Origin of the sequence: Paraglaciecola psychrophila 170, assembly GCF_000347635.1 — a bacterium.
Classification (GTDB): domain Bacteria; phylum Pseudomonadota; class Gammaproteobacteria; order Enterobacterales; family Alteromonadaceae; genus Paraglaciecola; species Paraglaciecola psychrophila.
Genome location: NC_020514.1, coordinates 1499459 through 1557129 on the forward strand (window position 1 = coordinate 1499459; position 57671 = coordinate 1557129).

52 protein-coding genes and 3 pseudogenes (2 of these 55 running past the window's edge) are annotated in these 57671 nt (G+C 39.0%); 34 read left to right on the forward strand and 21 right to left on the reverse strand.

The annotated features are described in order from the left end of the window. The 3 genes in view from leuC to leuA are tightly spaced (at most 18 nt apart) and all read right to left on the reverse strand, a layout consistent with a single transcriptional unit that may run on beyond the window. On the reverse strand, positions 1 to 404 hold the start of the coding sequence (gene leuC / locus C427_RS06460) for a 3-isopropylmalate dehydratase large subunit (protein ID WP_007634831.1). The gene continues 1036 nt to the left of window position 1, outside the view; only the first 404 of its 1440 coding nucleotides appear in the window; it begins with the start codon at positions 402 to 404; the stop codon falls past the left edge of the window. Positions 405 to 422: 18 nt separating this feature from the next. Beyond that, the gene (gene leuB, locus C427_RS06465) at positions 423 to 1508 is read right to left on the reverse strand and encodes a 3-isopropylmalate dehydrogenase (RefSeq protein ID WP_007634832.1); all 1086 of its coding nucleotides are present in this window, start codon (positions 1506 to 1508) and stop codon (positions 423 to 425) included. A 6-nt stretch (positions 1509 to 1514) separates the two neighbouring features. After that, a complete protein-coding gene (leuA, locus tag C427_RS06470; RefSeq protein WP_007634833.1) occupies positions 1515 to 3086 on the reverse strand; it encodes a 2-isopropylmalate synthase in 1572 nt (523 codons plus the stop codon). A gap of 352 nt (positions 3087 to 3438) precedes the next feature. Here leuA and C427_RS26280 point away from each other — a divergent pair, with 352 nt between their 5' ends. Together C427_RS26280 and C427_RS06475 are read left to right on the forward strand one after the other, a co-directional pair. Next, on the forward strand, positions 3439 to 3612 hold the full coding sequence (locus C427_RS26280) for a hypothetical protein (protein ID WP_007634836.1): 174 nt from the start codon (positions 3439 to 3441) through the stop codon (positions 3610 to 3612). Positions 3613 to 3817: 205 nt separating this feature from the next. Beyond that, complete coding sequence (locus C427_RS06475) at positions 3818 to 4459, forward strand: hypothetical protein (protein WP_236613769.1); 642 nt, start codon at positions 3818 to 3820, stop codon at positions 4457 to 4459. Positions 4460 to 4575: 116 nt separating this feature from the next. Here C427_RS06475 and C427_RS06480 read toward each other — a convergent pair whose 3' ends face one another. The 5 genes from C427_RS06480 to mutS all read right to left on the reverse strand — a co-directional run bounded on the left by C427_RS06480 (position 4576) and on the right by mutS (position 11633). After that, the gene (locus tag C427_RS06480) at positions 4576 to 5220 is read right to left on the reverse strand and encodes a hypothetical protein (RefSeq protein WP_007634840.1); all 645 of its coding nucleotides are present in this window, start codon (positions 5218 to 5220) and stop codon (positions 4576 to 4578) included. Between the two features lie 195 nt (positions 5221 to 5415). Beyond that, complete coding sequence (gene eno / locus C427_RS06485; RefSeq protein ID WP_007634843.1) at positions 5416 to 6708, reverse strand: phosphopyruvate hydratase; 1293 nt, start codon at positions 6706 to 6708, stop codon at positions 5416 to 5418. 15 nt (positions 6709 to 6723) lie between these two features. Continuing rightward, complete coding sequence (locus C427_RS06490; protein ID WP_007634845.1) at positions 6724 to 8355, reverse strand: CTP synthase; 1632 nt, start codon at positions 8353 to 8355, stop codon at positions 6724 to 6726. Between the two features lie 242 nt (positions 8356 to 8597). Next, complete coding sequence (locus C427_RS24685) at positions 8598 to 9002, reverse strand: MAPEG family protein (RefSeq protein ID WP_307527727.1); 405 nt, start codon at positions 9000 to 9002, stop codon at positions 8598 to 8600. Between the two features lie 12 nt (positions 9003 to 9014). After that, a complete protein-coding gene (gene mutS / locus C427_RS06500; RefSeq protein WP_034898537.1) occupies positions 9015 to 11633 on the reverse strand; it encodes a DNA mismatch repair protein MutS in 2619 nt (872 codons plus the stop codon). An 81-nt stretch (positions 11634 to 11714) separates the two neighbouring features. Between mutS and C427_RS06505 the strand changes: the two genes are divergently transcribed. Together C427_RS06505 and recA are read left to right on the forward strand one after the other, a co-directional pair. After that, positions 11715 to 12200 (forward strand): CinA family protein, encoded by a 486-nt coding sequence (locus C427_RS06505; RefSeq protein WP_007634852.1) that lies wholly within the window; start codon positions 11715 to 11717, stop codon positions 12198 to 12200. 153 nt (positions 12201 to 12353) lie between these two features. Continuing rightward, on the forward strand, positions 12354 to 13385 hold the full coding sequence (recA, locus tag C427_RS06510; RefSeq protein WP_007634854.1) for a recombinase RecA: 1032 nt from the start codon (positions 12354 to 12356) through the stop codon (positions 13383 to 13385). Positions 13386 to 13489: 104 nt separating this feature from the next. On the opposite strand, the gene C427_RS28145 is transcribed toward recA, so the two are convergent. From C427_RS28145 to fliK, 3 genes are all read right to left on the reverse strand, one after another. Beyond that, complete coding sequence (locus C427_RS28145; protein ID WP_007634856.1) at positions 13490 to 14563, reverse strand: methyl-accepting chemotaxis protein; 1074 nt, start codon at positions 14561 to 14563, stop codon at positions 13490 to 13492. A 437-nt stretch (positions 14564 to 15000) separates the two neighbouring features. After that, positions 15001 to 15375 (reverse strand): EscU/YscU/HrcU family type III secretion system export apparatus switch protein, encoded by a 375-nt coding sequence (locus C427_RS06520; protein WP_007634858.1) that lies wholly within the window; start codon positions 15373 to 15375, stop codon positions 15001 to 15003. Between the two features lie 15 nt (positions 15376 to 15390). After that, positions 15391 to 17730 carry a flagellar hook-length control protein FliK gene (gene fliK / locus C427_RS06525; RefSeq protein ID WP_007634860.1) on the reverse strand — a complete coding sequence of 780 codons (2340 nt, stop codon included), beginning with the start codon at positions 17728 to 17730 and terminating at the stop codon, positions 15391 to 15393. A 292-nt stretch (positions 17731 to 18022) separates the two neighbouring features. Between fliK and ccmA the strand changes: the two genes are divergently transcribed. Genes ccmA through C427_RS06575 form a run of 10 tightly spaced genes read left to right on the forward strand, consistent with a single transcriptional unit; the run spans position 18023 to position 25858 of the window. Then, positions 18023 to 18652 (forward strand): cytochrome c biogenesis heme-transporting ATPase CcmA, encoded by a 630-nt coding sequence (gene ccmA / locus C427_RS06530; protein ID WP_007634862.1) that lies wholly within the window; start codon positions 18023 to 18025, stop codon positions 18650 to 18652. A gap of 11 nt (positions 18653 to 18663) precedes the next feature. Beyond that, on the forward strand, positions 18664 to 19317 hold the full coding sequence (gene ccmB, locus C427_RS06535) for a heme exporter protein CcmB (RefSeq protein WP_187292409.1): 654 nt from the start codon (positions 18664 to 18666) through the stop codon (positions 19315 to 19317). Then, a complete protein-coding gene (locus tag C427_RS06540; RefSeq protein ID WP_007634867.1) occupies positions 19317 to 20075 on the forward strand; it encodes a heme ABC transporter permease in 759 nt (252 codons plus the stop codon). Before ccmB ends, C427_RS06540 begins: the two co-directional genes overlap by 1 nt. Beyond that, the gene (gene ccmD / locus C427_RS06545; RefSeq protein ID WP_007634868.1) at positions 20075 to 20326 is read left to right on the forward strand and encodes a heme exporter protein CcmD; all 252 of its coding nucleotides are present in this window, start codon (positions 20075 to 20077) and stop codon (positions 20324 to 20326) included. Before C427_RS06540 ends, ccmD begins: the two co-directional genes overlap by 1 nt. Continuing rightward, positions 20323 to 20808: a cytochrome c maturation protein CcmE gene (gene ccmE / locus C427_RS06550; protein WP_007634870.1), complete on the forward strand. Its 486-nt coding sequence runs from the start codon at positions 20323 to 20325 to the stop codon at positions 20806 to 20808. The genes ccmD and ccmE overlap by 4 nt, the downstream gene beginning before the upstream one ends. A gap of 2 nt (positions 20809 to 20810) precedes the next feature. Next, positions 20811 to 22817 (forward strand): heme lyase CcmF/NrfE family subunit, encoded by a 2007-nt coding sequence (locus tag C427_RS06555; protein ID WP_007634872.1) that lies wholly within the window; start codon positions 20811 to 20813, stop codon positions 22815 to 22817. Next, the gene (locus tag C427_RS06560) at positions 22814 to 23386 is read left to right on the forward strand and encodes a DsbE family thiol:disulfide interchange protein (protein ID WP_007634874.1); all 573 of its coding nucleotides are present in this window, start codon (positions 22814 to 22816) and stop codon (positions 23384 to 23386) included. The genes C427_RS06555 and C427_RS06560 overlap by 4 nt, the downstream gene beginning before the upstream one ends. Further along, complete coding sequence (locus C427_RS06565) at positions 23383 to 23835, forward strand: cytochrome c-type biogenesis protein (protein ID WP_007634876.1); 453 nt, start codon at positions 23383 to 23385, stop codon at positions 23833 to 23835. The genes C427_RS06560 and C427_RS06565 overlap by 4 nt, the downstream gene beginning before the upstream one ends. Then, entirely contained in the window at positions 23832 to 25094 is a 1263-nt protein-coding gene (ccmI, locus tag C427_RS06570) for a c-type cytochrome biogenesis protein CcmI (protein ID WP_007634877.1), read from the forward strand. Before C427_RS06565 ends, ccmI begins: the two co-directional genes overlap by 4 nt. Continuing rightward, the gene (locus tag C427_RS06575; protein WP_007634878.1) at positions 25094 to 25858 is read left to right on the forward strand and encodes an MlaA family lipoprotein; all 765 of its coding nucleotides are present in this window, start codon (positions 25094 to 25096) and stop codon (positions 25856 to 25858) included. The genes ccmI and C427_RS06575 overlap by 1 nt, the downstream gene beginning before the upstream one ends. 235 nt (positions 25859 to 26093) lie before the next feature. Here the strand turns inward: C427_RS06575 and hepT are convergent. The 5 genes and pseudogenes from hepT to C427_RS06600 form a co-directional block, all read right to left on the reverse strand. Beyond that, positions 26094 to 26506 (reverse strand): annotated as a pseudogene (gene hepT, locus C427_RS06580) (type VII toxin-antitoxin system HepT family RNase toxin). Beyond that, positions 26499 to 26906 carry a type VII toxin-antitoxin system MntA family adenylyltransferase antitoxin gene (gene mntA / locus C427_RS06585; protein WP_007634884.1) on the reverse strand — a complete coding sequence of 136 codons (408 nt, stop codon included), beginning with the start codon at positions 26904 to 26906 and terminating at the stop codon, positions 26499 to 26501. The pseudogene hepT and the gene mntA overlap by 8 nt, the downstream one beginning before the upstream one ends. A gap of 360 nt (positions 26907 to 27266) precedes the next feature. Continuing rightward, the gene (galE, locus tag C427_RS06590; RefSeq protein WP_034898539.1) at positions 27267 to 28283 is read right to left on the reverse strand and encodes a UDP-glucose 4-epimerase GalE; all 1017 of its coding nucleotides are present in this window, start codon (positions 28281 to 28283) and stop codon (positions 27267 to 27269) included. Next, positions 28283 to 28591 (reverse strand): DUF6170 family protein, encoded by a 309-nt coding sequence (locus C427_RS06595; RefSeq protein ID WP_007634888.1) that lies wholly within the window; start codon positions 28589 to 28591, stop codon positions 28283 to 28285. Before C427_RS06595 ends, galE begins: the two co-directional genes overlap by 1 nt. Positions 28592 to 28688: 97 nt before the next feature. Next, positions 28689 to 30218 (reverse strand): peptide MFS transporter, encoded by a 1530-nt coding sequence (locus C427_RS06600; RefSeq protein WP_034898542.1) that lies wholly within the window; start codon positions 30216 to 30218, stop codon positions 28689 to 28691. A 372-nt stretch (positions 30219 to 30590) separates the two neighbouring features. Between C427_RS06600 and C427_RS06605 the strand changes: the two are divergent. From C427_RS06605 to rfbB, 18 genes and pseudogenes are all read left to right on the forward strand, one after another. Further along, a pseudogene (locus tag C427_RS06605) lies at positions 30591 to 33300 on the forward strand (SLBB domain-containing protein). Positions 33301 to 33331: 31 nt separating this feature from the next. Beyond that, the gene (locus tag C427_RS06610) at positions 33332 to 34351 is read left to right on the forward strand and encodes a Wzz/FepE/Etk N-terminal domain-containing protein (RefSeq protein ID WP_007634896.1); all 1020 of its coding nucleotides are present in this window, start codon (positions 33332 to 33334) and stop codon (positions 34349 to 34351) included. A 426-nt stretch (positions 34352 to 34777) separates the two neighbouring features. Continuing rightward, positions 34778 to 35008: an NUDIX hydrolase gene (locus C427_RS27235; RefSeq protein ID WP_007634901.1), complete on the forward strand. Its 231-nt coding sequence runs from the start codon at positions 34778 to 34780 to the stop codon at positions 35006 to 35008. Beyond that, positions 35009 to 36455: pseudogene (locus C427_RS06620) on the forward strand (mannose-1-phosphate guanylyltransferase/mannose-6-phosphate isomerase). It begins immediately after the preceding gene. A 66-nt stretch (positions 36456 to 36521) separates the two neighbouring features. After that, positions 36522 to 37787 carry a flippase gene (locus C427_RS06625; RefSeq protein WP_007634903.1) on the forward strand — a complete coding sequence of 422 codons (1266 nt, stop codon included), beginning with the start codon at positions 36522 to 36524 and terminating at the stop codon, positions 37785 to 37787. Further along, positions 37777 to 38874, forward strand: a complete 1098-nt coding sequence (gene glf / locus C427_RS06630; protein WP_007634905.1) for a UDP-galactopyranose mutase — start codon at positions 37777 to 37779, stop codon at positions 38872 to 38874. The genes C427_RS06625 and glf overlap by 11 nt, the downstream gene beginning before the upstream one ends. A 38-nt stretch (positions 38875 to 38912) precedes the next feature. Next, on the forward strand, positions 38913 to 39416 hold the full coding sequence (locus C427_RS06635; RefSeq protein WP_041250445.1) for a hypothetical protein: 504 nt from the start codon (positions 38913 to 38915) through the stop codon (positions 39414 to 39416). A gap of 86 nt (positions 39417 to 39502) precedes the next feature. Then, a complete protein-coding gene (locus C427_RS06640; protein ID WP_015430597.1) occupies positions 39503 to 39856 on the forward strand; it encodes a hypothetical protein in 354 nt (117 codons plus the stop codon). Positions 39857 to 39994: 138 nt separating this feature from the next. After that, the gene (locus tag C427_RS06645) at positions 39995 to 40873 is read left to right on the forward strand and encodes a glycosyltransferase family 2 protein (RefSeq protein ID WP_007634909.1); all 879 of its coding nucleotides are present in this window, start codon (positions 39995 to 39997) and stop codon (positions 40871 to 40873) included. 34 nt (positions 40874 to 40907) lie between these two features. Next, positions 40908 to 41768 carry a glycosyltransferase gene (locus tag C427_RS06650; RefSeq protein ID WP_015430598.1) on the forward strand — a complete coding sequence of 287 codons (861 nt, stop codon included), beginning with the start codon at positions 40908 to 40910 and terminating at the stop codon, positions 41766 to 41768. A gap of 10 nt (positions 41769 to 41778) precedes the next feature. Further along, on the forward strand, positions 41779 to 41961 hold the full coding sequence (locus C427_RS28765) for a glycosyltransferase (protein WP_015430599.1): 183 nt from the start codon (positions 41779 to 41781) through the stop codon (positions 41959 to 41961). A gap of 126 nt (positions 41962 to 42087) precedes the next feature. Continuing rightward, positions 42088 to 43371 (forward strand): hypothetical protein, encoded by a 1284-nt coding sequence (locus tag C427_RS06660; protein WP_015430600.1) that lies wholly within the window; start codon positions 42088 to 42090, stop codon positions 43369 to 43371. Further along, positions 43340 to 44410, forward strand: coding sequence for a glycosyltransferase (locus C427_RS06665; protein WP_007634915.1), 1071 nt, complete (start codon positions 43340 to 43342; stop codon positions 44408 to 44410). Before C427_RS06660 ends, C427_RS06665 begins: the two co-directional genes overlap by 32 nt. Beyond that, positions 44407 to 45606, forward strand: coding sequence for a glycosyltransferase (locus C427_RS06670; protein ID WP_007634916.1), 1200 nt, complete (start codon positions 44407 to 44409; stop codon positions 45604 to 45606). Before C427_RS06665 ends, C427_RS06670 begins: the two co-directional genes overlap by 4 nt. A 28-nt stretch (positions 45607 to 45634) precedes the next feature. After that, positions 45635 to 46513, forward strand: a complete 879-nt coding sequence (gene rfbA, locus C427_RS06675; RefSeq protein ID WP_007634917.1) for a glucose-1-phosphate thymidylyltransferase RfbA — start codon at positions 45635 to 45637, stop codon at positions 46511 to 46513. Then, a complete protein-coding gene (gene rfbC, locus C427_RS06680; RefSeq protein WP_007634918.1) occupies positions 46513 to 47061 on the forward strand; it encodes a dTDP-4-dehydrorhamnose 3,5-epimerase in 549 nt (182 codons plus the stop codon). The genes rfbA and rfbC overlap by 1 nt, the downstream gene beginning before the upstream one ends. Positions 47062 to 47084: 23 nt before the next feature. Continuing rightward, positions 47085 to 47981: a dTDP-4-dehydrorhamnose reductase gene (rfbD, locus tag C427_RS06685; protein WP_007634919.1), complete on the forward strand. Its 897-nt coding sequence runs from the start codon at positions 47085 to 47087 to the stop codon at positions 47979 to 47981. A 29-nt stretch (positions 47982 to 48010) separates the two neighbouring features. Next, complete coding sequence (rfbB, locus tag C427_RS06690) at positions 48011 to 49111, forward strand: dTDP-glucose 4,6-dehydratase (RefSeq protein ID WP_007634920.1); 1101 nt, start codon at positions 48011 to 48013, stop codon at positions 49109 to 49111. A 1295-nt stretch (positions 49112 to 50406) separates the two neighbouring features. Here rfbB and wecA read toward each other — a convergent pair. The 5 genes from wecA to C427_RS06720 all read right to left on the reverse strand — a co-directional run bounded on the left by wecA (position 50407) and on the right by C427_RS06720 (position 55721). After that, entirely contained in the window at positions 50407 to 51465 is a 1059-nt protein-coding gene (gene wecA, locus C427_RS06700; protein WP_007634922.1) for a UDP-N-acetylglucosamine--undecaprenyl-phosphate N-acetylglucosaminephosphotransferase, read from the reverse strand. A gap of 210 nt (positions 51466 to 51675) precedes the next feature. After that, positions 51676 to 53790, reverse strand: a complete 2115-nt coding sequence (locus C427_RS06705; RefSeq protein ID WP_303645173.1) for a YjbH domain-containing protein — start codon at positions 53788 to 53790, stop codon at positions 51676 to 51678. Positions 53791 to 53816: 26 nt separating this feature from the next. After that, complete coding sequence (locus C427_RS06710) at positions 53817 to 54557, reverse strand: capsule biosynthesis GfcC family protein (protein ID WP_226991035.1); 741 nt, start codon at positions 54555 to 54557, stop codon at positions 53817 to 53819. 18 nt (positions 54558 to 54575) lie between these two features. Next, the gene (locus tag C427_RS06715; protein WP_226991036.1) at positions 54576 to 55262 is read right to left on the reverse strand and encodes a YjbF family lipoprotein; all 687 of its coding nucleotides are present in this window, start codon (positions 55260 to 55262) and stop codon (positions 54576 to 54578) included. A 72-nt stretch (positions 55263 to 55334) separates the two neighbouring features. Beyond that, positions 55335 to 55721 (reverse strand): hypothetical protein, encoded by a 387-nt coding sequence (locus C427_RS06720; protein ID WP_007634930.1) that lies wholly within the window; start codon positions 55719 to 55721, stop codon positions 55335 to 55337. 332 nt (positions 55722 to 56053) lie between these two features. Here C427_RS06720 and C427_RS06725 point away from each other — a divergent pair, with 332 nt between their 5' ends. Together C427_RS06725 and galU are read left to right on the forward strand one after the other, a co-directional pair. Beyond that, positions 56054 to 57394, forward strand: a complete 1341-nt coding sequence (locus tag C427_RS06725; protein WP_007634932.1) for a UDP-glucose dehydrogenase family protein — start codon at positions 56054 to 56056, stop codon at positions 57392 to 57394. A gap of 1 nt (position 57395) precedes the next feature. Beyond that, positions 57396 to 57671 carry the start of a UTP--glucose-1-phosphate uridylyltransferase GalU gene (galU, locus tag C427_RS06730; protein ID WP_007634933.1) on the forward strand. Its footprint extends 618 nt past the window's final position, so the window shows 276 of its 894 coding nt (coding positions 1–276); it begins with the start codon at positions 57396 to 57398; its stop codon lies beyond the right edge, outside the window.

Below are 57671 nucleotides of genomic sequence, written 5' to 3' on the forward strand. Positions count from 1 at the left end.
ATGCCTGGTTGAATAAGGCCTAGTTCTGGGCCCATTACATGCACTATACCTTGTTTTTGATGCCCCACTGGGAATAGCTGAATACCGTGTTTTTTGCAGTTGTCTGCTAAGGTTTGTAACTGTAATTTATTCGTTGGGCCACAAGCATCAAGCGCTAAAGAGCGAGTTGAAATACTGTGGTCCATAGTCGCAAAGGTGCGCTCTGGGCAACGCACTTTGCGGCTTTTTTCATCTAGGCCTGCAAATGCTTGAGGTGTGGTCACCTCATGTATTAAATGTCGGTCTATGTAAATTAATCCCTCTTCACCGGTTTCAGAGATTTTTTTCGCGTTGTTTGCATCTTCAGCATCTTTCGCATCAATAATATGCGCTTGCCATATTTTGTCATATAAGGTGGTAGCCATGACTATTTCCTAAATTTATTAAATTAACGCGGCGATATAGTCGCCCACTTCACTGGTACTTTTAGCTAAATGACGCTCATCAGGTCCAAGTAAGTCACCTGTCAGTATACTATCACCTAAGGTTTTTACTACGGCTGCATCAATCGCATCAGCCGCGGCTGTTTCATTTAAACTGAATCGCAATAACATGGATGCTGAGAGTATTTGAGCTATAGGGTTAGCAATGCCTTTACCAGCGATATCAGGGGCTGAGCCGCCTGCTGGTTCATACATACCAAAATTGTCTTGATTAATACTGGCTGAGGGTAAAAGTCCCATGGAGCCAGTGATCATCGCACATTCGTCAGAAATAATATCGCCGAATAGGTTCGAACATAACATCACGTCAAACTGACTTGGATTACGAATGAGTTGCATCGTCGCGTTGTCAATGTAGATGTGTTCAAGCTCTACTTCGGGGTAGTCTTTGGCCACTTCTTCAACGACTTCACGCCACAAACGGCTGCAAACCAATACATTTGCTTTGTCTACCGAGGTGACTTTTTTACCACGTTTCTGCGCAGCGTTAAATGCGCTAATAGCGATACGTCTAATTTCTCTTTTGCTATAACGCATGGTGTCATAAGCAAATTGTTCTTCACCTTCGCCTTCTAAACCCTTGGGTTGTCCGAAGTAAATACCACTGGTGAGTTCGCGCACCACTAGAACATCAAAACCACTGGCAGAAATATCCGCTCGAAGTGGAGAGAATGCTTCAAGGCCCGGATAAATTTTCGCAGGACGCAAGTTACTGAATAAATCAAAGTGCTCACGTAAAGCCAAAAGTGCGGCGCGTTCTGGGCGCTCTTCTAAGGGTAAACTGTCCCACTTAGGACCTCCAATTGATCCAAATAAAATGGCGCTAGAATCTTCACAACCCTTTAGAGTGGCCGCTGGTAACGCTTTCCCATGATTATCAATGGCGAGGCCACCTACATCGAAGTCATTCAGTTGAAACGAAATATCAAATTTTTTGCTTACGGCTGCTAACACTTTTTTGGCTTCGACCATGACCTCTGGGCCAATTCCATCTCCTGCCAATACTGCTATGTTGTAGTCAGACATTTTTTCTTATACCCCTGCAATCTTTACTTGTTCTTTTTGCTGGTCAATCTGATCAGCTAAATGTGTGTTATTTAATACATAAATCAGCGCTTTTACACCTGCTTCCACTATATCAGTTGCCAAACCAATACCGTTGAAGCGACGTCCATTGTATTCAGCGACTACTGATACTTGTGCTAAGGCGTTGGCACCTTTGCCTTTAGAATCAAGTTTAAAATCCACTATCTCAACCTGATTATGACCAACAACTTTGGTGATGGCGTTGTAAGCCGCATCGACTGGCCCATTCCCGGTTGCAGACTCGGTGATTTCTTTATCACCTACTAACATGCGCACCGTTGCGCTAGGTATGATCTGTTTACCTGAATTCGCCTGCAAATACATAAGTTTGTAGTGTTCGTCTTCTTGTTTGGTTTGGCTAAAAAACAATAATGCTTCTAAGTCATAATCAAACACTTGGCCCTTTTTGTCGGCTAATTTCACAAAAGAATCGTAAATTGTTTCTAAGTCAAAATCAGTTTCTTTGTAACCCAACTCGAATAACCGATGTTTAATCACATGGCGCCCAGAGCGTGAGGTTAGGTTCAAATTGTTTTTGTTAATACCCACACTTTCTGGGGTCATTATTTCGTAGGTGTTGCTACCTTTTAATACGCCATCTTGGTGAATGCCTGAGGAGTGACTAAAGGCATTGGCGCCAACTATCGCCTTGTTAGCCTGCACGGGCATATTGCACAAGTTGCTGACTAATTTAGAGGTGCGTGAGATTTCTTCACTTTTGATATTGGTATGAAACCCAAGTTTTGCATGGCGTGTCTGCAAAATCATCGCAATCTCTTCTAACGAACAATTACCTGCACGTTCACCTAAACCATTAATAGTCGCTTCAACTTGCCTTGCACCTTGTTCTACTGCGGCTAAAGAATTGGCCACAGCCAGACCTAAATCATTGTGGCAATGCACCGAAATTATCGCTTTATCAATGTTGGGAACACGGTTAAATAAATTCTGAATAATGCCACCAAACTCTGTAGGAGTGGTGTAGCCAACTGTATCGGGAATATTCACTGTGGTTGCGCCAGCGTTAATCGCGGCTTCTACCATACGGCATAAATAATCGATATGGGTACGCCCAGCATCTTCACATGAAAACTCCACATCGTCAGTATAGCGACGTGCATGTTTCACTGCCTGAACTGCCATCTCAACCACTTCGTCCTGAGATTTACGTAATTTCGTGTTCACATGAATATCAGAGGTGGCAATAAACGTATGGATCCGGAATTGCTCAGCGACTTTCAACGACTCTCCACAAGCATCAATGTCTTTAGCTAAAGCTCGGGCTAAACCACATACAGTGGCATTTTTTATTTCACGGGCGATGGTTTGTACTGATTTAAAATCACCGGGAGAAGAAACAGGGAAACCGGCTTCGATAATGTCCACACCAAGTCGCTCCAGTGCCAGAGCAATTTTCAGCTTTTCTTTAACGCTCAAACTAGCAGGTAACGCTTGTTCGCCGTCCCGCAAGGTGGTGTCGAATATTTTGACTTGGTTAGAGTTAACCCCGTTTGACATTCCATTCTCCTGATTGCATTGTCGCTTTGATTTTTTAATTTCATCACTGTTTAAAATACACATACAAAAAACCCGTGCTTAGCACGGGTTTTTTGTAAACTTGTTAACGCTCGCTTACAACCTACCCGTGCAGTCTTGCTGCCAGCAGTAGTAGAGTAGAAAAAATAGCGTTATTCATTATTTAGATTCTTTAACTTTTATGTATAAAATTTATTTTAAAACCAATATGTATTTGTAACGCGGATAGCACCAGTGCGTCAACCTCAGTTTACAAGAACACATATAACTTAAAAGTATAAATTTAAATTTTTGTGATGACTTTGCGAAAAATAATAATGTAGCAGATACAAACATGTGTAGTGCTCATCAAGTATTTGCTCCATTGGACTTGTTTGCACAAAGTTTGTACGGTGCGTTATCCAAAAGCATCTCTTCTATTGGACCCCTTTTAACTCAGGTTGCTCAGCGAACTTGGAGTCGCGAAAAAAGCAAAGGCATAACGTTTGCTGACAAAACACAAAACTAAAGACGTTTATTTATGAAGAAATCACAAAAAATAGATAAAACAATACTACGTTATCTATGGGTAATTAATTTGACACTAAACCATTTTTTTGTAAAGTTGAGTAAATAGCTCGCCTTGAAATTCTTTCAATTATTAAAAGGATGTATTAATAATGATGTGTATAAACTGCAAAAAATATATTCTAAGATTAATAACCCTAACCAATATGTTTATTTTGTCACTAGGTTTGTCTCTTAGCGGATGTGGGGAAAACAGTACAGAAAATACACCCCCTACAGTTAAAATTGGGGACGTTAATTTGTTTTATTTTGTTACTGACACATTAGATCCTTCGAAAAGAACTATCGAAGCAGTAGCAGACGCAGATGACATTGACGGTAGTATAAGTAGTATTAATTGGTCTATTTTGAGTCATCACCCGATTGAATTAATAGGCTCTGACACAAAAACTATTCAATTTACTGCGCCTTTAATTAACTCTGAAGAAATAGACCTATTTGTACTTGAGGTTGAAGCCACGGATAACCAAGGAAGTATAACAACTGATACAGTCGAGATTGATTTAAACGACGATCTAATTATATTCATTCCTCTTATTTCAGCAAAAAGGGGAGAAGAAATCGAAGTTAATGCGTTAATATTTGGTAGAGAGAGTAAAGTTTCAGAGCTTAATTGGTCTGTATCCAATGGTGTTGAAGTGACGTTATTAGATGCCAATACAGATACTGTCACATTTTTAGCACCTAATTCATCTACTTTCTCTACAGTAAACTTAGAGTTAGAAGTGAGTTTTATGGATGGAAGTGAAAATCGAATCTTCAACGCATACGTAACTTTGCATGATTAATAATATATAAAGAATTGTTACACGGGTTGTTCTTGCAGTCATTGACTGGGCATAGTTTTGATAGTGGGATAGTGGGATAGTGGGATAGTGGGATAGTGGGATAGTGGGATAGTGAGTTAACGAAAGGTCTTCCAATTTATCGATAGGGATAGCAGTAATTCACGCAAAGATAACGCCCGTTGTTGACCTTTGCCTTTGTGATCCCATTTGTGACCACAGCATGCAGCAGTTAAAATAGCTTTTGAGGGTTTAAGTAATCTGAGGCTTAGCACTGCAGGTTGTGTGTATACATTTTCGGCAAATTCGCCATCAATATTGAACCAGCCAAACTTATTGGTATGTAGACGATTACCACTTAAATCGATTTTATCAATCGAATCCAGCTCTATATATTCACAGCCAAGCTGCTCAATATGCACCGCAACACTACAACCAATCTGAATGTTATTAGAAAACCACTGTTGGGTTTTTTGTACTAAATAGTTGTTAGCCATACATTTAGCAGCTTGTTTAGCTTGCCAACTGGCATTGTGTACATCAACTTGTAACGGCGATTGGTGTTGTAATAGACTGTAAGCAGCACGTTTTATATGATGTCTAAGTCCCGCTATTTTTCGTTGTAACAAGTTGATATTATTGAGTTTTTGTTGAGATAAGCTAGCAAGTTCTCGCTCATACAATGCATTGCACAGTTCAGCATAATGTAACTGATGCTGATCATCAGAAAAAATGTCTACCTGTTGGGAGTTTGAAATTTGCATAGTTAATTATGTGTACATTATTCTAATAAAGTTTCTAATGGGCTTCTCATATAAATAGTTAATAAAAATCTTTATATGAGTGCTTAAAACTAAAATGGCCAGCGTTAGCTGACCATTTTATACTCTATAACGTTGAATTTGCAGTTTTATTATCTACACATTCAATTATCTATCAATTACTTATTAAGAAACGCTTTATTGACCTTTAATTTCTTTTCGGCCGTTATAAGTTACACGGTCACCTAACTCTTGTTCAATACGTAACAATTGGTTGTACTTAGCAACCCGATCAGAACGACATAAAGAGCCGGTCTTGATTTGACCTGCTGCAGTACCTACTGCTAAATCAGCGATAGTTGAATCTTCAGTTTCACCACTACGGTGAGAGATAACCACGGTGAAACCTGCTGCCTGTGCCATACGAATTGCCTCTAGGGTTTCGGTTAATGTACCAATCTGGTTGAATTTAATTAGGATCGAGTTACCTATACCATTGTCGATACCGCGCTTAAGTATTTTTGTATTGGTTACGAACAAGTCATCACCGACTAATTGCACTTTGTCGCCAATTTTTCTGGTTAAGCTTGCCCAGCCATCCCAGTCACTTTCGTCCAGGCCATCTTCGATAGAGATAATAGGGTACTTTCTAGATAAGTCAGCTAGAAAATCACCAAAACCTTCAGAATCAAACACTTTGCCTTCGCCTTTAAGATCGTATTTACCATCGACGTAAAATTCTGATGCGGCGCAATCCATTGCCAAAGTTATGTCTTTGTCCATCACATAGCCGGCTTTTTCAACTGCTTCAATGATAACTGTCAAGGCTTCTTCATTGGACCCAAGGTTTGGTGCAAAACCACCTTCATCACCTACAGCGGTATTTAGGCCTTTTTCATTTAATACTTTTTTCAGTGAATGGAAAATTTCAGCACCGGTACGCAAGGCTTCTTTAAAGCTCTTCGCGCCAACTGGCTGCACCATAAATTCTTGGATATCAACGTTATTATCGGCATGTTCGCCACCATTGATAATGTTCATCATAGGGACTGGCATACTGTATACACCAGGTGTGCCGTTTAACTCTGAGATATGTTGGTAAAGAGGAATTTTTTTGTGGATAGCGGCAGCCTTAGCTGCTGCCAGTGATACCGCTAAAATGGCATTAGCACCAAATTTTTCTTTGTTTTCAGTACCGTCTAAATCAATCATGATTTTATCAAGGGCAGCTTGATCGACTGCGTCTTTGCCTAACAGGGCTGTTTGAATATCGTTGTTAATTGCGGCAACGGCTTTTAATACACCTTTGCCTAAATAGCGGCTTTTGTCGCCGTCACGTAGTTCTAGAGCTTCACGTGAACCAGTTGAAGCTCCCGAGGGAGCAGCAGCTCTGCCCATAGCACCCGATTCTAAATATACGTCTGCTTCTACTGTTGGGTTGCCACGTGAGTCCATGATTTCACGAGCGATAATTTTGCTAATCTTTGACATTGTTGTTGCCTTTTATTAATTGTGATTCTTAAAATATTCGCCTGCAGCTTTAACAAACCCTGTAAAAAGAGGGTGTCCGTCGCGAGGAGTTGAGTTGAATTCTGGGTGAAATTGTCCGGCTACAAACCAAGGGTGCTCGGCAATTTCGATAACCTCTACTAAGCGTTTGTCAGCAGATAGCCCTGTGACTTTTAAGCCCGCAGCTTCGACTTTGCCACGTAGGTTATTATTCACTTCGTATCTGTGTCTATGACGTTCGTATATTTCGCTAGCACCATACATGTCGTGTACTTTACTATCTGGAAGTAGGTGACATAGCTGACTACCTAAACGCATAGTGCCACCTAAGTCTGAGCTTTCGTCACGAGACTCGGTTGTGCCTGCTGCATCCAACCATTCGGTAATCAGGCCAACAACAGGGAAGGGCGTATCAGGGGCAAATTCTGTACTATTGGCATTTTCCATGCCCGCTACATTTCTCGCATACTCAATTAACGCCACTTGCATGCCTAAGCAAATACCCAAGTACGGTATCTGGTTTTCACGTGCATATTTAGCAGCAGCGATTTTGCCTTCAATACCGCGCTCACCGAAACCACCAGGAACCAATACGGCGTCAAGGCCTTCTAATATATGCTCGCCTTTACTCTCGATATCTTGGGAGTCAATGTATCTAATATTTACTGTTAAACGATTTTTTAAGCCAGCATGTTTTAGAGCTTCGTTAACGGATTTGTATGCGTCTGGCAATTCCACATATTTACCCACCATACCTATGGTGACTTCACCTGTCGGATTGGATTCTGCGTAAAGTACTTGTTCCCATTCGGTCAGGTCGGCTTCAGGACAATCTAAACCAAAACGTTCCACCACTAATTCATCTAAACCTTGGGCTTTAAGCATGGCGGGAATTTTGTAAATACTGTCAGCGTCTCTTAGGGAAATAACGGCTTTGTCTATGACATTAGTAAACAATGCAATTTTTTGACGTTCGTTAGACGGCAAAGGTACTTCAGAGCGACACACAAGAATATCGGGTTGCACGCCAACTGAACGTAATTCTTTCACCGAATGTTGAGTGGGTTTGGTTTTTACTTCAGCCGAAACAGCGAGGTAAGGCACCAACGTAAGATGCATAAACATCGCTCGGTTACGTCCTACTTCAACACCCAATTGGCGAATTGCTTCAATAAATGGTTGTGATTCAATGTCACCCACAGTACCGCCAATTTCTACTATGGCGACATCTACACCTTCTGAGCCATCAATAATTCTACGCTTAATTTCGTTAGTGATATGCGGAATAACTTGAATTGTGGCACCTAAATAATCGCCTCGACGCTCCCGCTTGAGGACTTCTTCGTATACTCTGCCAGTCGTGAAGTTATTTCGTTTAGTCATGCGAGTACGAATAAAACGTTCGTAGTGACCTAAGTCTAAATCTGTTTCAGCACCATCGTCGGTGACAAATACTTCACCGTGCTGAATTGGGCTCATAGTGCCTGGATCAACGTTGATATAAGGGTCAAGCTTGAGCATAGTGACATTCAAGCCTCTAGCTTCTAGGATTGCTGCAAGCGAGGCTGCAGCAATACCTTTTCCAAGTGATGAAACTACACCACCTGTGACGAAAATATAATGTGTCATGATAACCCTAATAAAGGCGTTTGAATTGAATATGCGTTGTAAAGTGTGGTTTGAGTTTTCTTGTTAAAAAGCCAAGAAAAAACCATTACCGGACGGGAAGATATTGTACTAAAAAATGCCATCTCAGACAAAGAATAATCTTAAATAAAAGACAAATATTCAAGCCATCTCAAAATGTGCATCTTGATATGACTTTATTGGAGGATATTTTGATTTAGTGTATATCTTATGCAGAAACTTAATTATGCCATTAGGCTGAATATCGCTGCGCCTAGACCACCTAACATTAAAGCAATGTTAGCGAAAAACCCCATTGCAAAACCAAGGGCTCTGCTGCGTGGGTCTTTCACATAACTGACGTAGTAAGTAGGTCGCCCGATTATAAATAGAATACCAATTGCAGCAGCTATTGAGGGGCTGACCAAATATGAAAAAATCCACAAAGCAGGTATAAATACGATTAATTGCTCTAGGGTGTTTTGTTGTACGCGATACAGTTTTTCCCATACGAGATTGCCGGATACAGCAGGCGCAATTACGTTATACTTTTTTCGACTAAAGCCAACCTTAAAAGCAAAAACAATTACTCTGACAACGCTATAAGGGTAATGATTGCTGGTAATTCCACAGTGAAATCCTTGTTTAATTAAATGCCGAAGTTAATCTTGTGCTGCTAATGTTTTTAGTTGATACAAATATTCTAACGCCTGTTTTGGCGTTAAATCGTCTGGATTAATTTGCTTTAAACATAAGCGTAAATCGTCCACTAAATTAAGTAGATTGAGTTGCTGCTCTTGCCTAACCTGTGGTTGATTGTTGGACACTGGTTGGTTTTCTAACTCTGCTAATTTATGTTTGGCTTTCTGAATAACGCTTCTGGGAACGCCCGCTAGTTGAGCTACCTGTAAACCATAACTTTTATTGGCTGCCCCTTCTTGTACTGCGTGCATAAAACGAATCGTTTCTTCGTGCTCAACTGCATCGAGATGCACATTAGCCAGTTCAGGTAAGTCTTCGGCTAATTGCGTTAACTCAAAGTAATGAGTAGCAAATAAGGTATAAGATTGGATTTTAAGCGCGAGGTATTCAGCACAGGCCCATGCCAGTGACAAGCCATCATAAGTACTGGTGCCACGGCCTATTTCGTCCATTAATACTAAGCTATTGGCTGTGGCATTATTTAGGATGTTAGCGGTTTCGGTCATTTCTACCATAAAGGTTGAGCGACCTGAGGCTAAATCATCAGATGCACCGATACGAGTAAATATTCGGTCGATAGGGCCTATTTGTGCATTTTCAGCCGGTATAAAACTTCCCATGTATGCCATCAACACTATTAACGCAGTTTGGCGCATGTAGGTTGATTTACCCCCCATGTTAGGGCCAGTTATTACCAACATACGTCTGTGGGGATTGACTGCTATAGGGTTGGCTATAAAGGGCGTTTTCATTACATGCTCGACAACGGGGTGGCGACCTTGCTCGAAGTGAATTCCACTCTTTTCGCTGAGTTCAGGGCAATGGTAATTTAACGTTTCGGCTCGTTCGGCTAAATTAGTAAGCACATCGAGTTCGGCTATTGCATCAGCACTTTGCATCAAATTCGCTAATTCAGGCATTAATATATCGAACAGTTCGTCGTAGAGGCGCTTTTCTAAGGCCAATGATTTACTTTGACTGGTGAGCACTTTGTCTTCGTGCTCTTTTAATTCCTGAATGATATAGCGTTCATTATTTTTTAGGGTTTGGCGACGTACATAATCAGCGGGTACTTTGTCGGCATAACTTCGGCTAACCTCGATAAAATATCCATGCACTCGGTTGTATCCGACTTTTAAAGTAGAAATGCCAGTGCGGTCTTTTTCGCGCTGTTCTAATTCATCTAAATAATCGGTGGCCCCTTTGGATAAAGCGCGAAGTTCATCAAGTTCTGGGTTATAGCCAGTTTTTATGACTCCGCCATCACGAATTAAAACAGGGGGGGCTTCTTCTATAGCGTTGTTGAGCAAATCTGCAAAACTAGGGAACTGACTGATGTCATTTGCCAACTGCATCAAGCCTTTGTTGGCAGATTCAGCAGATTGGTCGGTAATAAAACCTTGAATATCAGGCAACAACATAAAAGCTTGTCTGAGCCTGACAAAATCTCTGGGTCTTGCTGAGCGAAGTGCTAAACGGGCCAATACTCGTTGCATGTCTCCGACTTGTTTGAGATTGCTTTGTAACTGCGGATAATCACTATTAAGAAGTGATTTAATATTTAACTGGCGTTGCTTAAGTATGCTTACATTGGTTAAAGGGCGATGTAGCCAGCGTTGCAATAACCTACTACCCATAGGCGTTGCTGCATTGTCTAAGACACTGGCAAGCGTGTGTTCTTTCCCGCCTGATAGGTTTTGTGTTAATTCTAAATTACGCCTTGTGGCGGCATCCATCAATACGGTATCGGATTCTGTCTCGAGCACGATATTACGAATATGGGGCAGGGCACTTCTTTGTGTGTCTTTAACATATTGCATCACGCAACCTGCCGCACATAACCCTATTTTGTTGGCTGTAACACCAAATCCAGTTAGCTCTTTGGTACCAAACTGTTGATTTAACTGCTTAGTGGCAGTATCAAAATCAAACTCCCACTGTGGACGGCGTCTCAATCCTTTACGTTGTTCAATAATATGTTGGAAAGCAAAATCTTCTGGATACAATAATTCTACTGGATTAGTGCGCTGAATCTCAGCTGCCAGCGCTTCGGCATCTTTAGGTTCACACAGCGTAAAACGACCCGTGGTGACATCTAATGTGGCATAACCAAAGTAAACGCTGCTTTGTTGTTTGACACTGACCACTGCGGCTAAAATGTTGTCTTGCTTATCTTCTAACAATGCTTCATCCGAGACAGTGCCCGGGGTAACAATACGTTGGACTTTTCTGTCTACCGGCCCTTTGCTTGTTGCAGGATCGCCTATTTGTTCGACAATGGCCACCGACTGCCCCATTTTAACCAAACGAGCGAGGTAATTTTCTACTGCATGATAGGGGACGCCAGCCATAGGGATCGCATTGCCACCTGATTTACCTCTTGCGGTTAAAGATATATCGAGTAATTCTGACGCTTTCTTAGCGTCATCAAAAAACAGCTCATAAAAATCACCCATGCGGTAAAACAGCAATATGTCTGGATGTTCAGCCTTTATCTTTAAATATTGCTGCATCATAGGAGTGTGTGTTTGCAGCGCGGGGCTTATGGGTGTTTGCTCTGAAAAATTGTTCGATGGCATAATAGAGATTACTTTATTCTTTTTATCTGATGGCTGGCGTGACATATTCAACATTGGATATCACATATTTAGGTTGCCCATATGACTGAAGACATTACCCAATTAGCGCAACGTTTAGGAAATACACTTTCTACTAAAGGTTGGCAAATCTCTTGTGCTGAATCATGCACTGGAGGTGGGATAGGATACGCCATCACAAGTATTTCTGGAAGCTCAGCATGGTTTAAAAAAGGTTTTATCACCTATTCAAATGACGCTAAACAAGAACTCTTAGGGGTGAGTGAGGATACTTTAATTCAGTACGGAGCCGTATCGGCACAAACCGTCGAAGAAATGGCTGAAGGTGCTGCAAAAAACGCTAATGCTGAAGTGGCTATTGCTATTAGTGGTGTTGCAGGCCCTGACGGTGGTACACCCGATAAGCCGGTAGGCACTGTCTGGTTTGGTTTTTATATTAACGGGCAGAGCATCAGTCAAAAACTTCTGATTACGGGTAACCGGCAAGATGTTAGAATAAAGGCCATTGAGTTCGCTTTATTCAATACATTAATGTTGTTGCAAAAGTAAACAATGATGAAAAAAGGGCTTAGAATCCTAAAAATTATTTCTACATTTCACTTGTAACTGTATAACCATACAGTATACTTCGAAGCCTGTTACTGAATCATATTAGTGTTGAATAAAAAATTTTTAACACGTTTTAATCACAAGGACATTCTGATGGATGACAACAAAACCAGAGCGTTAACTGCTGCCTTAGGCCAAATCGAAAAACAATTTGGTAAAGGCTCTATAATGAGGCTGGGCGACAACAAAACCATGGACGTTGAAACTATTTCAACGGGCTCTCTTGGTCTAGATATCGCTCTCGGTGCTGGTGGCTTACCCTTAGGACGTATCGTTGAAATATACGGACCAGAATCCAGTGGTAAAACTACCCTGACTCTTGAAGTCATTGCCGAAGCACAACGTAACGGTAAGGTGTGTGCTTTTATTGATGCTGAGCATGCCCTTGACCCAATCTACGCCAAAAAACTGGGTGTAGATGTAAACGAACTTTTAGTGTCGCAACCTGATACCGGTGAACAAGCACTAGAAATTTGCGACATGTTAACCCGCTCTGGTGCAGTTGATGTGATAGTAGTGGATTCGGTTGCAGCGCTGACGCCTAAGGCTGAAATTGAAGGCGACATCGGTGATTCACACATGGGTCTTGCCGCCAGAATGATGAGCCAAGCTATGCGTAAGCTAACGGGTAACTTAAAGCATTCGAATACTATGCTTATTTTCATTAACCAAATCCGAATGAAGATTGGGGTTATGTTTGGAAGTCCTGAAACAACTACTGGCGGTAACGCCTTGAAGTTTTATGCTTCGGTACGTTTAGATATTCGCCGCATTGGTGCGGTTAAATCCGGCGATGAGATAGTCGGTAATGAAACCCGCGTAAAAGTAGTAAAGAATAAAATTGCCCCGCCTTTCAAACAAGCTGAGTTCCAAATCATGTATGGCGAAGGTATTAACAGCCTTGGAGAACTCATTGATTTAGGTGTCACCCATAAAATGGTTGAGAAAGCAGGCGCTTGGTATAGCTGCAATGGTGAGCGAATAGGCCAAGGTAAAGCGAATTCAATTGGTTACTTAAAAGAACACCCTGATATGGCTAAAGATCTTGATAAGCGATTAAGAGAATTGTTATTGTCAAAGCCAGTAGAAGCTGATGAAACTGTAAAAAAAGCAGACACCGAGTAATGTGAATATTAAAACTAAAAACCCCGCTAATTTAGCGGGGTTTTTTATACATTTTGAAAAGTAGGGAATTCTTAAATAATCAAAGAAAGTCTATAAAATTAAACTTAGTTCGTTAAATCATCTAAGATATTCATAAGTTGCATACTAGCTTGTTCCATTTTTTCGAAAGAGAGCAAACTTCCTTTAATATTACCATCTTGCAACTGTTTTAGAGCAGTAATACCATTTTGGTGAACTTCAGAGTGAGGTCTGTCGATTGCTTTAAAAGATGAACTTTTTTGATACTGACGTGATTGCTCACTGTTATACCATTGTCCTAATCTACATTGTTTATGATCTACAAATGAATCTACAGATTTTAGAGAACGCCCTAGGGCTACTTCATATACTTCACCTTTCCATACGATATGATCTAACTTCACCGTTTGAATGAAACTTCTATCCGTCACCCCGAGAATGGAGGATTTCATTGCGCCGACTGTGTTGTTAATACCGCTATAACTGTTATTTAAGCCAGCAATTGTATTGGACAACTCAATGTTTGACTCTTCAAGAGCGGTAGCAAATTTAACCCCTGATTCTGTATCTTGTTTGATTCTGGCAATGAGGCCACCTACTTCTTCTGCAGACTTGCTGGTATTACTTGCCAAGCTTCTAACTTCATCAGCTACAACAGAAAACCCACGTCCTGCATCTCCAGCTCTGGCTGCTTCAATTGCAGCATTAAGTGCTAACAAATTGGTTTGGTCAGAGATTTTAGAAATGGTCACAACAAAAGAATTAATGCTGTCAGCAATGGCTTCTAAATTAGCCATACTTTGCGACATATTTTGCATTTTTTCAGTGATTTGCTCCATACCACAGGCAATATCTGTAATCGATTTTTGACCACTATCTAAGACTAGGTTCAGCTCATCAATAGATTGGGCCTCGTTCTGAATTACTTCATATGAAGACAGGACAGACTCTCTTATGCTTGTCACTTGAGCAATGCAATCAAGTAAGTTGGGCCAAATCTGTTTATCAAAACTCGATTCTTCTTGAATGACTGAAGCGGCCTTTACGCTGCTTAACTCAGCTATGAGGTCTTCATTCTCAGTTTTATAGCGATTTTTTTCTGCTTCTATATGAGCTAATTTTTGTTCTAATTCAACATATCTGCTTTTACTGACCAACATGAATTGAGACTCCACATATTTAATAAGATAATAAAGGTCCAATGTCCCTTTTTATAGCGAATAAGAATTTATGACATACCTTCTCATTCAAACGCTGTGTAATTACTGTCTACTTTACTTAGTTTTCGGCTGATTGGCGCAGAACTGAACATATTCTGATGTTTTTATAAAATTTTAAACAATTTGAAATTTTGATTGCGCGCTTTTCTCAATAGAAATAGTGGGTTAGATAGCATTAAAGCGACATTTTTTAAATAAAGTGAACATAGACTCATTCTTTAGTGTTGATGGTGTTTTATTGTGTTTATATGATTTACACAGAATGTTGGCTGTATTTTTTTTGAGCTAAGCAGTTCAAAAATTTAACTCTGCTATTTTTAGGTCGCCTATCTGTATCTTATAGACGACCCTAAAGGTACAAGTGTAAAAGTTTTACCTCATAATTTTTTAGAAACTTTATTATGCATTTTTGCCCAGCTGTCCGGAAATTTACCTTGCAGTACATATGAGAACGAAATGAGTTCTGCTATGACATGATAAAGCTGATCAGGGATTTCTTGGCCTAAGTCTAACGTGGCTAGAAAATCACTAAGGTACGGATCTTCATGGACTAAAACGCCATTCTGCCTTGCAAGTGAAATAATTTCATCTGCCAAATCACCAAACCCTTTCGCGATTATGGTAGGTGCCCCACCGGATGGTGCCCCACCGGATGGTGCCGCATCGGTAATAGCTTCACCAGAGCTACTTTGATTGTATTTAATACCTATAGCGCTTTTCTGTTTAGGCTTTTTTGTGGCTTTATCTGTCATTACTATTTAAGCCTCTTACGCTTTAGCTTGAAACATATGATAAGGACGTTGTTGCAATGTATCTGGAATTTTACCTAGCTGGCACTGGCTTTTGCTGACTTCAATGCCAAGGGAGTCGAGTTTTCTGCGTAGCAATGGCAGGTAATTCATTACCTGAATTTTCACAGTGTCATTGGAGGTATAAAAATTTATTTCTAAGGTGTTCGCTCTTAGTTTGGCTTTTGTTAATAACTCCCCCAAATCGCCGACCGCTAACTTCATGGTTAGTTGCCATGTTTTATTATTTTTCTCATCAGAGGATGTATTTTCTTTATCGCTCTGTTCACGCTTAATCAACAATTCAATGTCTTTAATCGTACCTCCCAACGCTGAAGGTAAATTGTAGTAGAAGGTTTCTTGACCTTGGATCATTTGTTCCGCATTGCTTAACTTGTTGGCCTGATGCCCCGATAACAATCGTCCGATCTCCTTCATTAGCTGGTGTTTTTGTTCCAGTTGTGACATTTCATTCATTGCCTTAGATGTCACCTTGGGTTTACTTTCTCTGGTTGTGCCTAACACACTATTTAACGTTGTCGTAATCTGATCAGTGCGACTCGACGATTGATTCCGTGCCAGTCTTGCGCTGAGAGACATTTGTAATAGAGTGACCAAACCACTCATAAAGCCTTGGCTCGATGCGGGATTAATCATCTGTAATGCCGACAGGTTTAGAGCCGGGGTGGTGAGCAGTTGCCTAATTTGATTCACGTCTTGTTCTTTTCCTTGGGGCAGAGCTTGTTTAATTTGCTGTAATACTTGTTCAACCAATTGTTTGCTAGATTGTTCAGTTGCGCCTTTAAAAAACTCGACATCCACTAATGCTTTTTCGATTGATTGTAGGGTGATTGCAGGGGCCTCTGCTTTAGCTTGAACGATCCGCAGTAAACTTTGTACTAGATTTATTTGTTCTGGTTTGTTGGTAAGTAGGCTTGGACTAATAACACTTTGGGTCATAGACCCTTGTTGTATTTCAGCTAGCAAATTAGCGCCAGCCTCCTTCATGCTTAATCTGACTTCTTGAGATTTACTGCCATCTACGGGCGGCACGATAAATCTCGATTTATTATCAGTGGTTGTATGCTGGTATCTCTCGGTGCCTGGCTTTTGAATATTTAGGTTTAGTTCTGCTCGAGGAACTTGCGACGCGGTCTGAGTCTGTTTGGTAGATTCAATGGATAGATTCAGTCGCTTATCAACTGCTTGTTGATTCGGTAACTTGAGTACAGCCAAAGCCTGAGCAATCTCTTTTGTGACAGGAATATTGGCCACAGGTTTAGTGTTTTGTAACTGTAGTTCGATTTCGCCATTGGGTTTTATTTGTAAAGTTAACTTATCGATAGGTAAAGCCTGTAGCTTTTGCAGCAGCCCTTGGCTTTGCTCATTATTAATTTTACTCAGTTGCTGCAAAACAGATTTAATAGCTAGTTCAAAATTAATTGGTTTAGCTAAATGGGCTTGTTGCAAGCTAGCCTTTATCAAGGGCGAAGCGAGTAAGGAGGTGAGTATATTTTGTTGATCTTTAGTGACTTTACTATCGAGAGCGGATAAAGCAGAGGTGGCTTGCGGGCTTTTTAACTGCAGACTACCCTCGCCGTTATTTTTTGACTGTTTAGCTGCATCACTGGTGTTTTGTTGAATAGTCAGTTGCCAGTGGTTGCCCTTAGGAACGATAGCAAGCGTTACTTTTTCTCCCACTGAAAACTGATTTAATTGTTTAAGTGGTAAAGATAATGCAAGCGGTGGACGTTGCTCAGTCAGGCTAACCGTAAGGATGTGTTGTTGCTTAGTCAATACTGTATTTTTTGTTTCAAGCGGGTTTGTGCCTATGTTTAACTTAAGTAATTCAGTAGGTATTAGTGTCTTTAATTGTTCCTTGGAAAGTACTGATAATACAGTGGCGTTGATCACAGGCAGTATATTTTTTAGGTTGGAATTAGCGAGTAGATTGCCAGATACTAATTGTTTTGCAGGTAATCTGAGTAAGCTTTGCAGTTGTTGCTCGGTGAGTGGAATAATAGTTGTCGTTTTGGCACTTGTCTGAGAAAAAAACTCGAGAGAAGGATTGTTACCGAGCGTCAATTTAACTTGGTGAGTTTGGCCTTCTAGTAATTTTCCTGATATCTGTGGATTATTTAGCAGCGCGACTTTATTCAGCAAAACAGTGTTTTTGCTTAAACTTAATACATTACCAGCAAGCTGTTTTACGAATACATCAACACCTTTTCGGGCCACGTCAGACGTTGAGGCTACTTGACTCAGTTGAGTGAGTGCCTGAGATATGGTTGCTTGGGATGATTGTGAAATGTCAGGCATAAAACGTTATCGGCTGATATTCAGAAGTATTAGTTAAATCATAGTTTACGCGTAACTAATGTAGATTGACTAATCTGCTTAATTATTCAGTAAATCCTACTCTGTTTAGTCTGCCCACTTTTTTGATTATTTTGTTACCAATTACTACTAACTATTTGTTTTAGCTAGTAGGTTAGGGCCAAACCCTATGATAATATTGACGACCAATTTGCTGCATTTTTTACTGCATTATTTTCTGCATTATTTGCCGCGCTCTTTTATAAAAAACTCATAGACAAAATCGAGGGTAGGTTTGGCGGTACTTTCTGTAACTGATTTATCTGTAATCAAAAGAGATAGGTTATTGTTCGAAAACTTAAACTTTGCCGTTGAGCAAGGTAGTTTACTGTACGTTAAAGGGCAAAATGGGGCGGGTAAAACCAGTATGCTCCGGGTCTTGGCTGGTTTAGTTGACGCTGATTGTGGTGATGTGTATTTTTCCCAGCAAAATATTAAAGATTGCCGCGAAAAGTATCACCTTAATCTAGTGTATTTCGGTCATAAATTAGGAATTAACTTAACGTTAAGTGCGGTTGAAAACTTAGAATATTGGTGCAGGCAACATCAAGTCGCTATTGGGGTCGATACAATATTTGATACTTTGGCTCAGCTTAATTTAGTTGGGTTAGAAGAGATCCCCGTTGCTAATTTGTCTGCTGGGCAACAGCGTCGTGTGGCATTGGCAAGATTTTGGTTTAAACAAGATGCAAAAGTATGGATCTTGGACGAACCTTTTACTGCCCTTGATACTCAAGGTATTGAGTTGTTAAGTAAACAAATTACTACATTCCTCAGTGCTGGTGGTGCAGTGGTGATGACTTCTCATCAAGCTTTACGGATTGATTACCCAACTGATGAACTGACCTTGGAGTATCGAATTTAGTGGCAGCATTGATGGCTATTTTAAAGCGCGACTTAGCGCTAGCGTATAGGCAAAGGGCTGAGCTTATGCAGCCAATGTTATTTTTTATTTTGGTGATAAGCTTATTTCCATTAGCAGTGGGACCTGAACCTAAAACATTACAACTCATCGGCCCAGGAGTGATTTGGGTGGCTGCTATATTATCCTCGCTGTTAGGTTTAGAGCGGTTGTTTCGAGATGATTTTCAAGATGGATCCTTAGAACAATTGATGCTATCGAGTACCTCATTGCCTGCTGCGGCTTTAGTCAAAGTGCTGGCTCATTGGTTAACTAGTATTTTTCCATTAATTATATTGTCGCCTTTGTTGGCGTTGTTTTTGCACCTAAGTGAACCCATGTATTGGGCATTGCTAAAAACCTTGCTACTGGGCACGCCTTTATTGAGCTTAATTGGTGGCATAGCCGTAGGATTGACTGTTGGATTAAATCGCGGTGGTGTGCTGCTAGCTTTATTGCTGTTGCCTGTATTTATTCCTTTGTTAATCTTTGCTACCTCTGCTGTGGAATCTGCTGCAATGCAATTGCAATATTCTGCACAACTGGCGATCATTGGCGCTATGTTCCTTTTCTCTTTAGCTTTGGCGCCTTTTGCCATTGCTTATGCACTTAGAGTGAGTCAAACCTGATGTGGAAGTGGTTACATCCTTACGCTAAAACTGAACGAACTTATCACCTATGCCAAAGGTTATTGCCATGGTTTAGTGTGTTGGGGGTGGCAGTTATTTTATGCGCTACTGTTTGGGGATTGGCCTATGCCCCAACGGATTATCAGCAAAGTGAAGCTTACAGAATTATTTATGTACATGTACCTACTGCAGTGTTATCAAAAAGCCTATACAGCGCGATGGCAGTGGCTGCCTTTATTGGTTTGGTATGGCAAGTTAAAACATCTTTTATGGCGATGATGGCCTTGGCACCTATAGGTGCGACTGTGACTTTTATTTCACTTATTACTGGCGCAGCTTGGGGTAAACCTATGTGGGGCACTTGGTGGGAGTGGGATGCTCGGTTAACTTCGCAATTGATATTAATGTTTTTGTTCCTCGGAGTTATTTCTTTATATAAAGCTTTCGAAGATAAACAACAGGCGGGTAAAGCTGCTGGGGTCATGGCTATAGTGGGGGTGATAAATCTGCCAATAATTCATTACTCAGTAGAATGGTGGAATACTCTGCATCAAGGCGCCACCATCTTAAAACTCGGCAAGCCGTCTATGCCCTCAGAAATGTTATGGCCCCTTTTATTGTCTATCTTAGGTTGGGCACTCGTCAGCGGAGCTGTTTTTTTACTGCGCATGCAAAACGAAATTCTACAACGAGATATCAAGCGCCCGTGGGTGGTCGCTTTAGCACACAAAAACTCAGCGTTGAGTGAGGTCAAATAATGTATTTTGAAGACATCAATAGTTTTTTAGATATGGGCGGCTATGGCCTATATGTATGGCTGTCTTTTGGCTCTGCAGCCCTCAGTCTGTTAGTTTTGTGGTTAGACTCACTTTTTTCAAAGCAAAGATTATTTACACAAGTATTGAGTGAACAAACAAGGCAAGCGCGAATTAAAGCTGCGGCTAAACAAAGTGCTACAGCTAAACAAAGTGCTACAGCTAAACAAAGAACGAACGGAGAAACAATATGAACCCAAGGCGTCAAAAACGTTTGATGGCTGTATCTGCAATCTTACTGGTGGTTAGCGGTGGTATTGGTTTGATGTTGTATGCGCTAAGTCAAAATATCGACTTGTTTTATACGCCATCTGAAATTATTGATGGAAAAAAAGGCCAAATCCCAGAACTCGGTCAACGATTGCGTATTGGTGGCATGGTTGTGCCCGGCACCGTTAAGCGGGATCAAGAAACGTTGTCTGTGAGTTTTGATTTAGTGGATATCGGTCCCGCGGTGACAGTGAGTTATCACGGCATCTTGCCTGATTTGTTTCGCGAAGGGCAGGGTATTGTAGCAACAGGTGTGTTGACTAAAAATAATTATATTGAAGCGCATGAAGTGCTCGCTAAACACGATGAAGAATATATGCCGCCAGAACTGGCAGAAAAAATGAAAGGCATTAAACACATTAAACCATCACAGGCAAGCTACGGTAAAACTGAGGCAGGTATATAAATATGTTAGCTGAATTAGGTAATTTCGCTTTAGTACTGGCCCTTATGATGGGCATATTGTTATCCATTTACCCTATGTGGGGCGCTTATAAAGATCATTCACAAATGATGGCCATGGCGAAACCTTTGGCAATTGGCATGTTTATATTTACCGCTTTTGCATATGGTTGTCTGACGCATGGATTTATCACTGATGACTTCAGCATAGCCTATGTGGCGAACACATCGAACAGTACCTTGCCGATCTATTACAAAATTACCGCTGTGTGGGGTGGCCATGAAGGCTCATTTTTACTATGGGTATTGATATTTTCTATTTGGACTGTGGCGGTAGCACTATTTAGTAAGGCTATCCCCATGAAAATGGTCGCCAGAGTGTTATCTATTTTAGGTATGGTAGGTATTGGTTTTTATTTGTTTATGTTACTCACCTCTAATCCTTTTGATCGGCTGTTACCTTTTTTTCCTATTGATGGCAAAGACTTAAACCCATTGTTACAAGATTTTGGGATGATCATTCACCCTCCTATGTTGTATATGGGGTATGTAGGTTTTTCAGTGGCGTTTGCCTTCGCGCTTGCTGCGCTGATATCTGGGCAATTAGACTCCACTTGGGCCCGTTGGTCTAGGCCTTGGACATTGGCTGCGTGGTCTTTTCTAACTGTAGGTGTCGCGCTTGGCAGTTGGTGGGCCTACTACGAATTGGGTTGGGGCGGTTGGTGGTTTTGGGATCCTGTTGAAAATGCTTCATTCATGCCTTGGCTAGTGGGTACTGCTTTGATCCATAGTTTAGCTGTCACAGAAAAACGTAAAGTGTTTAAGTCTTGGACCGTATTGTTAGCTATATCTGCGTTTTCATTAAGCCTGCTTGGTACGTTTCTGGTGCGTTCAGGGGTGTTGGTTTCAGTACATTCATTCGCTAGCGACCCTAGTCGTGGTTTATTTATTCTTGGCTTACTAGTCATAATTATCGGCGGCTCTTTGGCTTTGTATGCCTATAGGGCTCCGCAATTGAAAGGGAATGGAAGATACCAACTGTTTTCAAGAGAAGTGTTATTGATTGGTAATAACGTGTTCTTAACCGCGGCTACTTTGGTCGTGTTGTTAGGTACCTTGTTACCCTTGGTACATAAAGAAATCGGTATGGGCTCTATTTCAATCGGCGCACCCTTTTTTAACCAAATGTTTACTTATCTTATTGTGCCGTTTGTACTGTTTATGGGAATTGGCCCGCTGTCACGCTGGAAAAGCCAATCTCCTCAAGCGTTATATAAGCAACTACTGATTGCATTTGGTTTAAGTGTGTCGGCTGGTATTTTGGTGAATGCTAGTTTCGAACAATCTAGCTATATGGCAGCGTTAGGCTTAGTCATGAGTTTTTGGATTATTATTACGACTATCATGGAAATACGGCAGCGTATTCAACCACAAGTTGAGTCAGGTAAATTCACCATTTCACAAAGCCTTAAAAAACTGACCCGAAGCCATTGGGGCATGGTATCGGGGCATCTTGGTTTTGCGGTAACACTCATCGGCATTGCATTAGTTAGTGCATATAGTGTGGAGCGCAATGTACGTATGGGGTCAGGAGATCGCGTCACTTTGCAAGGTTATGAATTTGTATTTAAAGGGGTTTCTGAATTTACAGGACCTAATTATACAGCCGATGTTGGGCATCTAGATGTTTTCCAAAACGGGCAAAAAATATCGTCACTTGCTGCCGAAAAACGTTTTTATCCGGTACAACGAAATGTTATGACGGAAGCGGGCATTGACTCGGGCTTAACTCGAGACTTATTTGTAGCATTGGGCGAGCAGCTTAAAAATGGCGATTGGTCGTTACGCATTTATGTGAAACCTTTTATTAACTGGATATGGTTAGGCGCATTTATAATGGCGTTTGGCGGCGTGTTGTCGATTAGCGATAAGCGGTATCGAATGACGAAATTAGGGACCAAACTTAAAGCTAATGCAACTCCAAATCCAGCTTTGAAGGAGCAAATATCTTGAAAAAAGTGGCGTTGTATTTAATTCCACTGGGATTATTTTTAGGCTTAATAATATTTTTGTACCAAGGTTTGTTTTCTAACCCAAGAGAGCATAAGTCCAGTTTGCTTGAAAAACCCATGCCTGAATTTGTTTTGCCTGACTTGATGGATATCCAGCAAACTTATACTCAAGACGTGTTTCTTGGCAAAGTAACGTTACTCAATGTGTGGGGAGTGTGGTGTATCACCTGCGCCATTGAGTTGCCTTATCTCACACAGTTGCAAGTTGAGGGTAAACATATAGTTGGCTTGTACTACGACCAAGATATTGATCCTGATTTTGGGATTAAAACCGTCGAACGAGTGCAACAGGAAGTAACAGATAAGCTCAGACAATTAGGTAATCCTTACGCTTACAATATATTCGATGTTAAACGCGATTTATCATTAGATCTTGGCGTAACTGGTGCCCCTGAAACCTACTTAATTGATCAACAAGGTAAGATACGTTTGCATCATATTGGAGATATCAATCCACGGGTCTGGAATAAAAAGTTTGCGCCTATATATGACACTTTGGTGGCGCAATGAATCGATTAGTCTGCACTTTAGTTATTTTAATGCTTAGTTGCTTCGGTAGCCTAGCATTAGCGACAGAAGACAAGTTTCATTTTGATGAGCCTAAAAAAGATGCCCTATTTTTAGAGTTAACCAAAGAATTACGTTGTCCTAAATGTCAGAATCAAAACATTGCTGATTCTGACGCTATGATAGCAGTGGATTTAAAACGCAAGGTCTATGAGTTGCTGCAAAAAGGTAACGACAGACAACAAGTTATTGATTTTATGAAACAACGTTATGGCGACTTTGTTTATTACCAACCGCCTGTTAACCCTATGACCATTTGGTTATGGGTATTGCCAATACTATTTATTGTTGTTGCTGTGGTTGGAGTAGTGATGACCCGTAAACGCCAAGCACCTGAGATAAGCAATGAACAACTAGCTAAAGCACAAGCAATTTTGGAGCGTGACGAGTGAGTCTTTTTTATCTAGGTGCAGCCATATCCGTTGTTATTTTCATGTTATTTATCATTTTTCCTTGGTTCAGAAAGGCCAACGATGATTCTGTAAGCAGATTAACTAATAAAGGGCTGATTAAACAACGTCTGATTGAATTACACACCGAGCAACAGCAAGGTTTGCTGAGTGATTCAGACAGGTTGCAGTCAGAAAATGAGCTAAAGCTGGCTTTGTTGGATGAAACTAAAACAAGTCAAACTAATGAGGCGAGTGTGGGTATTCCCCTCGCAATTGGTGCATTGGTTAGTTTGTCAGTTGGCATAGGTACATATCTATACTCTAACCAGATTCAACGCGTTGATGAATGGCTGATGGCGCAACAACAAACCAGCGAACTTGGGCAACGGATGATCAGTGGCGATGAAAACCTTAACCTAAAAGATTTACAAACGTTTGCTTTAGGGCTTAGAACCAAATTGGTAGATACACCAGAAGATGCCACGGGGTGGATGTTATTAGGTCGAGTATCTGGGGCTATTAATAGAGTAGACAGTGCCATTCAAGCTTTTGAAAAGTCTTTAAAATTTGATCCTAATAATGTGGGGACTTTATCTAGCTACGCTCAAGCGTTATTGATGACGGGCCAAGAGCAACAAGTATTACAAGCTAAACAAGTGTTGTTGCAAATACTGGACTTAGAACCAGATAACACTAATGCTATGGGGGTTTTGGCCATTGCTGCCTCTGAGTTAGGTGACAAACTATTAGCCCTGGAAAATTGGCAAAGGTTATTGGCTTTTATACCGGACACCGATCCCAATTTTGCTGCTGTTAATCAACGTATTTTGCAATTACAGACCGATTTACAGCAAGATAATCAACAAGTAGCTCAAAACAAGCCTAACCTAACTACCGACAGTCTAAGTTCAACTAGAGTGTCGGTAACGATTAATATTAGTGATGAATTGCAGTCTAAATTACCTGAAAATGGTTTTTTATTCGTTTTCGCTCAAGAAAGTAGCGGACAAATGAAAATGCCTGCAGCCGTAGTAAAAATGCCTCTTGGGGAATTCCCTGTTGTAGTGGAGTTGTCTAATAACAATGCTATGACACCCAATTACACCTTGTCGCAATTACAACAAGCTAGATTGGTTGCTAGGGTGTCTATAGATGGAAACGGGACTGAGTCAGCGGGTGACTTTCAAGGTGAATTGATCGCGACTTTAAGTACGAACGAGACGACGCAAGAAACGATAACGATAAATAGGGAATTATGATGAATAAAGTAAGTGTTCTTGTTTTGGCGACAGGGCTGCTGCTGCTTGGTGGTTGTGCATCTCAGCCTAGCGCTATAGAACAATCTCAGCAGTTTGCCGATCCTAAAGATCCCTTAGAGTCATTAAATCGTGCGATGTGGGATTTTAATTATGAAATATTAGATGAATACTTATTGCGTCCTACGGCAGTTGCTTATGCGGATTATATGCCACAAATCGCACGTACGGGTTTACTGAACATAGCAGAGAATCTTGAAGAGCCTTCAAACAGTCTTAACAATCTGTTGCAATGGAAGTTAGATGGCACTTTTATCAGTCTAGGGCGCTTTCTGCTGAATTCTACCGTGGGGTTGTTAGGCTTGATTGATGTCGCCAGTGAAATTGGTTTAGAGCCTAAGGAAGAGGAGTTTGGAGAAGTACTGGGAAAATGGGGACTCAATACCGGTCCTTATTTGATGATACCTGCGTTGGGACCGAGTGATATACGCAGTTCAGTAGGTGATTTTGTCGACTCTTCCTACTCTCCTATTGACGGCCTCAACTTCTATTTCAGTGCTTTGCGTGTAGGTATCAAAGCATTAGAGAGCAGAGCATCTGTGATACAACAAGAGCAGCAGCTGACTTCTTCTTCCGATCCCTATGCTTTTGTGAAAAGTGCTTATTTTCAAAACTTAGAATTTAAAGTTAAAGATGGAAAAGTAGAAAAAACCGAAGAAGAAGCCGCATTAGAAGATGATATCGATGCGTTTTTGGATAACCTATAGCGCCAGTAGCTAGTTGACATTACAAGGTAAAAGTAAAGCCAAAGATATTTACACCACCGAGGAAAAAGAGCGTCGGGCGTCAAGCGGCGGCCGCCGACCGCTGCTCCTCACAGAGAAAATCAACTAATTGTTAAGATAAGATTTTAAGAGTGGGACAGTAAATATCCTAATTGGTGTCTTATTTTCCCTTTGGTTCAATATCTTTTAGGTAATAAAGTACAGTAGATTAATGGTATTAGAGGTTTGGTATTAATTTAATTGCTTTAATAAAATATTGGAAATCAATCAAATGGTTTTCAACAATAAACCTAACGATATCAATATTGAGTTCCTGATAGTCATGCACCGCTATATTTCTTAATCCCACCATCTTTTTAGGTTTACTGCTACTTCTTCAGGCAGCAATACAGCTTTAAATAACAGTTCAAAGGCGTCTCTACTGGACTGTGGTATGCCTAGTTTTTGTTGTTTATTAACATAATTCGCTAGATCAATTGATGCTTCACAGGCTCGCTGTAAGTTTAATACAATGGAATCCTGACGAGTAAAATCAGTAGATAAGTTATCTGCAACTTCAGCATATACAACATTGATGCGTTGTAAACATCGTTCAATGGTAGCAATTTTATTGATGACTACATCATTCATTTGTCAAACTCATGTGTTGCTTCAAAATATCTGCTCTTTCGACATTTAAATGCTGATACATTGACATAACCTGCATTTCAAATACAGCCACATAGTTTGCTGCATCATAAATACACATTCCGTGATGGATCACTTGGTTTTGCATAACAGTAGAAGCACTTAATAAATCTACTAAATCAACATCGTTTTTTAATGCTATTGCCAGTTCATTTTGCCATTGCCAACGAGCAACAGGGTCAAACTTACTTGCTCCTAATATGGCAATATCAATATCACTTTGCGAATTCGACTGCTCATTTGCTTGAGAGCCAAATAAATATATCAGCTTAATGCCCTGACACTGTTCCAATACTAGTGAACGAATGTCATTAATTAACTTCTCCTGCGATCTCACAGCCATAAAAGTACCAAGCTCTAAATTGATTGTGTTTTAGTTTACCCATACAGCTAGCGAATACCAAACAAAGAAAACAAATTGCAAAGCAGTAGACGGTAAATAGTGGCTAGTAGATAGAAAAAAAGAGCGTTTACACCACCGAGGAAAAGGACCGTCGGGCGCCGACCGCTAAGCTTCACAGAGAAAATCAACTGATTTTTAAGATAAGATTTAAAGAATAGAACAGTAAACATACGACTTTTTTTGCCTTTTTTTTATCTTTTCATCTTTCCTCTGCGCGCGGCACCCGGTGATCTCATTGTCCTCGGTGGTAAAAAAATTATTTTGTTTAAAATCTTTTAAGAACTATTTTGGTTTTAAAGGCTATTTATAGCCTTCGGGATTGTTTGCTTGCCAATTCCATGAGTCTTTGCACATTTCTGCGAGTCCTCTGGTGGCTGTCCATCCCAGAGCTTCGCTGGCCGTTTTAGGGTCGGCATAGCAAGAGGCAATATCACCTCCTCTGCGGGGAACAAATTGATATGGGATAGCTTTGCCGCTTTGTTTTTCAAACTCTTTGACCATATCTAACACACTATATCCCTGACCTGTGCCGAGGTTGTAAGTCACAATACCTGGGCTTGTGTATAGTTTATCTAAGGCTTTTAAGTGACCTGCTGCCAAGTCCTCCACATGGATATAATCTCTGACACCGGTACCATCTAGTGTGTCATAGTCGTTACCGTAGATAGAAAGCTGTTCACGCTTTCCAGTGGCAACCTGGGTAATAAAGGGCATCAGGTTGTTGGGTATACCATTGGGATCTTCACCTATACGTCCAGATGGGTGTGCTCCAGCTGGATTAAAATACCTCAGCAGTGCTATGTTCCAGTCGTTATCTGATTTGTATAAGTCTCGTAACACCAACTCAACCATCAGTTTTGACATACCATAAGGGTTAGTTGGTTGTCCTGTTGGCATATCTTCACGAAGTGGCAGTTCAACAGGATCGCCGTAAACCGTTGCCGATGAGCTAAAAACAAGGTTTTTAACACCAAATTTGTTCATTGCTTCACATAACTTTAACGTGCCATAGACGTTGTTGTTATAATAATTGAGGGGCTTTTCTACCGACTCACCTACTGCTTTTAAACCAGCAAAATGAATAACCGCATTGATTTTATGTTTGGAAAAAAGTAATTCTAAAATGGTGTGGTCGCGGATGTCTCCCTGAACAAAAATGGTGTTTTTGCCAGTTAACTCTTCCACACGATTAAGGGATTCCTGGGAAGAGTTACACAGATTATCCAACACTATCACTTGATTGTCAGCCTCTAATAGCTGCAAAACAGTGTGACTACCAATATACCCTGCACCACCTGTTACTAAAATTGTTTTCATCATTTATCTCCTTCAGTACGGGGAATAGGTTGAGCAATATATTTAGCACACATAGCGTATTGTACTGGTTTAACAATTAAAGGGTAAAGTAACGTGACTAACAATGCCCAAAAAATAGCCATCCAATTAGTCGCCATTTGAATTATAAGGATAAACACTGGGATCACGACCAACATTTTCAACACATTAAGGAATAATTTTTCTGGTCCAATTAATTTTTTTTGAGCTGTTTGCATTGCCGCTAATCTTTCGGTCAGAGGTAAATGCTGTAGTTGAGGAATTTGTTTAGTCGAAAAATACAACTTCATATGAAATGTGACCTGCTTGTAACGATTAAAAAGCCCAACTAAGTTAAAACTTAGACGGGCATTGATGTTAATACTTAGTGTAAATTAAGAGTGTAAATTAATTAACGGTTTGTTCTTTCAGTCCATCACGATTTTCATCTTGATGCTCTGCCAGTTTCTCCCACTTCTTAGTTTTAAATGTAAATAAGAAGATGACAGCACCAATTGAAATAGTAAATAAACTGATTTGTAAGTAAAGATTAGGCATATCTTCGACCTTATTAGGATCAAAGTTACCTGCTAGCAAGCCAGCCACTACGTTTCCGATAGAGTAAGTGAGTACAAACACCCCCATCATCTGACCAGCAAAGCGTTTTGGTGACAATTTACTGACCGCTGATAATGCAACCGGACTCAAACATAGCTCACCTACAGTATGCAAAAAGTAAGTAGCGATAAGCCAATAAGGAGCAACCTTTAAACCCGTGGCAGCCACTTGTGCTGCAAAAAACATCACTAAAAAGCCTGAAGCCATAATAATCAAACCAACAGCACATTTTAATCCGTACGACGGGGTGATCATCTTTTTAGCCATGTTTATCCACATTGCTGCGAAAAAGGGCGATAAAATAACAATAAACATAGAATTAGCAGATTGAAGCCATTCAGGCGGAATTTCAAAAGTACCGATAATTCTATCGGTATAATTTTGCCCAAATAGATTCAATGATGAACCCGCCTGTTCAAAACCAGTCCAGAAAAATATAGACGCGATACACACTAAAAATAAAGCCCCTAGTTGACGCTTTTCGTTAGGTGAATTGTTACCAAGAAAAAATATAGCAGCAAAATAACCTAGAAATAAGACAGTCGCTAAAATGGCAAATTTTTGAGCAACAACAACTGCATTGAATGCCATTAAATTGTTCATCAGCATATAGGCAACCACTACAACAGCGAGCAAAAACAAACCTATAATCGACCAACTGATCTTTGCCGCTTTAGGTGACAACTTAACGGTTGGTTCAGCACCTGCACCGTCTAACTTGCCAAGGGTCATTTTATATAATACTAAGCCTATAGCCATGCCTACAGCAGCAGCACCAAAGGCCCAATGCCAACCATTATTAATGCGTAAATACCCACAAACTGCATAGCCTATAACTGAGCCTAGGTTGATACCTAAATAATATAGGGTGTAGCCACTATCACGTCGGTTGTCATCACTGGCATAAAGTTGCCCTACCATGGCACCAATATTGGGTTTTAACAAACCCGTGCCTAATACCACTAAAATTAGCCCTATGAAGAAGGTATAGTCATTGGGTATTGCCAGTACAATATGGCCACACATTATGATTATTCCGCCATACCAAACTGCTTGTTGTCCGCCAATTAAACGGTCGGCCATCCAACCACCAGGTAATCCCATTAAATACACAGAACCAGTATAAAGACCATAAATAGCAGTTGCCGAAGCAACAGTGATTGCTAACCCACCTTCTTGAATTGATGCCGTCATAAAGAGCACCAGCATGGCACGCATGCCATAGTAACTCATTCGCTCCCACATCTCGGTTAGAAATAATGTGGAAAGCCCCCCTGGATGGCCCAGAAAATCTTTTGTTTTGGTGTTTGTTGTTGTCATATACCCTACCTTTTATTTTTTATTATTTTTTGAGCCCGACTATGATGGCTAATTTTTTCAATGCATAGATTATTTAATGGTTAGTGCAGTGATTAATTAACTGAGACCAAAAGAGCAGCCTGTTTTATACTAGAGCTAAACCAACAAAACAACATCCATGTGTTTTGGTTAGTTAATCAGGTACTCTTTACACAACAAGATGATGCGTAAGTTGTTTTATTTCAAAACGTGTATTTTTATGACTCTTGTCTGTTATTGGCTGATTAATTTTATATTAACCATTTATCTCAAATTCTAATTCAGTTATCCTAATAAGCTTTGATAATGATTGGATAAAGTTGTCTTTAGCTTTTGTTTTATACGGATAGTAGCATGTTAAGAAAGTTTAAATCGTCTGTGTTTTTATTGTTGATATTGGCGTCTAGTAGTAGTGTTTATGGTCAATCATTTACTCCCAACCCGCAACAAATTGAACAATTCAAAAACATGTCTCGCGCAGAGCAAGAAGGACTTGCTAGGCAAATGGGCATTGATTTATCGGCAATAGGCTCACCCGGCAGTAACACTGTGCAAGTTCAGCAAGAATCTAGGGTAGAGAGAGATGTCGATGCCAACAGCGTGGCCCAGCGGCTGGCAGAGCAAAGTGCCAGTCAATCCAAAACCGCCAAATTAAAGCCTTTTGGTTATGAGCTTTTCACTTCTTCGAGCGCGTCTTTCGCACCATCGGCCAATATACCGGTGCCAGCCGATTATTTGATGGGTCCTGGTGATAGCATCCGCGTACAGTTATTTGGCAAAGAGAGTGCTCAATTTGAGTTGCAAGTCAGCAACGAAGGGCTGATCCAAGTACCAAATTTGGGGCCTATGAGTGCAGTAGGCTTAAGCTACAGCGAATTAAAACAACAGTTAACCGAACGTTACAACGAGCAAGTGATAGGGGTAACCCCTACTATTAGCATGGGTGAATTGCGCACTATTCAAGTTTATATTGTCGGTGAGGCATATCAGCCAGGGGCATATGTAGTTAGCGCGCTTTCAAGTATTACCAATGCCTTGTTTGCCAGCGGCGGGGTTAACGAAGTTGGCTCCCTTAGGCATATCGAGCTTAAACGGGGTGGCAAAACCATTAGCGAGTTTGATCTCTATGATCTGTTGGTTTTTGGCAGAACAACCCAGGACATCCGCTTGCAACAAGGGGATGTGATATTTATCCCTATCGTTAAAAAAATTAGTCAGTATAGATGGCAGTGTTCGTCGCCCTGCCATTTATGAAGCTAAAGATAATGACGATATGGCTAGCATGGTGAATATTGCAGGTGGATTGCTCCCCACAGCTGCAGCGAGTAGTTTACAAATCGCCAGAAGTACCCCAGCTAAAGGATTGCAGGTTAATACAATTGATATGCTAACTAAAGCCGGGCGTGGATTTTCCCTTGAAAGTGGCGACTTTATTAATGTACCCGCCGCCAGCAACGAATTTACCAATGCGGTGGTCATTCTGGGTGCTTATGCCACCCCAGGTTTAACCCAATGGACAGCAAATTTAAAATTGTCAAAATTAGTCGATAAACACAGCTTACTCAACACCAGTGATGTGGATTATGCCCTGGTGATTCGCGGCGACAAGTTTACCCGCCAAACTGAAGTCATACAATTTGAGCCAGCAAAAGTATTATCAGGTGAATATGACTTAGCTTTACAAGCCTACGATAAAGTAGTCTTGTTTAACCGCTTTACGCCAGTAAAACCTGAGCCAGAAGTACCTGATTGGATGTCGCCGGGGCAATACGCACAGCAAAATGGTGCTCGCTCCCAAAAGAGTGACAGCAACATCGCAAAATACGAAACCACACTTCGTGAGCAACCCCCGATGCGTAAACGTAACAATAACGCAGACGAGAACGAAGATGAATTAGCGGATGACGAGCCTAACTACTTGCAAAAACTGGAGTTGGCCAGCTTTACCGAAAAATATTTGATACTCAATGAGACCAAATATTATTCCCGTGAAGAGTTGCTAGAGCCTATTATCACCCGCTTACAAAACGAGAGTAATCAAGGCTCCCCAGTAAAATTGGTCGAAATTACCGGCCAGGTCAAATTTCCGGGTATTTACCCCGTACAAAAAAACGCTAAAGTGCGTGATTTGCTATTAGCTGGTGGCGGGCTATTAGAATCAGCGTATTTGCAAAAAGCCGAAATTTCCCGAACTGCGCTGGATACCGATAACGCGCTGAAAATACAGCATATCGAAATAGACCTGGTAGATACTTTGCTGGGCAAATCAACCACGAATATATCGCTGCAAAGCAAAGACACGCTGAACGTGTTGCGCACACCTGATTGGCAAGAAAACAAAAAGGTAGAGCTTTTGGGTAAAGTAGTCTTTCCAGGTATTTATCAAATTAAAAAAGGTGAGACCTTAGCCCAGTTGATTAAGCGTGCTGGCGGCTTAACCAGCGACGCCACAGTCAAAGCGGCTATTTTTACTCGAGAAGAATTAAAAAAGCGGGAAAAAGAAAACCGAGATAGAGCAGTGGAAAACTTACGCCAACAAATTGCCTCTACCAACTTCACTGGTAGCCAAAACGTGAAAACGATCGATTATCAAGAAGCCAGCCTGATATTGGATGAATTGTTATTGGTGGAGCCAGTAGGGCGTTTAGTTATCAATCTGCCTGCACTTATTGCCGGTAACCCAAGTTCAGATATTACCCTTAAAGATGGTGATAAAGTGTTTGTACCCAATATATCGTCGTCGGTTTCTGTAGTAGGTGAGGTATTTGTACCGACTACCCATATGTTTACCCAGGGTATGGCACTTGATAATTACATTCAATATTCGGGCGGTGTTACTGAGCGTGCAGATAATGGCAATATTTATATAGTTAAAGCAGACGGCTCGGTAGCAATTCCCAACGATTCATTCTGGTTTAACACACAAGAGCTTATATTAGAGCCAGGGGATACCATAGTGGTGCCTAGAGACGTTACTAACTACGAACGCCTTGGGTTATGGCAAACCATAACTCAAATCGCTTATCAGTCTGCTATCGCCTTAATCGCGATAGGTAATCTGTAATTGTTGCTAAATATGTATTTGAGTAAATAATATGACTGATAATAAAAACAACCAGACACCTCGTGACAATGTGCAATACGTGGCGATATCACCAGATATGTTACAGCCACAAAATAACCCTGATGATGAAATTGATTTACGTGAATTATGGAATGCTATTTGGAGTGGAAAATGGATTATTATTGCGATAACCGCAATATTTGCCATTGCATCTGTTTTTTATGCACTTAGTTTACCCAATATATATAAATCTGAAGCGTTACTTGCGCCTGCCCAAGATGAGCAACAAGGAGGATTAGGCGCATTATCAGGTCAGTTTGGTGGGCTTGCATCGTTAGCCGGTATTAATTTAGGAGGGGGTAAATCTGATAAAACTGCCTTGGCGATTGAAATCATAAAATCTAGAGAGTTTTTTGCTAAGTTTGTAGAAAAACATAATATTTTGCCCGATTTAATGGCAGTCAAAGAGTGGGATCTATCCACCAATTCAGTTACCTATGACGCAGAGATATATCTGCCTACAAATGACGAGTGGCTTCGCCAAGTTAAACCACCTAAGCAAGCGAAACCCTCGATGCAAGAGGCAAAAAAGGTATTCGATGAGTTGTTAAGTATTGCCAAAGATAAAGAAACAGGCATGGTGAATATCAGTGTTGAACATTATTCACCTTATGTTGCTAAGCAATGGGTTGACTGGTTAACACAAGATATTAACCTCAATATGAAAAGCCGTGATAAGCAAGAAGCTGAAAAGAGTATCACCTATCTTCAAACTCAAATCGATAAAACTACTATATTTGAACATAAAACTTTATTATTTCAACTGATTGAAGAGCAGACTAAAACCTTGATGTTTGCTGAAGTGCGTGATGAATATGTGTTTAAAACCATCGATACGGCTTTGGTCCCAGAATTAAAAGCTAAACCCAAGCGTGCACTGATTGTGGTTTTGGGTGTATTGCTGGGTGGGATTTTATCAGTGATTATTGTGTTAATACGTTATTTTGCTAGCAATAAAACCACAAGTGACGACAGAGAAACTCAGCGTTAATGAGTGTTGCTTTAGGCCTTGATGTTAAAGACGATTTTACTTGGATAACGTCAAAAAAGCTGCGGCCTGAATTAAAAGACACCTATTTAAAATACCAAAAATTAAAGTCTTTGCTCGGTAGAGATTTTTTATGGCTTAACTTTTATAAGATTAATTAGGAAAAATACGGATGTTAGTCGAAGAGACCTTTAAAACCATTGTTGCCTCAACGCCACTAGTCTCGATGGATTTATTGGTTCGAGACCCCCAAGGTAACATTTTCTTATGAAAACGCGTTAATCGTCCCACACAAGTTGCCTGGTTTGTTCCTGGTGGCAGAGTCTTAAAAGATAAACCCATTGAACAAGCTTATAAGCGTTTACTCAAAATAGAGTTAGTCATGGATAAAACATCAAGCTGTTTTAAGGGCGTTTATCAGCATTTTTTGTGGATGATTTTTCTGAAGAAGCCTTCACAACACATTATGTTGTGTTGGTCTATAAAGTTATCTTTACGGGTAATATTGCCTCATTACCCGTTGCTCAACATAACGATTATCGATGGTTTTCAAAAATGGCGTTGTTAAATAATGACGATGTCCATAAGCATACCAAGTGGTATTTTCAAAAAGACAAACAAGCTGATATCTTGATGTCAAATTTAAAAGTAGGAATATAGATGATCACTTCCGTTATTATGGCAAGGGACTCAGGCTCTCGTTTATGGCCACTTAGTCGCTCTTTATACCCAAAGCAATTTCTTGCTTTAACGGGTGAGCAGACCATGCTTCAGGAAACGCTACAACGCTTATCTAACCTCAACGTTAACGCACCGCTGGTTATTTGTAACGAAGAGCATCGTTTTATTGTTGCAGAGCAATTACACGCGTTAGATAAAACGGGTTTTATAATTCTAGAGCCTGTTGGTCGAAATACGGCACCAGCAATTGCATTGGCCGACGAAGTGACAGTAAATGACAATGATCCTTTATTACTTGTGTTAGCCGCTGATCATGTTATTCAAAATACCGACACTTTTACTGAGGCGCTTAATAACGCGATCCCACTTGCCCAAGCAGGTAAACTGGTAACGTTTGGTATTTTGCCTACACAAGCCCATATGGATACGGTTATATAAAACGTGGCAACAATGTATCGGATTCAAGTGGCTATGACGTAAACGCCTTTGTAGAAAAACCTGATCCGCAGACAGCGGCCAAGTATGTAGAAAGTGGTGAGTATTACTGGAACAGCGGCATGTTTTTAATCAAAGCAAGCCGTTACTTACAAGAGCTACAAAAATATCGCCCTGAAATATTTAACGTATGTAAAAAAGCATTAGAGCATACCACCCACGATATCGACTTTGTTAGATTAGACGCACAAGCGTTCTCAGCTTGCCCCGATGAGTCAGTAGATTATGCGGTAATGGAAAATACCACCGATGCAGTAGTGGTGCCATTAGACGCCGGCTGGAATGACATTGGCGTTTGGTCTGCTCTATGGGAAGTCAATGAGAAAGACGAAGCGGGTAATACAACCTTTGGTGATACTATTTTACAAGAGACAAGCAACAACTTAATTCATGGCGGTGAACGTCTTATAGCCACGGTTGGGTTAGATAATATCGTTATCGTCGATACGAAAGATGCGTTGTTGGTGGCATGTAAAGATAAAGTACAAGACGTTAAGAAAATCGTCGAAAACTCAAGGTGGAAAAGCGCAGTGAATTCAAAGTTCACCGTGAAGTGCACCGACCATGGGGTAAATACGATACTATTAATAACGGCGAACGCTGTAAAGTTAAACGAATCACGGTAAATCCAGGTGACAAATTATCTATTTAAATGCACCATCATAGATCAGAGTATTGGATTGTCGTTACAGGTACAGCCAAAGTGACTAATCGCGATAAAACGTTTTTATTGTCTGGAAATGAATCCACTTGTATTCCGTTAGGTCAAATACACGCATTAGAAAACCCCGGTGTATTGCTGTTAGAGGTAATAGAAGCACAAACAGGGTCATACTTAGGTAAAGATTATATCGTACGATTAGATGATTTTTACGCCGAGTTTAAAGATATAGTGTGTAAATCAAAACTTATTGCTGACGATTATTGCTAACAACTACATTAATATAAATAATAGTGTTGTTAAAATTTTAAAAACATACAGACGTTGTAAAAATACATGTTGGATAAAACAATAGTAAAAAATATATCTTCGTTATTCAGTATTCGTGTAGCTGGCTATATTATTCCTTTAATAACTCTTCCATATTTGGTTCGTGTGTTAGAGCCTATAGGTTATGGTAAGCTAGGTTTTTGCTTGGCAATTATTCAATATTTTATTATTGCAGTTAATTATGGTTTTGATTTGTCAGCAACTCAAAAGATTGCACAGAGTAACGACGATAAATTGAAATTAAGTCTAATCTTTTGGAATGTTATAGCTGTAAGAGTCTTAATTTCACTTGCAGGTTTGATATTATTATTTTTATTATCCATTATATTCGAAAATATAGCCTCATTGTTACCTACTTTGTTATGTGCATATGTCGCTGTTTTTGCTGCTGCATTATTTCCCCAATGGTTATTTCAAGGTAAAGAGCAGTTGGGTACCATTTCTATTATTCGAATAGTGCTTCAAGTGATACAACTTCCCTTTTTATTTTTATATGTAAAAAGTACTGAAGATATTTGGTTGGCAGCGTTGTTATCTTCAATGCCCTCTCTTATTATCGTGGCTTTTTCTGTATGCCTAATAGGTAAAAGACACTGGATTACTTGGGGTAGACCTTCATTAGGAGGGATGAAAAAAGAATTACAGGATGGGTGGTACCTGTTTTTATCAACTGCAGCAATTGGCCTTTACACTACGAGTACAACAGTTATCCTCGGAATTATCGCGGGCCCTGTTAGTGTCGCTATTTATATCTCAGCAAATAAATTATTACAAGCTGCGCAGGGTATATATTCACCGATATCGGCATCGTTTTATCCACGCATTAATAATTTAATGAGTAAAAATAAAACTGAAGCATTAGAAATGATAAGGTATTTAATGAAGGTACAAACGGCAATAACTTTTGGTATAAGTATTTGTCTATTTATATTTGCGCCCTATGTCGTTAACCTTTTATTTGGTCCTGAATTTGAACGAAGCTCTTCAGTTCTTAGAATTATGAGTGTACTACCTATAATTATAGGATTAAGTAACATTTTTGGCGTACAAGTTCTTCTGTCATATGGCTATAAAAAAGAATTTTCTACTATATTATTGATATCTGGCTCTATCAGTTTGGTAACATTAATACCGCTATGTTACTTCTATCAATCTGAAGGTGCTGCTATTTCAGTAGTTATAACTGAATTTATTGTCACTGCTTTGATGTTAAAATATGTTCTAAGTAAAAAAATCCCACTATTTAAGAGAGTTATGATTAATGAAATATGATTATGTTATCGTTGGCTCAGGCCTATTTGGTTCTGTATGTGCCTATGAGTTAACTAAGCAAGGTAAAAAAATACTTGTATTAGAAAAACGTTCTCATATAGGAGGCAATATATTTACAGAAAACGTAGATGGCATACAAGTCCATAAATATGGTGCACATATATTCCATACCAATGATAAATACATTTGGGATTACGTTAACAGCTTTGTTGAGTTTAATCGCTTCACTAACTCCCCTATGGCAAATTACGAAGGTGAATTATACAACCTTCCTTTTAATATGAATACTTTTTATCAACTCTGGGGAACAAAGACTCCAGAAGAAGCCAAAGCGAAAATAGCAGAACAATGTAAAGAAATGGATGGCAAAGAGCCTTCTAATTTAGAAGAGCAAGCTATCTCTTTGGTTGGACGTGATATATACGAAAAGCTAATAAAGGGTTATACAGAAAAGCAATGGGGAAGGGATTGTAAAGACCTTCCTGCATTTATTATTCGTCGTTTACCTGTCCGTTTTACTTACGATAACAATTATTTTACTGACCGTTATCAAGGCGTACCTATTGGCGGCTATACAAAGTTAATTGAAGAAATGCTTAAGGGAGTTGAGGTTCGCTTAAATGTTGATTACTTGAAAGACAAAGATATGTATCAAAATCTTGCAGACAACATAATTTATACAGGCCCGCTTGATGAATACTTTGATAAAAAATTAGGTAACTTAGAGTACAGATCTCTAGAGTTTAAAACAAAAGTATTACCACAAGAAAATTTTCAAGGTAACGCCGTTATTAATTATACCGAGCAAGATATTCCTTTCACTAGGATCATAGAACACAAACACTTTGATCCGGTTACTACCAAGCATACCGTCGTCACTGAGGAGTACCCGTCTGAGTGGAAAGAAGGTGATGAGCCTTATTACCCTATAAATGACGATGTAAATATGAAACTATTTAAGCAATATCGTGAATTAGCTAAATCTGAAAATGTTATTTTTGGCGGTAGGCTAGCGGAGTATAAATATTATGATATGCATCAAGTTATACGATCAGCTCTCAATACAATAAATAAAGAAGACGAATAAAAGTGACAAATTTTTATGTATTATGCCCTGGTAACAGTGTGACTGGAGGCCCTGAATTAATCCACCAATTCGTAGATGTAATAAACAATCAAGGAGGAAGTGCCAGTATTTTGTATTATCCGTTCGAGGATGACTTTTCAATCCCTTATGCATATAAAAATTATAATGTAAAAGTTACTAAATATAATGACAATTTCAGAAAAAATTCTACAGATGTTATAGTTGTTCCTGAAGTTGCTACTCGTTACATTTCACTATTTAAGGGGAAGAAGGTTTTCATTTGGTGGTTATCAATAGATAATTATTTCAAACCTACACTTAGTACTACAGTAGGTAAGATTAAATATGTTATTAAGAAAGTAATTAAGCACAAAAGCCTACCTGTAAAACTGACGGACATGAGAGATTATGGCCACCTCGTTCAAAGCTACTATGCCAAAACGTTTTTAGAAAATTACGGTTACCAATCACTCCCTTTATCCGATTACTTGAATGAAAACCACTTAAATCAAGACATTGATCTACAAAAGAAAAAAATATAATATGTTATAACCCAAAGAAGGGGGTAGCAGTAACCGATAATCTAAAAAATAATTATCCTAACTTTACTTTTAAAGCAATTGAAAATATGAAAGCAAAACAAGTTTCTGAATTGTTAAGTGAATCAAAAATATATATTGATTTTGGTGAACACCCAGGTAAAGATAGAATTCCAAGAGAGGCCGCTATGGCAAAATGTGTTGTTATAACGGGTGTAAAAGGCAGCGCGAAAAATAAATATGATATTGAAGTTCCTGATAAGTATAAAATTGAAGAAAATTCAGAAGTTTTCATTAATACAGTTGGAGAGCTTATATCGGATATCTTCGAAAACTATGAAGCGAATTTGTCAGACTTTACTTCTTATATTGAAAAGATAAAAAAAGAGAAGGAAGTATTCCAAGAACAGGTTTGCCAGTTTTTATCAAATGAAAATAAATAGCTCTAAAATCTAGGCTCAAGGTATTTATAAGTCATCATTTTAGCTATATCTCTGTTTCATTATATATTTCTGCATTTGCAAAAGTAATCGTTGTTATTATGACTTTAATCAAAAAGTAGTTAGGTTTATTTGTATATTATGGAAAAAACACAAGCACCTCCGCATACAAAATTAACAATATTAGTTGTTCTTTACAATATTGAAATCCTTGAGTCTGAAACAGTGAAAAGTTTAATTTTAACTTCCTTAGGTATCCAAAGTGTAAAATTACTTATATGGAATAATGGTCCTGATTATTTAAAAGTTAGCGATGTTGAACCGTTAAAGAAAGTTGGCTTTGATGCAGAGGTAATAGAGACAATAGGTAATGAATCATTAGCAGTAATTTATAATCACTTTATTCATAGATACAGCAGTGAAAATTATTTGATACTCGATCATGATACTGTTTTAAATGATATTTACCTTGCGGAGACATTATCATCAAAGTCATCAGAGTTATCTGTCCCTACGATAAGAATGAATGGAAATATTGAGGGGCCTTATTTAAATAAATCGATTATTAAGTTTCCGCAAAGGCTTAGTACTAGTGATCACATTATGGCTATAGGAAGTGGCTTAGTTATAGGCAGGGAAATTGTACAGGAAATAAAGGCTTCATATAGTAGTGTGTTCGATGAACGTTTTTATTTATATGGTGTAGACTCAACATTTTTTCATCGGGTCAATAAACTAAAGTTAGGTAACCGCGTGAAAGTAATTTCAGGCTTCGAACACTTTTTGTCGAGACTCGAAAGTGAACCGGAAAAATTGAAAGCCTTTAGAAGAAAAGAAAGAGCATATGACAGTGGGTTGCAGTTTAAGTATTATTATTCATTTTTAAGATCGTATTACCTGTTTTCACGACTTTTATTAGATTGTATTATCAACAAAGTGTTAGGTAGGTCTCAGTCAATTAATTATCTAGACTTGATGGCAGCCTTCTATAACGGCGTACATTACAGAAAAGATCACTAAAGTTTCCCCCTAAGTGAGTACGAGAGTTTCTATTATGAATAAAAAAACTATTCTAGTTTTAAATACCCTATATTGGCCATATAAAATTGGAGGTGCTGAATGCTCGGTACAAATACTTGTCGAAGGATTAAGAGCCCAGGGGCATGATGTAAGGGTTATATCTACTACCGAAAAAAGCAGTGTAAATAACTTAAATAAGCGTGATAGTGAAACCAGTTTTAATTACGGTAATATATATTGGCCATTCGACGGAAATGAACACGGTATATACAGGTTAGGGTATCATCTTATAGATTCATATAATCTTCTTGGGTTTTATCGTGTATACAAAGCCCTTAAAATAGTAAAGCCTGATGTATTAATAACAAATAATTTACAGGGCTTTTCATCATTTTCTTGGTTAGCTGCACTCATTAATAGTACACCGATAATTCATATAATTAGAGATTATGCTCTTCTGTCGGTAGACCCTAGTCGAGAAAAAACAAAAAAAATACCTTTTCAAGTATTTGACTTCTTTATGAGGTGGCATTATAGATATCTCTTAAAAAAAGTTCATAAGGTTATTGGAATATCTCAATTTATTTTAAATGAGCATCAGCGATCCGTTAACATGTCGAAAAATCAATGTGATGTTCTGTATAATCCGGTTGTCTGTCCTGAAATATCAGCTAGCAGTAACCATAAAGGTAAACCTATTGTCGGATATATTGGTCGTGTCTCAGAGGAAAAAGGTATTGCTTGGCTGTTAAATAGCCTTGTTCAACAAGACACTGAATTTTCACTTAACGTTATTGTTGCTGGAGAGGGGCCAATATTATCACAATTGAAATCTGAATATGCAGGGCAAGTGACGTTTTTAGGTAAGGTAGAGCCTAAAGAGTTTTTTTCTTAAAATTGATTTATTGGTTGTTCCTTCTAAATGGGCTGAACCATTTGGGCGTGTAGTTATTGAAGCGTATTCATACGGTATCCCTGTAATCACCACCAATATGGGGGGGCTTCCTGAGATTATTTATCCTGCTCATAAAGATAACTTAATGTTTGAACCTTTTGATGAACATGGGTTTAAGTTCATCATTAAATAGTGCCATTCTTAACATAAGGAATGAAACACAATCCCAAAAATTAATCGATTATGCCGCTTTGTTTTCTGTAGAGTCTTATAACTAAAAATGTTAACCGCATTATCGATGATACTTTAGTTATTTAATATGAGTAAGCTTAAAAATATTCAATTAATTTTTTTCCAGTTATTGTTACTTCTATCTGGTTTATCGTTAGTAATGGTTCTACTGAAAGGAGCTGTTAGCCCATTTTTTGGTCTATACAAAGAGTTTTTCTGTGTTGTCATTATTTTATTAGGGATAAATAAATTAAAGTTTAATTATGTTTTTTTTGTTTTCATTTTAATATTTTTTATCTATAGTATTTCCAGTATTATCTCTACACAAGTTTACCGTCCTCTAGACTTGTATTTTTATATCTACCAATTTAAAATTGAATTTTTTTATATCATATTGATTTTTTCATTGATAAGTATGACTAGATGTCATGGTGATACTGTAGCTGCTTATGAAAGATTCAAGTCTATAATGTTTTTTCTAGTTATTATTAATATTTTATTGGCAATCAGCCAACATATATTTTTTAATGATGTTATTAGGATTCTGGGATTTAAAGGGGACGTAAATGGACTTAGAGCAGAGTTTGGGGGGATTGTTATACAAACTCAGAATGGTCTTTTTCGCTCAATAGGCACCTTTAGCACTCCTATGGCCTTAGCTGAATTCTTAGCGTTTTGCCTTGTATTTTGTGCTATCAATATAAAAAAGCCGGTTATAAAAAATTTATTTGTATTAATATGTTTAGTCAGTATTTATTTTACATCTTATAAAACGACATGGACTTATTTACCGGCACTTTTGTTTTTTATATACATGCCAACAAAATCACATAGAATTTTTACCAATATTTACTCTATTAGCTTACTTGTCTTTGGTTTTTTATCAACCCATACTTATTTTATGTATGATTTTTTTTTAGATATTTCACCGGCTTACGCGGAATACAGTATAAGGTTAAGAATAGAGTTTGTAGAAAGAATTTTTTACCAAATGACGCATTTCACTCAATATTTTTTTGGAGCAGGGTATGGTTTCAATGGGGGTCTACTAGAATACTTACCTGGCTCAGTACCATTAGATAGTCTTTATATATATTTGCTGTCTAATTACGGTCTAATTTCTATTTTTACGTTAACACTTTTTTTCATCGTGACTATATGCAGGATGAAAAATTTAAAATATAGTGTTTTTAATGACGGAGATTTAGGTCTATTTATAATTAAGAATTACATACTTATTATGTTATCAGCAAACTTATTCTGGAATAACCCTATTGTAAATTACCCTTCTTTATTTTTTCCTCTTGTCTGTTATATTTTACTTATTAAAAAGAGAAAGCATGAAAGACGTTCTTTGGATTATGCCACCTAAAAGACTAATTAATAGTGGAGTGTATAAATACAGTGACTTGATAATAAACTCAGCCCCTAACATTCAAAAATTACACCTTCCGAATAATAAACTTCGTTATATTTTTCAATTTTTAATTCTTCCATTTATCTTAATCTTTAGTTCGATGATTTATAAGAAAGTTATCTTTGCAGAAGAGGGGTACGGATTTTTAGTACCTTTCTTTTTAAGAGAAAAAATTATTATAGTGCATGACATCAGAACTAGTGACGAAGTTACCTCATTTAAAGAATGGTTAAAATCAATATACATTAAGTTAAGTCTTCTAGGGATAAGATATTCCAATAAGATTATTTGCGTGAGTAAATTTACTGAAAATAGCTTGAAATCAAATAATATATGTGATTTTTCTACTACCTCTGTTAGCGTGATTTATAACGCCATTGAAAAAGAGGTTCTACTTACTGATGGTACAGTAGATAAAAAACTGGTTGATTTTGTTAATAATGCAAAACAATTCCCGAATAAAGTCGTTTTTTTGTATGTTGGTTCGGATGAAACTAGAAAGAATACTATTGCCCTCGTAAAAGCGCTCAATAGTGCTTCACCAACTTTTAGTAAAAATATCTTTTTATTAAAAGTTGGTCGACCTATTAATGAAAGTAATTTTGAACTTGTTAACAAACAGCTTGTGTCCAGTAATAATATTACAGGATTCTTGTGCCTTTCAGAAGTTTCCTCCATTGATTTAGATTATGTTTATTCTATGTCTGATGTGTTTATTATGCCATCTACATTTGAAGGGTTTGGGCGTACGCCAATCGAAGCACAATGTTATGGGTTGCCTGTAATATCTACTGATGCTGCTGCATTAGCAGAGGTCTTAGGTGATTCTTGCATCCGGATTCCAGCCCCATACGGTAGCGAACAAATTAAATTTGCAATAGATAAATGGCTATCTTGTTATAATAATCAAGATTTAATTTTGACAGGACATCAAAATGCTCAGAGATTTTCGAAAGAGAGTGTTGTGAAGCAATTTAAAGAGTTTATACAATGAAAAAAATAGTGATTTTAACCCCAAGATTTCCATTCCCTGTTATAGGAGGTGATCGTTTAAGAATATATTTCTTGTGTAAAGAACTAAGCAAGCACTTTAGTTTAACTCTCCTCAGCCTTTGTGAGTCTAAAGAAGAAATGGAAATGGATGTATCTGATGATACAGTCTTTGATAATATAGAAAGGGTTTATATGCCTAAATGGAGATCGTATTTTAATTGTCTCTGCTGTTTACCGACAAAGACTCCTTTACAAGTAGCTTATTATAAAAATAATGAATTTCAAAAAAAATTAATCACGTTATCCAAAGTAAATGATGCTGTGTTTTCTCATTTGGTTCGAGTTTCTGAGTATACAAAAAATATAAATTTACCGAAAATCATAGAATTAACAGATGCTATCTCAATGAACTATGAACGAGTATCGGGTCTAGCTAAATCTTTTGGTTTTAAAAACTTAGTATACTCATTGGAACAATCACGATTAAAAAAATACGAAAAATCAATAGCAACCAAGTTTGATTATTCGGTATTAGTATCTCAAATAGACAAAGACTATTTATTTCACCCTGACGACGCCGTTTATGAACGAGTTTTAGTCTGCTCTAATGGTGTCGATACACAGACATTAAGCTATGAGTATGGTAAAGGCTATAAGCAACTTATATTTATCGGGAACCTATATTCTATCCAAAATCTTGATGCCGCTTATTGGTTTGCTAAAAATGTAATGCCGTCCTTGAGAGAAATAGATGATTATACCTTTAAGATTGTAGGTAGAATAAAATCAAATGACGCAAAAAAATTTGATCAATTTGATGCTGTTTATTTAACTGGCTCGGTAGAGTCAATTTTAGATGAAGTTAGAGGCTCTCTGGCTGGGATTTGTTCAGTTCGACTCGGCGCAGGGGTTCAAAATAAAATACTAGAGTATATGTCTCTAGGTATACCTACAATTACTAGCTCTACAGGTTTAGAGGGAATAGAAGCCACACCAGATAAAAATATTTTAGTAGCAGATAAACCTTCTGAATATATTAATGCAATATTAAAGTTGAGTAAGGATGCTACATTTGCTGAGACTATTTCTTTAAATGCTAGAAACTATGTAGTATCTAAACATTCATGGGGTACTAGAGTTTTACCCGTAATTAAAGCATGTAAATCACTGCTTATTGATAACCATATCGAAAGCTAATTATAGAAAACTTATTTAAGGTCGGATTATGCACAAAGGAATAATTCTAGCGGGAGGCAGTGGTACTCGCTTATATCCATTAACTAAAGTTGTTAGTAAGCAACTAATGCCAGTTTACGATAAACCTATGGTTTATTACCCTCTCGCAACATTAATGCAAGCAGGTATTCAAGAAATACTAATAATATCTTCACCTGAAGAAACGCATCGTTTTGAAAATCTTTTAGGTAATGGTGAAAATTTTGGTGTCTCTATTTCTTACAAAGTACAACCTAGCCCTGACGGTTTGGCTCAAGCATTTATTCTTGCAGAAGAGTTTCTTGTAGGTTCTGCTGCAGCGCTCGTACTTGGCGATAATATGTTTTATGGCCATGATCTGACTAAGTCATTACAGAACGCTAATGCTCAACAATCTGGCGGAACGGTGTTTGGCTATCACGTAGCGAATCCTCGATCTTATGGTGTGGTTGAATTTGATGATACTGGTACTGCAGTGTCTATTGAAGAAAAGCCGTCGGAGCCAAAGTCTAATTATGCTGTTTCTGGTTTATATTTCTTCGATAAACGCGTAGTGGAATTTGCGAAAAATGTTCAGCCTTCTGCCCGTGGTGAATTAGAAATAACGGATGTAATTGATCAATATTTAAAGGCAGGTGAGTTAAAGGTTGAAATTATGGGGCGTGGTACAGCATGGCTTGACACCGGTACTCATGACGATTTACTCGCTGCAGCCAATTTCATTTCGACTATTGAGAAGCGACAGGGTCTAAAAGTTAATTGCCCTGAAGAAGTCGCATATCGTAATGGTTGGTTGAGTGAAGATAAGTTACGTGAAATAGCCAAACCTTTGCTTAAAAGTGGTTATGGTGAGTATTTAATTAAACTGATTGAAGAGCGTGTATTTTAATGCGATATATCGATACTGCTATTGCGGATGTTAAAATAATCGAAGCGAAAGTTTTTGGTGATGAACGTGGTTTTTTTATGGAAACCTTTCGTGTTGACGAGTTTACTAAGCACTGTTCACAGCAAACCTTTGTACAAGACAACCACAGCAAATCAAGTCACGGAATTTTACGTGGCTTGCATTATCAGCTGAAAAATACGCAGGGCAAACTAGTCAGGGTCACATCAGGCGAAGTTTATGATGTTGCGGTTGATATGCGTAAATCATCACCTACTTATGGCCAGTATGTTGGCGTGGTACTTTCTGGCGACAATAAGCGGCAATTATGGGTGCCAGAAGGCTTTGCTCATGGCTTTTATGTTATGAGTGAGTCGGCCGAATTCGTTTATAAGTGTACCGATTATTATGCCCCTGAGCATGAAGTGTCATTATTATGGAACGATCCAACATTAAATATTCAATGGCCGCTACACGATGGCAATACGCCTTCGTTATCTGCAAAAGATGAAGTAGGACTGTTGTTTAAACATGCGCCAACATTTAAATAAATACTTAGTTAAATTGATAAATAATGACAAATAACAGCACATCGAAAATAATCGTTATTGGAAAGTCTGGCCAACTTGCTTGGGAATTAAGTCAACTTTCAACACCTGAATGCACAATAGTCTGTTTAGGTCGTGATGATGTTAACGTGCAAGATATTCCTGCCCTCGTTAATTGTTTAAAGCAGCATAACGCAGTTGGTGTTATTAATGCCTCAGCTTACACCGCAGTTGATAAAGCTGAAAGTGATGTTGACAATGCTTTTGCACTTAATGCCAATGCTGTTGGTAACTTAGCGCAGGCGTGTAAAAATGTGTCGGTGCCATTTGTGCATATATCAACAGATTTTGTCTTTCATGGTGATAAGGGCGTACCTTATTTACCCGGTGACGACATCAATCCGTTAGGTGTTTATGGCGCGAGTAAAGCGCAAGGTGAACAGTTAATTGCCAATATTTACCCCGAGCATAGCGCTATTATCCGCACGTCTTGGGTGTATTCAACACATGGTAATAACTTTGTAAAAACGATGCTCAATCTCATGGCGTGTAAACCTGAACTAGGGGTTATTAGTGACCAAATTGGTACACCAACTTACGCTAAAGGTTTAGCGCAAGCCTGTATTGCCAGTTTAACCAACCAAGTTGTAGGTGTTCATCACTATACTGATACCGGAGTGGCGAGTTGGTTTGATTTTGCTGTGGCTATTCAAAATATCGGTGTTGAACTGGGTTTATTAGATAAAAAAATTCCAATCAAGCCTATTACTACTGCGCAATACCCAACGCCAGCTAAACGCCCACATTACAGTGTGCTAGATAAAAGCAGTTTAGTTAACGCTATGCCGGAGATGTCGCTAGTGCATTGGCAAGAACAGTTAACACATATGATGACCGCGTTAAAAAATGAACGCGAAGCATAGTTAAATTATATCATTTTTTAGAGATTTTCATGAAAAAATTATTAGTTACAGGTGGTGCAGGTTTTATTGGTGCCAATTTTGTACATTATTGGATGGCAAAATATTCAGCCGATAAAGTTGTGGTACTCGACGCGCTAACTTATGCAGGCAATATTGCTAATTTAGATAGCGTAAAAGACGATGCTAACTTTAATTTTGTCCATGGCAATATTTGTGACCAAGCCTTAATTGAGACATTACTGGTTGAACACAGTATTGATACCTTAGTGCATTTTGCGGCAGAATCTCACGTTGACCGTTCGATTACAGGCCCTGATGCCTTTATCGAAACCAATATTATTGGCACTTATAGTTTACTTAAATCGGCTAAAAAAGTGTGGTTAGATGGTAAGAGTATTCTTGAAGGACATCGCTTTCATCATGTGTCTACCGATGAAGTTTATGGCACGCTTTCACCTACCGACCCTGCTTTTACAGAAAGCACGGCTTATGCGCCTAACTCACCCTATTCGGCCAGTAAAGCCGCTAGTGATCATTTAGTGCGAGCTTATCACCATACATATGGGTTAAATGTTACTACCAGTAATTGTTCAAACAACTATGGGCCGTTCCATTTTCCTGAAAAGCTTATTCCTTTAGTTATTACTAATATTTTGCATGATAAAGCGTTGCCAATATACGGTGATGGTCAACAAATTCGTGATTGGTTATACGTTGAAGACCATGCTTACGGCATTGATTTAGTCTTACAAAATGGCCGAGTTGGTGAAAATTACAATATTGGTGGCGATAATGAATGGACAAATATTGATATTGTTAAAACCATTTCAAAATTGGTTGAACAAGAATTTTTGAAAAATAAAGACTTAGCGACTCGTTTTCCTGCGGCTAAAGCGGCGATGGCGCAAAACACTGAGTCACTTATTAGTTACGTTAAAGACCGACTTGGCCACGACCGTCGTTATGCTATTGACGCGACCAAAACTATTAATGAGTTGAGCTATAAGCCTAAAGAGTCGTTTGAAACAGGTATTGCTAAAACCGTTGCTTGGTATTTGAATAATGAAGCTTGGTGGCAAAGTGTGATGGATGGCTCGTACCAAAACTGGATAGCAGAGCAATATTCATAAACACTGCCCGCAGCTAAAAATATTTGAAGTATGTAAAATATGTAAATCTAAAGAGGGCAGAGTCTGAGGTATCCCACAAAATAAACAGGTAAGTGATTTTTTAAATATTTGAAATATTCACGGTACTTGGTGGTCAGATTCATCGTCAAACATCACTAAAGACCCACACCATGAATTAAGTTGTTATTTTGAAGAAGCTTCTTACAGCTATCACGCCTAAAATGCTTAAAGTTATTCGAGCGTCATTTCATTACTGGTAGCTGTTAAACTAGTCGTCGTGCTCACTTATAAAGCTTGCTTATTTTCGAGATTATTCGTCTCGGGACTAAGGTGCACTTCTTGGGGTAATTCCCAATTTCGGGTGTTGCCGATTCAACGCTCAGGATGTCTGTTTTTCGCCGATTCATATATCGCGTGTCATTTACTGTCACTTTATCGTTATTGGCCTTATGACGGTGTTTAGACGTCATAAAGGCAATGCCAATGTAACAATGTCGAATATTATGTCAATGCTCGAATCTCAGCACCCATCCCCGAATTTTGTTACGGGTAGGTGGGATATTATTGGTGACATGTCCGTTATTTACCACGCATCTTATATCTGAAAACCAATACTTTATCGCAATGCTATAGAGCTAGTTTCTGTATGAAGTGGTGAAGAAAGTGAGATGATTGAAGTTTTATTCTCTTGATTTCAAACCCGACAATCAAGTTTTCTCGACTATTTTGATTCTTTACTACACATGGTATTAAATAATCTATATTTGGAAGTTCGCCAGTAATGTTGCTGTATGAAAACGGCTCAGTGTTTTAAGTGATATTTTTTATTTTCATTAAGTGACTTGAGTAATTTCGACGTGCTAATGGCTGAGCGAATAGGTCTGAAATATTTACCAACGCTTGTCATCTTATTAAACGTGGAATAACGGTAAATAGTGATGCAATTGGCAAGTTCTTTAATCGGTAATTCACTGCTAACAGGTGATACATTGGTCACAACAACGATGACGTTAAAGCCCAACTTCACATAGCTATCTGCAATGTATTTTAAGCTGTTTTCTACTCCACCAATATCAGGTAAGTCGGTGTTACTAGAAATAATATTGTTTTTTCATCTTTATTTCATTAGGCATTTTCTTAATATTACTCAAACGTTCCAATAAGTTTATTGGCACCGGCTTGAACTAATAAACTTGTTGATACCAAGTAACTTAAAATCATTGCGTTGAAGTAAACGTACAGACTCAGTATAAATTCATATCGGTATAAGTGGCGATAATATTAAAAAGAACAGGTCACCCTTTTCTTACCCATCTAGATATTTTCCATACATGCATAAATACATAATCGTAGAGAACAAAAAAACCAATAAATACAAATAACATAACGAATTCAGATATATCCCAATATTCGCCGGCTAGCCCAAATGCTGCAAATGTTGCGGAGGCAATACCTATTAAAATTAACGCCGTTTTTGAAGTAAGACCAAAGCGCATGAATATATGATGCAAGTGGTCTCTGTCTGCTGACAATGGTGATTTACCTTTTTTGATACGACGATGCATTACAGAGAACATGTCCATTAATGGAATGGCGATCATCCAGAGTGCTGTTACAGGTCTAAAACTGGGCTGGCCATTTTGTGTGCCGAGCACAAGCAGCCATATAATTGTTAGACCAATCATCATGCTTCCAGCATCACCCATAAATATTTTACCAAATATACGACGCAGTCCTCCCAAATTAAATAGTAAAAAGGCAGACAGAGCCGATACAAATGTGGCAGAAATGGCAAACAATTCTAAATTACCACCCCAATAAAAAAGGACACACAAGCTTGAAAAAGTCACTATACCTAATACGCCTACTAAACCGTCAATACCATCGGTCATATTAAAGGCATTAATTGCAGTGGCTACAGCTAGCAGTGTGATGGGTATAGCTAATAAGCCTAGTTTTACGTTTCCAAAACTAAATAAATCACCCATATCATAAAGCGCATGGCCAGCACCCATTACCAGTATTGATGCTATAAGCAATTGAGCAATAAGCCTTATCTTAGCACTGACGTCGTAAAAGTCGTCTAGTGCACCTATGAGAACCATAAATGAACAGGAAATTAAATATAAATTGACTAGCTGTGAGCTAGGAATGAAAAGTTGTGACATAACTAATAAAGTAAAGTATATGGCTATCCCCCCTATTAGAGGTACATCACCCAAATGCTTTTTGCGTGAGTCTGGACGATCGACCAAACCTATATTTGCCGCAATCGGCCGCAAACCTACAATAGTTAGACATGCTAATAAAAACGCGGATATAAAAATAACCTCGTAACTAGATATTAATTCCATTAAGTACCTCTTTAAATCATTCAAATATCATAGCACGCTATGTATGACTAAATATTCAATTTATCCCTGCCCCGCAGGTTTTTGTTTCTATGTTGTTAACAATTATTCATTAGTTGCGTTGTAACTATAGTCTAAGTATCGGTAGGACGTTTTTACTTAACTTTGACTTTTTCATTAAAGTAACTAATAGGGGTTTCTAATCATTACTAGTTAAAATAATGAGCGTTCTTCTGTGGTGTTGTAAAGGGTAATTGGGCGTATCAACGCTTGGCCACCATCACGTGCAATAGGGACCCAGGGCAAGCGTCCTTGTCCTTTGGATGGCTTGAGTGAAAACAAGTCAAAAGGTATGGATAGGTAAAACCCTTTAGTAAAACTCCCTTCGCCATATTCTTCTGAACTTACGTTAGTAAAAGCAGCATATGCGCCAACGACGATGCCACTGTCGAAACGTTTTGCAAAGTCAACAGTTACTCCTTTGTCTTTGGCTAAATATTGACCAACATTTAAGGTCAGTAGAGTGTCAGGTAAAAATGCTGGCTGCCAATAGATATTAGCGTGTCCAGTAAGCACCTTATAGTCGAAAAAATCAAAGTCATTTTCGTAAGAGCGTTGTTGTACGTAATTCAAGTCAAAACCAAATGCCAGGTTACTATCTACGGGGTGATAGAGTAGTTCAGCACCAACCCCGCCAAACATCGTCTCTAAATAACCGCCATATACCTGGGCAAATAAATTGGTAGCAATGCGATCGTTCCAGTGCAAGAACAAGTTTTCCACGGTTACCTCACGGTCTGAAACGTACTCTCGAGCATTGGTGCGCACTCTAGGTAAACTGCTTCTTGCGTTGTCTGTGGTAAATTTAAACTTATCGAAATTTTCAAATAAATTAACCTTGATAGTACCTGCTACACTGGTTTTACCATTAAAGCTATACCCGCCGTTTACCAAAACTCCTGCCTGATATAGATAAAAATCTTCAGGGTTGCCAAACGTTTGGATCCAAAAGGTTTCAATGCCACTAAAGAAACCTGCTGTGTTCAATGGGTCATATTTGTCCATCGTTCTAGGACTGATATCCTGGCGTTGATAGGTGCTGGTTAAATCGGGCTCTAGAGTCTGGTACTTGGCATGTGACTTAAAAGCATTCGCGTCAACAACCGTCTCAACTAAAGGAATAGAACCCAAAGTGTTAACAATGTGATACGTTTTTACAGACTCGGGAAGCTCATAGGCCATGATACGGGCCATTCGCTCTATGGCCTCATCATTATCACGGTAATTTGTCTGTTGGCCGTATATTGTTACAGAGTTTTCGTTAAAATCTGAGGAATTTGTCGCAAATCCACCTTGATAATATAATTCCTCGACTAGTCTAGCGCGATTTACCTGTTCGATTGGAAAATCATTTGTTTTGGCCAATAATGCACGTGGTGGGCTATCGACTTTAATTTGGCTAGTAGTATGTAAATTAAAATTATAGTTTATACCAAACCCTACGGTATTTCCGCGTTGAAAGTTAAGACTAAAATCAAAACCATGCCAGCGATATGCTGCGCCTATATTCCAGTTACTGTCTTGTTTTAATCTTCTGGCAATATTTGGTGTATAGCTGGCGCGATCGCTTGAGTAGTTGTTACCTTCGTATTCGAGCTTTAAGCGCAAGGGAGCCCATGGTGTTTGATATTCCACACCTCCAAATATTGAGGCAGGTCCTTTGAAAAAACGTTGATAATCTATTTTTCCACCAAGTCCTGAAAACCCACCTGGCCTGTCACAATAGCTATCTTTGACGTCGCAAAACGGATTGGATATATTACCCGCTGTGCCCAGGTAGCCCCAACCCATGTTCAGGTGGAAATTAAAATCACTCACTTGTTTACTTAAACCAATAAACTCACTTTCAAAAAAACCGGTACCACCAAAATCTCTTAAACCTACCGATAGTTCAGGTAGATAGAAACTTTCTTCCAATAATCGAAACTTAACGTCTATGCCTTTATCTTTAAGGGTTTGATTTCCACTAAAACCTGTAAACGGACTATATAAGCTGGTGCGCAAGTCGGTGTAACGTACAGTCGATTGTAACCAAGGAAAGAGTTGTAAAGTGACTGACCAAAAGCGGTATTGGTCGTTATCGGTATAACTGACCCGTAAATCGCCTTCTGCTAACATCCGTGATGTTGGGGTTTGAATGAGACCTGTTCCGCCATGCACCATTAAAGAGCTACCCATTGGCGTAGGATTCCATGCTTCACTGGATTCTTGACCCTGTACTGAAACACAAAAGGCTAAGGTGCTTATAAGTAATAAATATAATTTCATAGGGTTGTTACTTTTTTTTAATCTCATCACCGCACCCTATTTAGGGCTAAAGTCATTATTTGTTGATTTATAGTGTCGAATTCTGATTGAAACAAAGTTTTCTTAAACGGCACAAATATTTGGCTGCTAGGCATCACTTCTTGATGCGTTTTATTCCAGTAAGCTACCGGCGCTGTTATTTCACGGCCATCTGCTTGCAGAATTATGATTCGATCTTTATCAGCCAAATTCGTTAATTGTTGGCCAGTCATATATTCGCTTACATCAGCATGTGCACGATGGAGTAAGTTGACTGTTCCATTAATTGCGCCAAATAGTTGCACTGTATCCATCCGAGGCGTAAGTTTGAGTATATATTTACCGTTGGGTAACCGGGGATTTTCCGAAGCAACTATGCGCGCTAAATCATAGTCTATCTTGACGGGTAATCTTCGGGCTAAAATCCAGCTACTAATGGTAGCTCGAAGTTGTTCTAATGACCGAGCCGTTTTAGGTTGTTCTGTTCTGTAACGTTTAATTAAGGTAAAAATATTATCAAGTAATGATTCACGTGTTTTTTCAAGTTGTATATCGTCTGCCCTATACAATGCAGACCCTGGCCAATACCATTTACCCTGGTCAGCAATAGGTGCTAATACTTCCACTAGGCGAGGTTCGTGAGTAAACTCATATTGTTCTTTATTTACTACCACAGTTACCGAGGCAATCACGTTATTGAACACTAAATTGCTAGTTAGCAACAAGCACATCAAAACTGTTCTCTTCATTGTTGTTATATCCGATGGCTATTGATTTAGGCGTGAAATTCGACTTAAGTAGGTGATTTCAAGCGATTCAGAAAGAGGGGAGTCTTGTTGTATACTTTTAATTAATACACCGTTATTGGTGAACCAAAAATAGTTTTTCCAATTAGTGTTGAATCGGAGATAGTTAGAAGGGGCCATATAACTCAAATTCTCTATGTATAAAACTGTTTCTATATTAAGGTTTAACGCTTGTATTGTATCTGCAGATGCTTGGTTAAATGTAGATTCTATGGGATAGCCGTATTCATCGCTTGATCGGTCTACTATTCGTGACCATGTTTTCGATTTTGGCTCACCTTTCAATGTAAATTGTAGCAATTTAAGTGGGTCCATCTCGCTGTTTGATGTATATAGCAGATTATTATCTAAACCTAAGGTCCGAACTACACGGCCCTTTTCCATAACCAACATAACATTATCGCTTGAGACCCATTTATGCTGATTATTTTCTAAGTAGGCTAAGGCCATGATAGCGGAGGGGCGTTCACCACGTTTGACAGAAATAACGTCAATTTCTGATTGCTGTACCTCAGGGAATGAAAGTTGAGCTGCTTGTTGTTCTGAAAACACAATTTTTAACGTTTGGTAATAGGCATGATAAGTGCCGCTGCAACTGCTGGTGAAAATCAATATCAATGAGCTGAGCGCTAAAGTTTTCAAATTCATATTGGATGTTTTGCCCAGATAAAATAGCAATAAAAAAGCCGCCATTTGGCGGCTTTTTAAAAAATACATGTATTAAAGCGTAGTAACAGTTGTTGTAACTGTTACTGGGGTCGTAACCGTGCTTGTAACCGAATTAGTAGTTGTTGCAGTAACTGTAGTTGTTGCAGTAACTACAACAGTTACACATTCACCGTCAACTAATTCTTCACCGGCACCGCAATCTGGCGCTGGGCTTGGCCCTGGCCCTGGAACTGTGTCTATATCAGTCTTTGAATTACCGCGGTTGTTAGAGACAATAGCAGCCGCTACACCAAGACCTAAAGTAGCGCCAACGATAATTGGTGTCGCAACACCCCCGAATGCGGCGCCAGATGCACTAGCACCGCCGGCATTTTCAATAGCAAATGAGTTACCTGCGAAACATAAAGCTGCTGCTGCAACAATAAGAATTTTTTTCATGACGCTTTCCTTATATAAATAAAAACAACTAAAAGTATACTAGTTGAAAAATATGCCCACCTCAATAGTTATTTTTGGATCTGTCGTTAAATTTATTTATTATTCACCATATTAGGTAAAAAAATCATTTGTGGTGATTGATCCACTTACAGGTCAACAATCTGTTGATAAAACGATGTTGTCGATTGATAATTCACTAATACACATTATATAATTTAATATCTATTTAAGTCAGATATTGCGTTTTGAATATGTTTTTGCTCTTATTGAGTTTTATTTCATTATGAACTAAGCGTAAGCTGCTAAAAATTGGGTTAAAGGATCTTAATTAGATGAAAGTAACAGTATTTGGAATTGGTTATGTAGGCTTAGTGCAAGCTGCTGTGATGGCTGAGGTGGGTCATGAAGTGGTGTGTGTTGACATTGACCAGGATAAAGTTAACCGATTGAAACAAGGTCACATCCCTATTTTTGAGCCAGGTTTAACACCTTTAGTTAAATCTAACTACGAAGCTGGAAGAGTAGATTTCACTACTGATGCTGCTCATGGTGTAGCCCATGGCGAAGTGATTTTTATTGCTGTTGGAACTCCCCCTGATGAGGATGGTGCTGCCGACCTTAAATATGTACTAGCAGTGGCAGAGACTATAGCAACCCATATGGACTCTCATAAATTTGTGATTAATAAGTCTACGGTGCCGGTGGGTACCGCGGATAAAGTAAAGGCCATGATGGCGCATACTTTATCGTATGCCAATAAGTCTATGACTTTTGATGTGTTGTCTAACCCTGAATTCCTAAAAGAAGGAGCGGCAGTGAATGACTGCATGCGTCCTGACCGTATCATTTTAGGGACTGATAGCGAATCGGCAGAAAAGAAACTTCGAGAGTTGTATTCACCTTTTAACCGTAATCACGATAAAATCATTGTAATGGATATTCGTAGTGCCGAGCTAACTAAGTACGCGGCTAACTGTATGTTGGCCACCAAAATTAGTTTTATGAATGAGATGTCTAACCTTGCGGAAGTATTTGGTGCAGACATAGAAAATGTGCGCAAGGGTATAGGGTCCGACCCGCGCATCGGTTATCAGTTTATTTATCCTGGCTGTGGTTATGGCGGTTCATGTTTCCCCAAAGATGTGCAGGCGCTTGCTAGAAGTGCATCGGCGGCAGGTTATACGGCTCGAGTATTGGAAGCTGTTGAAGCGGTAAATTATTCGCAAAAAGAAAAATTGTTTGAGTATATTTATAAACATTTCTCTGGTGATTTAAAGGGTAAAACAGTGGCATTGTGGGGGTTGTCTTTTAAACCCAATACCGATGATATGCGTGAGGCTTCGAGTCGTGTTTTGATGGAAAAATTATGGGCCGCGGGTGCCAGTGTCAAGGCTTATGATCCAGAAGCCATGGAAGAGACCCAGCGGATTTATGGTAGTCGTGATGACTTGGCTTTGATGGGAACCAAAGAAGCGGCATTAGACGGTGCAGATTTCCTAGTGATATGTACTGAATGGCAAAGTTTCAGGGCCCCTGATTTTGAGTTGATTAAACAGAAATTGTCTATGCCCTTGTTGTTTGATGGGCGTAATTTATTCGAACCAACACTCATGATGGAATACGGATTGCATTATTATGCTATTGGTCGTGGTTTATCAGTAAAGGAACACTAATATGAGTCAAGTTAAAAAAGCAGTTATCCCGGTAGCAGGATTGGGAACAAGAATGCTACCAGCTACTAAGGCTATTCCTAAAGAAATGCTGCCAGTGGTAGATAAGCCTCTAATCCAGTATGTGGTAGCTGAGTGTGTTGCTGCGGGGATCAAAGAAATTATATTGGTCACGCATGCCAGTAAAAATAGTATCGAGAACCATTTTGATACTAGTTTTGAGCTTGAAGCAACCTTGGAAAAAAGGGTTAAACGTCAACTCTTAGAGGCTGTACAAGCT

Excerpts from the sequence above, each read along its gene's own strand:
- C427_RS06595 (WP_007634888.1), bottom strand. The coding sequence starts at position 28,591 with ATGAAGTTGTATTTTTCGACTAAACAAATTCCTCAACTACAGCATTTA.
- C427_RS06640 (WP_015430597.1), top strand. The coding sequence starts at position 39,503 with ATGAAAGCAAAACAAGTTTCTGAATTGTTAAGTGAATCAAAAATATAT.
- C427_RS06540 (WP_007634867.1), top strand. The coding sequence starts at position 19,317 with ATGTGGAAGTGGTTACATCCTTACGCTAAAACTGAACGAACTTATCAC.
- rfbA (WP_007634917.1), top strand. The coding sequence starts at position 45,635 with ATGCACAAAGGAATAATTCTAGCGGGAGGCAGTGGTACTCGCTTATAT.
- rfbD (WP_007634919.1), top strand. The coding sequence starts at position 47,085 with ATGACAAATAACAGCACATCGAAAATAATCGTTATTGGAAAGTCTGGC.
- C427_RS06645 (WP_007634909.1), top strand. The coding sequence starts at position 39,995 with ATGGAAAAAACACAAGCACCTCCGCATACAAAATTAACAATATTAGTT.
- C427_RS06715 (WP_226991036.1), bottom strand. The coding sequence starts at position 55,262 with ATGAATTTGAAAACTTTAGCGCTCAGCTCATTGATATTGATTTTCACC.
- mntA (WP_007634884.1), bottom strand. The coding sequence starts at position 26,906 with ATGGCTGTGAGATCGCAGGAGAAGTTAATTAATGACATTCGTTCACTA.
- C427_RS28145 (WP_007634856.1), bottom strand. The coding sequence starts at position 14,563 with ATGTTGGTCAGTAAAAGCAGATATGTTGAATTAGAACAAAAATTAGCT.
- rfbC (WP_007634918.1), top strand. The coding sequence starts at position 46,513 with ATGCGATATATCGATACTGCTATTGCGGATGTTAAAATAATCGAAGCG.
- C427_RS06670 (WP_007634916.1), top strand. The coding sequence starts at position 44,407 with ATGAAAAAAATAGTGATTTTAACCCCAAGATTTCCATTCCCTGTTATA.
- C427_RS06565 (WP_007634876.1), top strand. The coding sequence starts at position 23,383 with ATGAATCGATTAGTCTGCACTTTAGTTATTTTAATGCTTAGTTGCTTC.
- C427_RS06480 (WP_007634840.1), bottom strand. The coding sequence starts at position 5,220 with ATGCAAATTTCAAACTCCCAACAGGTAGACATTTTTTCTGATGATCAG.
- C427_RS06610 (WP_007634896.1), top strand. The coding sequence starts at position 33,332 with ATGACTGATAATAAAAACAACCAGACACCTCGTGACAATGTGCAATAC.
- C427_RS06720 (WP_007634930.1), bottom strand. The coding sequence starts at position 55,721 with ATGAAAAAAATTCTTATTGTTGCAGCAGCAGCTTTATGTTTCGCAGGT.
- leuA (WP_007634833.1), bottom strand. The coding sequence starts at position 3,086 with ATGTCAAACGGGGTTAACTCTAACCAAGTCAAAATATTCGACACCACC.
- C427_RS06600 (WP_034898542.1), bottom strand. The coding sequence starts at position 30,218 with ATGACAACAACAAACACCAAAACAAAAGATTTTCTGGGCCATCCAGGG.
- C427_RS06705 (WP_303645173.1), bottom strand. The coding sequence starts at position 53,790 with ATGAAATTATATTTATTACTTATAAGCACCTTAGCCTTTTGTGTTTCA.
- C427_RS06575 (WP_007634878.1), top strand. The coding sequence starts at position 25,094 with ATGAATAAAGTAAGTGTTCTTGTTTTGGCGACAGGGCTGCTGCTGCTT.
- C427_RS06660 (WP_015430600.1), top strand. The coding sequence starts at position 42,088 with ATGAGTAAGCTTAAAAATATTCAATTAATTTTTTTCCAGTTATTGTTA.
- galE (WP_034898539.1), bottom strand. The coding sequence starts at position 28,283 with ATGAAAACAATTTTAGTAACAGGTGGTGCAGGGTATATTGGTAGTCAC.
- glf (WP_007634905.1), top strand. The coding sequence starts at position 37,777 with ATGAAATATGATTATGTTATCGTTGGCTCAGGCCTATTTGGTTCTGTA.
- fliK (WP_007634860.1), bottom strand. The coding sequence starts at position 17,730 with ATGCCTGACATTTCACAATCATCCCAAGCAACCATATCTCAGGCACTC.
- ccmB (WP_187292409.1), top strand. The coding sequence starts at position 18,664 with ATGGCTATTTTAAAGCGCGACTTAGCGCTAGCGTATAGGCAAAGGGCT.
- C427_RS06725 (WP_007634932.1), top strand. The coding sequence starts at position 56,054 with ATGAAAGTAACAGTATTTGGAATTGGTTATGTAGGCTTAGTGCAAGCT.
- C427_RS06555 (WP_007634872.1), top strand. The coding sequence starts at position 20,811 with ATGTTAGCTGAATTAGGTAATTTCGCTTTAGTACTGGCCCTTATGATG.
- ccmD (WP_007634868.1), top strand. The coding sequence starts at position 20,075 with ATGTATTTTGAAGACATCAATAGTTTTTTAGATATGGGCGGCTATGGC.
- recA (WP_007634854.1), top strand. The coding sequence starts at position 12,354 with ATGGATGACAACAAAACCAGAGCGTTAACTGCTGCCTTAGGCCAAATC.
- C427_RS06490 (WP_007634845.1), bottom strand. The coding sequence starts at position 8,355 with ATGACACATTATATTTTCGTCACAGGTGGTGTAGTTTCATCACTTGGA.
- C427_RS06520 (WP_007634858.1), bottom strand. The coding sequence starts at position 15,375 with ATGACAGATAAAGCCACAAAAAAGCCTAAACAGAAAAGCGCTATAGGT.
- C427_RS06665 (WP_007634915.1), top strand. The coding sequence starts at position 43,340 with ATGAAAGACGTTCTTTGGATTATGCCACCTAAAAGACTAATTAATAGT.
- wecA (WP_007634922.1), bottom strand. The coding sequence starts at position 51,465 with ATGGAATTAATATCTAGTTACGAGGTTATTTTTATATCCGCGTTTTTA.
- eno (WP_007634843.1), bottom strand. The coding sequence starts at position 6,708 with ATGTCAAAGATTAGCAAAATTATCGCTCGTGAAATCATGGACTCACGT.
- C427_RS06625 (WP_007634903.1), top strand. The coding sequence starts at position 36,522 with ATGTTGGATAAAACAATAGTAAAAAATATATCTTCGTTATTCAGTATT.
- mutS (WP_034898537.1), bottom strand. The coding sequence starts at position 11,633 with ATGCCATCGAACAATTTTTCAGAGCAAACACCCATAAGCCCCGCGCTG.
- leuB (WP_007634832.1), bottom strand. The coding sequence starts at position 1,508 with ATGTCTGACTACAACATAGCAGTATTGGCAGGAGATGGAATTGGCCCA.
- C427_RS06650 (WP_015430598.1), top strand. The coding sequence starts at position 40,908 with ATGAATAAAAAAACTATTCTAGTTTTAAATACCCTATATTGGCCATAT.
- rfbB (WP_007634920.1), top strand. The coding sequence starts at position 48,011 with ATGAAAAAATTATTAGTTACAGGTGGTGCAGGTTTTATTGGTGCCAAT.
- ccmE (WP_007634870.1), top strand. The coding sequence starts at position 20,323 with ATGAACCCAAGGCGTCAAAAACGTTTGATGGCTGTATCTGCAATCTTA.
- C427_RS06475 (WP_236613769.1), top strand. The coding sequence starts at position 3,818 with ATGTTTATTTTGTCACTAGGTTTGTCTCTTAGCGGATGTGGGGAAAAC.
- C427_RS26280 (WP_007634836.1), top strand. The coding sequence starts at position 3,439 with ATGTGTAGTGCTCATCAAGTATTTGCTCCATTGGACTTGTTTGCACAA.
- C427_RS06505 (WP_007634852.1), top strand. The coding sequence starts at position 11,715 with ATGACTGAAGACATTACCCAATTAGCGCAACGTTTAGGAAATACACTT.
- C427_RS06710 (WP_226991035.1), bottom strand. The coding sequence starts at position 54,557 with ATGAAGAGAACAGTTTTGATGTGCTTGTTGCTAACTAGCAATTTAGTG.